Annotated in this window: 50 protein-coding genes (1 of these 50 cut by a window edge); 18 read left to right on the plus strand and 32 right to left on the minus strand. The window is 66.3% G+C overall.

Annotated elements, in window-relative coordinates; genetic code table 11:
- Positions 1-303: 303 nt before the first annotated feature.
- The 6 genes from prpD to FHR94_RS10105 all read right to left on the minus strand — a co-directional run bounded on the left by prpD (position 304) and on the right by FHR94_RS10105 (position 8,702).
- Positions 304-1,788, minus strand: a complete 1,485-nt coding sequence (gene prpD / locus FHR94_RS10080) for a 2-methylcitrate dehydratase (RefSeq protein WP_183325589.1) — start codon at positions 1,786-1,788, stop codon at positions 304-306.
- Positions 1,789-1,897: 109 nt separating this feature from the next.
- Positions 1,898-3,076 carry a 2-methylaconitate cis-trans isomerase PrpF gene (gene prpF / locus FHR94_RS10085; protein ID WP_183325590.1) on the minus strand — a complete coding sequence of 393 codons (1,179 nt, stop codon included), beginning with the start codon at positions 3,074-3,076 and terminating at the stop codon, positions 1,898-1,900.
- Between the two features lie 115 nt (positions 3,077-3,191).
- The gene (acnD, locus tag FHR94_RS10090; protein WP_183325591.1) at positions 3,192-5,795 is read right to left on the minus strand and encodes a Fe/S-dependent 2-methylisocitrate dehydratase AcnD; all 2,604 of its coding nucleotides are present in this window, start codon (positions 5,793-5,795) and stop codon (positions 3,192-3,194) included.
- A gap of 74 nt (positions 5,796-5,869) precedes the next feature.
- Positions 5,870-6,997, minus strand: a complete 1,128-nt coding sequence (gene prpC, locus FHR94_RS10095; protein ID WP_183325592.1) for a bifunctional 2-methylcitrate synthase/citrate synthase — start codon at positions 6,995-6,997, stop codon at positions 5,870-5,872.
- Between the two features lie 61 nt (positions 6,998-7,058).
- On the minus strand, positions 7,059-7,949 hold the full coding sequence (gene prpB, locus FHR94_RS10100; protein WP_183325593.1) for a methylisocitrate lyase: 891 nt from the start codon (positions 7,947-7,949) through the stop codon (positions 7,059-7,061).
- Between the two features lie 39 nt (positions 7,950-7,988).
- Positions 7,989-8,702, minus strand: coding sequence for a GntR family transcriptional regulator (locus FHR94_RS10105; protein ID WP_183325594.1), 714 nt, complete (start codon positions 8,700-8,702; stop codon positions 7,989-7,991).
- 240 nt (positions 8,703-8,942) lie between these two features.
- Here FHR94_RS10105 and pabB point away from each other — a divergent pair, with 240 nt between their 5' ends.
- Both pabB and FHR94_RS10115 read left to right on the plus strand, forming a co-directional pair.
- A complete protein-coding gene (pabB, locus tag FHR94_RS10110; protein ID WP_183325595.1) occupies positions 8,943-10,304 on the plus strand; it encodes an aminodeoxychorismate synthase component I in 1,362 nt (453 codons plus the stop codon).
- Positions 10,305-10,439: 135 nt separating this feature from the next.
- Positions 10,440-11,060, plus strand: a complete 621-nt coding sequence (locus FHR94_RS10115; protein ID WP_183325596.1) for a phosphoadenosine phosphosulfate reductase domain-containing protein — start codon at positions 10,440-10,442, stop codon at positions 11,058-11,060.
- A 38-nt stretch (positions 11,061-11,098) separates the two neighbouring features.
- Here FHR94_RS10115 and cysB read toward each other — a convergent pair whose 3' ends face one another.
- On the minus strand, positions 11,099-12,070 hold the full coding sequence (gene cysB, locus FHR94_RS10120) for an HTH-type transcriptional regulator CysB (RefSeq protein ID WP_183325597.1): 972 nt from the start codon (positions 12,068-12,070) through the stop codon (positions 11,099-11,101).
- A gap of 411 nt (positions 12,071-12,481) precedes the next feature.
- Between cysB and trxA the strand changes: the two genes are divergently transcribed.
- Positions 12,482-12,805: a thioredoxin gene (trxA, locus tag FHR94_RS10125; RefSeq protein ID WP_183325598.1), complete on the plus strand. Its 324-nt coding sequence runs from the start codon at positions 12,482-12,484 to the stop codon at positions 12,803-12,805.
- 72 nt (positions 12,806-12,877) lie between these two features.
- Here trxA and FHR94_RS10130 read toward each other — a convergent pair whose 3' ends face one another.
- Positions 12,878-13,978, minus strand: coding sequence for an AI-2E family transporter (locus tag FHR94_RS10130; protein WP_183325599.1), 1,101 nt, complete (start codon positions 13,976-13,978; stop codon positions 12,878-12,880).
- 167 nt (positions 13,979-14,145) lie between these two features.
- Between FHR94_RS10130 and FHR94_RS10135 the strand changes: the two genes are divergently transcribed.
- Positions 14,146-14,916, plus strand: a complete 771-nt coding sequence (locus FHR94_RS10135; RefSeq protein WP_183325600.1) for an SIMPL domain-containing protein — start codon at positions 14,146-14,148, stop codon at positions 14,914-14,916.
- 199 nt (positions 14,917-15,115) lie between these two features.
- On the opposite strand, the gene serS is transcribed toward FHR94_RS10135, so the two are convergent.
- Positions 15,116-16,393 (minus strand): serine--tRNA ligase, encoded by a 1,278-nt coding sequence (gene serS, locus FHR94_RS10140; protein ID WP_183325601.1) that lies wholly within the window; start codon positions 16,391-16,393, stop codon positions 15,116-15,118.
- 208 nt (positions 16,394-16,601) lie between these two features.
- Between serS and FHR94_RS10145 the strand changes: the two genes are divergently transcribed.
- From FHR94_RS10145 to FHR94_RS10160, 4 genes are all read left to right on the plus strand, one after another.
- Positions 16,602-19,832 (plus strand): FAD-binding and (Fe-S)-binding domain-containing protein, encoded by a 3,231-nt coding sequence (locus tag FHR94_RS10145; RefSeq protein WP_183325602.1) that lies wholly within the window; start codon positions 16,602-16,604, stop codon positions 19,830-19,832.
- A 106-nt stretch (positions 19,833-19,938) separates the two neighbouring features.
- Positions 19,939-21,000, plus strand: coding sequence for an efflux RND transporter periplasmic adaptor subunit (locus FHR94_RS10150; RefSeq protein WP_343064661.1), 1,062 nt, complete (start codon positions 19,939-19,941; stop codon positions 20,998-21,000).
- A 17-nt stretch (positions 21,001-21,017) separates the two neighbouring features.
- A complete protein-coding gene (locus FHR94_RS10155) occupies positions 21,018-24,188 on the plus strand; it encodes an efflux RND transporter permease subunit (protein WP_183325604.1) in 3,171 nt (1,056 codons plus the stop codon).
- Between the two features lie 14 nt (positions 24,189-24,202).
- Positions 24,203-24,403 carry a DUF2905 domain-containing protein gene (locus FHR94_RS10160; protein WP_183325605.1) on the plus strand — a complete coding sequence of 67 codons (201 nt, stop codon included), beginning with the start codon at positions 24,203-24,205 and terminating at the stop codon, positions 24,401-24,403.
- A 167-nt stretch (positions 24,404-24,570) separates the two neighbouring features.
- On the opposite strand, the gene FHR94_RS10165 is transcribed toward FHR94_RS10160, so the two are convergent.
- Positions 24,571-25,128 (minus strand): hypothetical protein, encoded by a 558-nt coding sequence (locus FHR94_RS10165; protein ID WP_183325606.1) that lies wholly within the window; start codon positions 25,126-25,128, stop codon positions 24,571-24,573.
- Positions 25,129-25,464: 336 nt separating this feature from the next.
- Entirely contained in the window at positions 25,465-26,751 is a 1,287-nt protein-coding gene (locus tag FHR94_RS10170; protein ID WP_183325607.1) for a hypothetical protein, read from the minus strand.
- 227 nt (positions 26,752-26,978) lie between these two features.
- Here FHR94_RS10170 and FHR94_RS10175 point away from each other — a divergent pair, with 227 nt between their 5' ends.
- Complete coding sequence (locus tag FHR94_RS10175; protein WP_183325608.1) at positions 26,979-29,048, plus strand: TonB-dependent receptor family protein; 2,070 nt, start codon at positions 26,979-26,981, stop codon at positions 29,046-29,048.
- Here the strand turns inward: FHR94_RS10175 and trpC are convergent.
- The 5 genes from trpC to FHR94_RS10200 all read right to left on the minus strand — a co-directional run bounded on the left by trpC (position 29,045) and on the right by FHR94_RS10200 (position 33,999).
- Positions 29,045-29,845, minus strand: coding sequence for an indole-3-glycerol phosphate synthase TrpC (gene trpC / locus FHR94_RS10180; RefSeq protein ID WP_183325609.1), 801 nt, complete (start codon positions 29,843-29,845; stop codon positions 29,045-29,047). The two genes, FHR94_RS10175 and trpC, sit on opposite strands and share 4 nt — an antisense overlap.
- Positions 29,846-29,873: 28 nt before the next feature.
- Complete coding sequence (gene trpD / locus FHR94_RS10185; RefSeq protein ID WP_183325610.1) at positions 29,874-30,893, minus strand: anthranilate phosphoribosyltransferase; 1,020 nt, start codon at positions 30,891-30,893, stop codon at positions 29,874-29,876.
- A gap of 15 nt (positions 30,894-30,908) precedes the next feature.
- Positions 30,909-31,517, minus strand: a complete 609-nt coding sequence (locus FHR94_RS10190) for an anthranilate synthase component II (RefSeq protein WP_183325611.1) — start codon at positions 31,515-31,517, stop codon at positions 30,909-30,911.
- 50 nt (positions 31,518-31,567) lie between these two features.
- Positions 31,568-33,055 carry an anthranilate synthase component I gene (gene trpE, locus FHR94_RS10195; protein ID WP_183325750.1) on the minus strand — a complete coding sequence of 496 codons (1,488 nt, stop codon included), beginning with the start codon at positions 33,053-33,055 and terminating at the stop codon, positions 31,568-31,570.
- A 278-nt stretch (positions 33,056-33,333) separates the two neighbouring features.
- The gene (locus FHR94_RS10200) at positions 33,334-33,999 is read right to left on the minus strand and encodes a phosphoglycolate phosphatase (RefSeq protein ID WP_183325612.1); all 666 of its coding nucleotides are present in this window, start codon (positions 33,997-33,999) and stop codon (positions 33,334-33,336) included.
- Positions 34,000-34,297: 298 nt separating this feature from the next.
- Here FHR94_RS10200 and FHR94_RS10205 point away from each other — a divergent pair, with 298 nt between their 5' ends.
- Positions 34,298-35,596 (plus strand): NAD(P)/FAD-dependent oxidoreductase, encoded by a 1,299-nt coding sequence (locus FHR94_RS10205; protein WP_183325613.1) that lies wholly within the window; start codon positions 34,298-34,300, stop codon positions 35,594-35,596.
- Positions 35,597-35,644: 48 nt separating this feature from the next.
- Here the strand turns inward: FHR94_RS10205 and FHR94_RS10210 are convergent, their stop codons facing one another.
- From FHR94_RS10210 to FHR94_RS10220, 3 genes are all read right to left on the minus strand, one after another.
- On the minus strand, positions 35,645-35,914 hold the full coding sequence (locus tag FHR94_RS10210; RefSeq protein WP_183325614.1) for a GIY-YIG nuclease family protein: 270 nt from the start codon (positions 35,912-35,914) through the stop codon (positions 35,645-35,647).
- A gap of 3 nt (positions 35,915-35,917) precedes the next feature.
- Positions 35,918-36,616 (minus strand): ribulose-phosphate 3-epimerase, encoded by a 699-nt coding sequence (gene rpe, locus FHR94_RS10215; protein ID WP_425485366.1) that lies wholly within the window; start codon positions 36,614-36,616, stop codon positions 35,918-35,920.
- Positions 36,617-36,695: 79 nt separating this feature from the next.
- Complete coding sequence (locus FHR94_RS10220; protein WP_183325615.1) at positions 36,696-37,139, minus strand: GNAT family N-acetyltransferase; 444 nt, start codon at positions 37,137-37,139, stop codon at positions 36,696-36,698.
- A gap of 110 nt (positions 37,140-37,249) precedes the next feature.
- Here FHR94_RS10220 and FHR94_RS10225 point away from each other — a divergent pair, with 110 nt between their 5' ends.
- Entirely contained in the window at positions 37,250-37,840 is a 591-nt protein-coding gene (locus FHR94_RS10225; protein ID WP_183325616.1) for a YajG family lipoprotein, read from the plus strand.
- Between the two features lie 79 nt (positions 37,841-37,919).
- Here FHR94_RS10225 and FHR94_RS10230 read toward each other — a convergent pair whose 3' ends face one another.
- Together FHR94_RS10230 and FHR94_RS10235 are read right to left on the minus strand one after the other, a co-directional pair.
- Positions 37,920-38,561 (minus strand): thiopurine S-methyltransferase, encoded by a 642-nt coding sequence (locus FHR94_RS10230; RefSeq protein WP_183325617.1) that lies wholly within the window; start codon positions 38,559-38,561, stop codon positions 37,920-37,922.
- A gap of 1 nt (position 38,562) precedes the next feature.
- Positions 38,563-39,192: a TIGR04211 family SH3 domain-containing protein gene (locus tag FHR94_RS10235; RefSeq protein ID WP_425485369.1), complete on the minus strand. Its 630-nt coding sequence runs from the start codon at positions 39,190-39,192 to the stop codon at positions 38,563-38,565.
- A 420-nt stretch (positions 39,193-39,612) separates the two neighbouring features.
- Between FHR94_RS10235 and miaB the strand changes: the two genes are divergently transcribed.
- From miaB to lnt, 5 genes are all read left to right on the plus strand, one after another.
- Positions 39,613-40,956: a tRNA (N6-isopentenyl adenosine(37)-C2)-methylthiotransferase MiaB gene (miaB, locus tag FHR94_RS10240; protein ID WP_183325618.1), complete on the plus strand. Its 1,344-nt coding sequence runs from the start codon at positions 39,613-39,615 to the stop codon at positions 40,954-40,956.
- An 81-nt stretch (positions 40,957-41,037) separates the two neighbouring features.
- Positions 41,038-42,105, plus strand: a complete 1,068-nt coding sequence (locus tag FHR94_RS10245) for a PhoH family protein (protein ID WP_183325619.1) — start codon at positions 41,038-41,040, stop codon at positions 42,103-42,105.
- The gene (gene ybeY, locus FHR94_RS10250) at positions 42,102-42,620 is read left to right on the plus strand and encodes an rRNA maturation RNase YbeY (protein ID WP_183325620.1); all 519 of its coding nucleotides are present in this window, start codon (positions 42,102-42,104) and stop codon (positions 42,618-42,620) included. Before FHR94_RS10245 ends, ybeY begins: the two co-directional genes overlap by 4 nt.
- The gene (locus tag FHR94_RS10255; protein WP_183325621.1) at positions 42,617-43,486 is read left to right on the plus strand and encodes a CorC family transporter; all 870 of its coding nucleotides are present in this window, start codon (positions 42,617-42,619) and stop codon (positions 43,484-43,486) included. Before ybeY ends, FHR94_RS10255 begins: the two co-directional genes overlap by 4 nt.
- 26 nt (positions 43,487-43,512) lie before the next feature.
- A complete protein-coding gene (lnt, locus tag FHR94_RS10260; protein WP_183325622.1) occupies positions 43,513-44,973 on the plus strand; it encodes an apolipoprotein N-acyltransferase in 1,461 nt (486 codons plus the stop codon).
- A 141-nt stretch (positions 44,974-45,114) separates the two neighbouring features.
- Here the strand turns inward: lnt and phaC are convergent, their stop codons facing one another.
- From phaC to prmB, 5 genes are all read right to left on the minus strand, one after another.
- Positions 45,115-46,953 carry a class I poly(R)-hydroxyalkanoic acid synthase gene (gene phaC, locus FHR94_RS10265; protein ID WP_183325623.1) on the minus strand — a complete coding sequence of 613 codons (1,839 nt, stop codon included), beginning with the start codon at positions 46,951-46,953 and terminating at the stop codon, positions 45,115-45,117.
- Between the two features lie 86 nt (positions 46,954-47,039).
- Complete coding sequence (locus tag FHR94_RS10270; RefSeq protein ID WP_183325624.1) at positions 47,040-47,495, minus strand: phasin family protein; 456 nt, start codon at positions 47,493-47,495, stop codon at positions 47,040-47,042.
- A 132-nt stretch (positions 47,496-47,627) separates the two neighbouring features.
- Positions 47,628-48,017, minus strand: a complete 390-nt coding sequence (locus FHR94_RS10275) for a hypothetical protein (RefSeq protein ID WP_183325625.1) — start codon at positions 48,015-48,017, stop codon at positions 47,628-47,630.
- Between the two features lie 70 nt (positions 48,018-48,087).
- Positions 48,088-49,173 carry a chorismate synthase gene (gene aroC, locus FHR94_RS10280; RefSeq protein WP_183325626.1) on the minus strand — a complete coding sequence of 362 codons (1,086 nt, stop codon included), beginning with the start codon at positions 49,171-49,173 and terminating at the stop codon, positions 48,088-48,090.
- A gap of 30 nt (positions 49,174-49,203) precedes the next feature.
- Positions 49,204-50,160 carry a 50S ribosomal protein L3 N(5)-glutamine methyltransferase gene (prmB, locus tag FHR94_RS10285; RefSeq protein ID WP_183325627.1) on the minus strand — a complete coding sequence of 319 codons (957 nt, stop codon included), beginning with the start codon at positions 50,158-50,160 and terminating at the stop codon, positions 49,204-49,206.
- 142 nt (positions 50,161-50,302) lie between these two features.
- Here prmB and FHR94_RS10290 point away from each other — a divergent pair, with 142 nt between their 5' ends.
- A complete protein-coding gene (locus FHR94_RS10290) occupies positions 50,303-50,878 on the plus strand; it encodes a Smr/MutS family protein (protein WP_183325628.1) in 576 nt (191 codons plus the stop codon).
- A 3-nt stretch (positions 50,879-50,881) separates the two neighbouring features.
- Here the strand turns inward: FHR94_RS10290 and FHR94_RS10295 are convergent, their stop codons facing one another.
- Genes FHR94_RS10295 through FHR94_RS10305 form a run of 3 tightly spaced genes read right to left on the minus strand, consistent with a single transcriptional unit; the run spans position 50,882 to position 53,657 of the window.
- The gene (locus tag FHR94_RS10295; protein ID WP_183325629.1) at positions 50,882-51,961 is read right to left on the minus strand and encodes a patatin-like phospholipase family protein; all 1,080 of its coding nucleotides are present in this window, start codon (positions 51,959-51,961) and stop codon (positions 50,882-50,884) included.
- Positions 51,958-52,851, minus strand: a complete 894-nt coding sequence (locus FHR94_RS10300; protein ID WP_183325630.1) for an alpha/beta fold hydrolase — start codon at positions 52,849-52,851, stop codon at positions 51,958-51,960. The genes FHR94_RS10295 and FHR94_RS10300 overlap by 4 nt, the downstream gene beginning before the upstream one ends.
- Positions 52,848-53,657, minus strand: coding sequence for an alpha/beta fold hydrolase (locus FHR94_RS10305; RefSeq protein WP_183325631.1), 810 nt, complete (start codon positions 53,655-53,657; stop codon positions 52,848-52,850). The genes FHR94_RS10300 and FHR94_RS10305 overlap by 4 nt, the downstream gene beginning before the upstream one ends.
- Positions 53,658-53,873: 216 nt before the next feature.
- Here FHR94_RS10305 and FHR94_RS10310 point away from each other — a divergent pair, with 216 nt between their 5' ends.
- On the plus strand, positions 53,874-54,824 hold the full coding sequence (locus FHR94_RS10310) for an AEC family transporter (protein ID WP_183325632.1): 951 nt from the start codon (positions 53,874-53,876) through the stop codon (positions 54,822-54,824).
- 103 nt (positions 54,825-54,927) lie between these two features.
- Here the strand turns inward: FHR94_RS10310 and sixA are convergent, their stop codons facing one another.
- The 3 genes from sixA to FHR94_RS10325 form a co-directional block, all read right to left on the minus strand.
- Positions 54,928-55,425 carry a phosphohistidine phosphatase SixA gene (gene sixA, locus FHR94_RS10315; protein ID WP_183325633.1) on the minus strand — a complete coding sequence of 166 codons (498 nt, stop codon included), beginning with the start codon at positions 55,423-55,425 and terminating at the stop codon, positions 54,928-54,930.
- Positions 55,418-56,485, minus strand: coding sequence for an NAD(P)H-dependent glycerol-3-phosphate dehydrogenase (locus FHR94_RS10320; protein ID WP_183325634.1), 1,068 nt, complete (start codon positions 56,483-56,485; stop codon positions 55,418-55,420). The genes sixA and FHR94_RS10320 overlap by 8 nt, the downstream gene beginning before the upstream one ends.
- A 111-nt stretch (positions 56,486-56,596) precedes the next feature.
- Positions 56,597-56,692: the end of an NAD(P)(+) transhydrogenase (Re/Si-specific) subunit beta gene (locus FHR94_RS10325; protein WP_183325635.1), read on the minus strand. 1,347 nt of this gene lie beyond the right edge of the window; the window shows 96 of its 1,443 coding nt (coding positions 1,348-1,443); its start codon lies off the right edge, out of view; the stop codon is at positions 56,597-56,599.

The following is a 56,692-nucleotide window of genomic DNA, read 5'->3' on the forward strand; positions in this document are numbered from 1 at the left end:
GAATCCGGCGCGCTTGTCAACCGAGACCTTCCGTAGCGTTTCGAAAAACCTCAAGCAGAACAAGCCCTTCTGCCACTCATCACCGCCTGCAACGTAGCCCGTCGCCGGCAGCGGATGCGTACTTTATGTTCTCTCGATGTCAAACGCAACCCTTGATACAAAAAATATAGTCCAGCCGCTCAAAGGATGCCATAACGAATGTCAGCAGAGCAGTCATGCTCTTCCCTCGAGACGACATGGACCGACCGAGGACAGCCCACCGCCGCGCGCCCTCGGTGCGGGTTGCCGGCATGACAGCGCGGCTCAGATCATGAAGAGCTCGACGAACCGGTGAACCGCCGTGCTTTCCAAGACCGCCTGGTCTCGACAAAACTCGAGAATCCGCTCGCAGCGTCCTGCCGGGAAGCGCGTGGCCAGATTGCTCCGAAACTTCTCCTCCAGCACCGGGATGCCCTCGGCACGGCGACGGCGATGACCGATCGGATACTCGACCTCGACTTTCTCGGTGGCACTGCCGTCCTGAAAGAAGACCTGGATGGCATTGGCGATGGAGCGACGCTCGGGGTCGTAGTAATCACGGGAGTAGCGCTCGTCCTCGACCACCTCCATCTTCCCGCGCAGCTCATCGATGATCGGGTGGGCCTCGTGGAATTCGTCCTCGTAGTGTTCGGCCACCAGGTGTCCGAAGGCCAGCGGCACGGCGGTCATGTATTGCAGGCAGTGGTCGCGGTCGGCCGGATTCGCCAGCTTGCCCGACTTGGAGATGATGCGGATCGCCGAGTCATGGGTCGTCAGCACGATGCGATCGATCTCGTCCAGGCGCTCTTTGACCTGTGGGTGCAGGGTGACGGCGGCCTCGCAGGCGGTCTGGGCATGAAACTCGGCCGGGAAGGAGAGCTTGAATAGGATGTTCTCCATCACGTAGGTGCCGAAGTCTCGTTGGAAAGAGAAGCGGCGCTCCTGTTCCGGCTTGGTGGCCAGGTCCCGGTTGGTGTGGCTGAACAGCACATCGTAGAAACCCCATTGGGGAGCACTGAGCACACCGGGAATGCCCATCTCGCCGCGCAGGGCGATATCGGCCAGCCGCACCCCCCGCGAGGTCGCATCTCCTGCCGCCCAGCTCTTGCGCGAGCCGGCATTAGGCGCGTGACGGTAGGTGCGCAGGCTCTGGCCATCGACCCAGGCATGGGACAGCGCGGCAAGCAGCTGCTCCCGGTCGGCGCCCATCAGCTTGGCCACCACCGCGGTGGAAGCCACTTTGACCAGTACCACGTGGTCGAGGCCAACCCGGTTGAAGGAGTTGTCCAGCGCCAGCACACCCTGAATCTCGTGCGCCATGACCATGGCCTCGAGGACCTGGCGCATGGTCAGCGGTGCCTCGCCCTCGGCGAGGTGCTTCTGGGAGAGGTGATCGGCCACCGCCAGGATGCCCCCCAGATTGTCGGAGGGATGGCCCCATTCGGCGGCCAGCCAGGTGTCGTTGTAATCCAGCCAGCGGACGATACAGCCGATGTCCCAGGCTGCCTTGACCGGATCCAGCCGGAAGGCGGTTCCGGGCACCCGGGCGCCATGGGGTACCATCGTGCCCTCCACCAAGGGGCCCAGGTGCTTGGTGCACTCGGGGAAACGCAACGCCAGTAAGCCGCAGCCTAGGGTATCCATCAGGCAGTAGCGGGCGGTCTCCAGTGCCTCGGTGCTCTCTATCCGATAGTCAAGAACGTAGTCGGCGATCTTCTGCAGTTCGACGTCGTAGTCAGGACGGACATTGGCTTCAACCGTGGTGCTCATGGCGTCTGCTCCTCTCGTGCAATGCGGGTCGGGAGGGATTCCGGGCACTCTCACTATAGGTGACAACGCCTACCCAGAGGCAGCCGGGGCGAAAAACGGTTCCGGGCCCTCAGAGGCTGTCGGCCGGCACGCGCACGAGGCCCTCCATCAACACACGCGCGCTGCGGCTCATGATCGCCTTGGTCGCGGTCCACTCGCTGTTCACCTGCGTGGCCTCGGCGCCCACCCGCAGGGTACCGGAGGGATGGCCGAAACAGACCGACGTCCGATCCCCTCCCCCGGCGGCCAGGTTCACCAGGGTACCGGGAACGGCCGCTGCAGCACCGATGGCCACGGCGGCTGTGCCCATCATGGCATGGTGCAACTTACCCATGGAAAGCGCCCGCACCAGCAGGTCGACCTCCTCAGCCGCCACCTCTCTGCCGCTGGAGGCAAGGTAGCCAGTGGGCGGCGCGACGAAGGCCACCTTGGGCGTGTGCTGACGGCTAGCCGCCTCGCTGACATCGCCGAACAGTCCCATGCGCACCGCTCCATGGGCGCGAAGGGTCTCGAACCTCTCGAGAGCTTGGGCATCGCCGTTGATCGCCTCCTGCAGTTCAGTCCCCGTGTAGCCAATATCGGCGGCATTGACGAAGATGGTGGGGATGCCGGCGTTGATCAGGGTCGCCTTGAGCGTACCGATGCCCGGCACCTCCAGGTCATCGACCACCTGGCCGGTGGGGAACATCGCCCCCTCACCATCGGCGGGGTCCATGAATTCCACCGGCACTTCGGCCGCCGGGAAGGTGACGCCATCGAGTTCGAAATCGCCGGTCTCCTGCACTTCGCCGTTGGTGATGGGCACCCGGGCGACGATGGTCTTGCCGATGTTGGCCTGCCAGATACGCACCACCGCCACGCCGTTCTCGGGGATCCGCGCCGGATCCACCAGGCCGTTGCTGATAGCGAAGGGCCCCACCGCGGCAGAGAGATTGCCGCAGTTGCCGCTCCAGTCGACGAAGGGCTTGTCGATGGACACCTGGCCGAAAAGATAGTCGACATCGTGGTTGGGACGCTCGCTTTTCGAGAGGATGACGGTCTTGCTGGTGCTCGATGTCGCCCCGCCCATGCCGTCGATCTGCTTCTGGTAGGGGTCGGGACTGCCGATCACCCGCATCAGCAGCCGATCACGCGCCTGGCCGGGCCGGCGCGCCGCCTCGGGCAGATCCTGCAGGCGAAAGAAAACGCCCTTGCTGGTACCGCCCCGCATGTAGGTCGCGGGGATCTTGATCTGAGGGACTTGTGCCATGGAAAACGACTCCGGATCGAAAGCTGCCGCGCTCGGAGGCGCGGCAACCAGTCATCGAGTAAGGTAAGCGTCCGACTTCGCCGGGCAATCGCGCAGCGAAGGTGCGCTTCTACATTCAGCCGACCGCCTTGGCCTCGGACTCGAGGAAGTCCTGAGCGAAGCGCTGCAGCACGCCGCCGGCGGAGTAGATGGAGACCTCCTCGGCGGTATCCAGGCGACAGATCACCGGTACGCGCTCGGTGCTGCCATTCTTGCGGTGGATGACCAGTGTCAGCTCCGACCGCGGCGCCGCGGTCCCTTCCACATCGAAGGTCTCGGTGCCGTCGATGGCCAGCGTCTTGCGGGTCGTCCCTTCCTCGAACTGCAGGGGCATGACGCCCATACCGACCAGGTTGGTGCGGTGGATGCGCTCGAAGCCTTCCGCCACGATGGCCTCCACACCGGCCAGCGCCACGCCCTTGGCCGCCCAGTCACGGGAGGATCCCTGACCATAGTCGGCACCGGCGATGACGATCAACGGCTGCTTGCGCGCCATGTAGGTCTCGATGGCTTCCCACATGCGGGTCACCTGGCCTTCCGGCTCGATGCGCGCCAGCGACCCCTGTTTCACGTTACCGCTCTCATCCCGGACCATCTCGTTGAAGAGTTTCGGGTTGGCGAAGGTGGCGCGCTGGGCGGTCAGATGGTCGCCCCGATGGGTCGCGTAGGAGTTGAAGTCCTCTTCCGGCAGGCCCATCTTGTGCAGATATTCACCGGCGGCGCTGTCCATCAGGATGGCATTGGACGGCGACAGATGATCGGTGGTGATGTTGTCCGGCAGCACGGCCAGCGGACGCATGCCCTTGAGGGTCTTCTCACCGGCCAGCGCCCCTTCCCAGTAGGGCGGGCGACGAATGTAGGTGCTCTGGGGCCGCCACTCGTACAGGGGGTTAACCTGTGCCTGTGGCCCCCTATTGATATCGAACATCGGGATGTAGGTGTCGCGGAACTGCTGCGGCTTCACGCTCTGCCTGACGATGGCATCGATCTCTTCATCGGCGGGCCAGATGTCCTTCAGGGTGATCGGCTTATCCTGCTGATCGTAGCCCAGCACATCCTTCTCGATATCGAAACGGATGGTGCCCGCGATGGCATAGGCCACCACCAGCGGCGGCGAGGCCAAAAACGCCTGCTTGGCGTAAGGGTGGATCCGGCCATCGAAGTTACGGTTGCCGGACAGTACCGCCGTGGCGTAGAGGTCTCGGTCGATGATTTCGCGCTGGATCGTCGGGTCCAGCGCGCCGGACATGCCGTTGCAGGTGGTGCAGGCATAGGCCACCACGCCGAAGCCGAGCTCTTCCAGCTCGGGCAGCAGGCCGGCCTCCTCGAGGTACATCTTGACCGTCTTGGAGCCCGGTGCCAGGGAGGTCTTGACCCAGGGCTTGCGGATCAGGCCCAGCCGGTTGGCATTACGGGCGATCAGGCCCGCCGCCACCATGTTGCGGGGGTTCGAGGTATTGGTGCAGCTGGTGATGGCGGCGATGATCACCGCGCCATCCGGCATCTTGTCGGCTTCCTCTTCCCACTCGCCGGCGATGCCGCGCTTGGCCAGCTCCGAGGTGGGCAGATGCGCGTGGGGGTTGGACGGGCCCGCCAGGGTCCGGGTGACCTGGGACAAGTCGAACTTCAACACCCGCTCGTACTCGGCGCTCTTCAGGGCGTCCGACCACAGCCCGGTGTGCTTGGCGTATGTCTCCACCAAGGCGACCTGCTCGTCCTCACGGCCGGTCAGCTTGAGATAGTCGATGGTCTGGTCGTCGATGTAGAACATCGCCGCGGTGGCCCCGTACTCCGGCGTCATGTTGGAGATGGTGGCCCGGTCCCCGACGGTCAGGCTATCCGCGCCTTCACCGTAGAATTCCAGGTAGGCACCGACGACCCGCTCCTTGCGCAGGAACTCGGTCAGGGCCAGCACCATGTCCGTGCTGGTGATCCCCGGCTGTAGCTGGCCGGTCAGCTCCACGCCGATGATATCGGGCAGACGCATCATCGAGGCGCGGCCCAACATCACGCTCTCGGCCTCTAGGCCACCCACGCCGACGGAAATCACGCCCAGGGCGTCGACCATGGGAGTGTGGCTGTCGGTACCCACGCAGGTGTCCGGGAAGGCCACGCCGTCGCGCTTCTGCACGACTGGCGACATCTTCTCCAGGTTGATCTGGTGCATGATGCCGTTGCCCGGCGGGATCACGTCGACGTTCTCGAACGCGGTCTTGGTCCAGTTGATGAAGTGAAAGCGGTCGTCGTTGCGGCGGTTCTCGATCTCGCGATTCTTCTCGAAGGCATCCTTCTCGAAGCCGGCGTGCTCCACGGCCAGGGAATGATCGACGATCAGCTGGGTCGGCACCACCGGATTGACCTTGGCCGGATCCCCGCCCTTCTCGGCGATGGCGTCACGCAGGCCGGCCAGATCAACCAGCGCAGTCTGCCCGAGGATATCGTGGCAGACCACCCGGGCCGGATACCAGGGGAAGTCTAGATCGCGGCGGCGCTCGATGAGCTGCTTGAGCGACTCGGTGAGCAGCGCCGGCTCGCAACGGCGTACCAGCTGCTCGGCCAGCACCCGTGAGGTGTAGGGCAGGGTCTCGTAGGCCCCGGGCTGGATATCCTCGACGGCGGCACGCACGTCGAAGTAGTCCAGCGTGGTGCCGGGAAGCGGTTTGCGGTAGTCGGTATTCATGGCATCGAGTGGTCTTCGCGTGGTGTCGGAAAAAGGCGGCCCACCGGGGCCGCCTCGAGGAGAGCGCTCAGGCCTCAGTCACGCTCTTCGATCGGTACCCATGCGCTCTTTTCAGGACCCACATAGTCGGCGCTCGGGCGGATGATGCGGTTGTTCTCGCGCTGTTCGAAGACATGGGCACACCAGCCGGTGACGCGCGAACAGACGAAGATCGGCGTGAACAGCTTGGTGGGAATGTCCATGAAGTGGTAGGCGCTGGCGTGGAAAAAGTCGGCGTTGCAGAACAGCTTCTTCTCACGCCACATGACCGCCTCGACGCGCTCGGAAACCGGGTAGAGCACGCTGTCACCGACGTCCTCGGCGAGTCGCTTCGACCAGTGCTTGATGATGGCATTGCGCGGGTCGGACTCGCGGTAGATGGCGTGCCCGAAGCCCATGATCTTCTCCTTGCGCTCGAGCTTGCCCAGAATCTCGCGCTCGGCCTCGTCCGGCGATTGCCAGTTCTCGATCATCGCCATGGCCGCCTCGTTAGCACCGCCGTGCAGCGGGCCACGCAGGGAGCCGATGGCGCCGGTCACGCAGGAGTGCATGTCGGAAAGCGTGGAGGCACACACGCGAGCGGTGAAGGTCGAGGCGTTGAACTCGTGCTCGGCGTAGAGGATCAGCGAGACATTCATCACCCGGGCATGCAACTCGCTGGGCGCCGCGTCGCGCAGCAGGTGCAGGAAGTGCGCTCCCACCGACTCGTCGTCGGTCTCGGTCTCGATGCGCACGCCGTCATGGGAGAAGCGGTACCAGTAGCAGATGATCGACGGCAGCACGGCCAGCAGTCGATCGGAAACGTCCTGCTGCTGATCGAAGTTCTCCTCGGTCTCCAGGTTGCCGAGCATGGAAGCGCCGGTGCGCATCACGTCCATGGGGTGGGCACTGGCCGGGATCTGCTCCAACACGGTCTTCAGTGCCTGGGGCAGGCCGCGAAGCCCCTTGAGCTTGGTGACATAGGCGTCGAGCTCGGCCCGATTGGGCAGCTTGCCCTTGAGCAGCAGGTAGGCCACTTCCTCGAACCGGGCCTTCTCGGCCAGTTCCTCGATGTCGTAGCCTCGATAGGTCAGGCCGGAGCCGGACTGGCCGACGGTACACAAGGCCGTGGAGCCGGCACTCTGGCCACGCAGGCCGGTACTACTGACGGGTTTATCTGCCATGTCGTGTCTCCTTGTCTGGCGTGTCGTTGTTGTCGGTATCTGTATCGGTGTCGATCGACGATCAGGCCTCGCCGCCCTGCTCGGCGAAGAGGGCGTCGAGCTTACGCTCGAAGTCGTGGTAGTTGAGAAAATCGTAGAGCTCGTCACGGGTCTGCATCAGGTCGACCACGTCGCGCTGATGCCCCTTGTCATGGATGCTCTGGTAGACCTTGAGCGCCGCCGCGTTCATGGCGCGAAATGCCGATAGCGGATAGAGCACCATGCGGCACCCCACCTCACCCAGTTCCTGCTGGGTGAACAGCGGCGTGGCGCCGAACTCGGTGATATTGGCCAGGATCGGAGCATCGACGCGCTCGCAGAAGGCTCGGTAGTCGTCCAGGGTGTGCACCGCCTCGGCGAAGATGGCATCGGCGCCGGCCGCGATGCAGGCATTGGCGCGCTCGATGGCGGCATCCAGCCCCTCCTTCTGGAAGGCGTCGGTCCGCGCGATCAGGTAGAAGTCTGGATCGAGACGCGCATCGGCGGCGGCCTTGACGCGGTCGACCATCTCCTGCTGAGAGACGATCGCCTTGTTGGGACGGTGGCCGCAGCGCTTCTGGGCCACCTGATCCTCCAGGTGCACGGCGGCCACACCAGCCCGCTGCATCTCCTTGACGGTACGGGCGATGTTGAAAGCCCCACCCCAGCCGGTATCGATATCCACCAGCAGCGGGCGCTCGGTGGCACCGCAGATACGGTGGGCATCCTCGACCACGTCGTTCATGGTGGTAATGCCCAGGTCGGGCAGACCGAAGGAGGCGTTCGCTACGCCCCCGCCGGAGAGATAGATGGCCTGATGGCCGACCCGCTCGGCCATCATGGCGGTATAAGCGTTGATGGTGCCGACGATGGGCAGCGGCCGGCTGGCCTCGAGGGCGGCGCGAAAACGAGCACCGGGGGTCTGCTGGGTCATGTTGGATCTCCTCATGGTATCCGGTTATCCGAGACGGTCTCAGGGGATCGCCGCGGCATCCTGCTTGAGCGTGGCGGCATAACGGTCGACAACATTGGCCCGCGAGGCGCTCACGTGGCGCCGCATCAGCAGTTCGGCGAGCTCGGCATCGCCGGCTTCGATGGCATCGACGATGCGGTGGTGCTCGACGAAGGCCCGCTGGGGACGCGTGCCGCTGGCACTGAACTGGGTGCGATAGAGTCGCACCAGGTAGTAGAGGTCGTCGCAGAGCATCGTCATCAGCATCTTGTTGTGGCTGCCCTGGACGATGCGGAAGTGGAAATCCAGATCCCCTTCGCGCTGATAGTAGGCCTCGCCACGGCGCAGGTCAGCCTGGCGCTCGTGCACCGCCAGTACCTCGCGCAGCCCGACAATCTCCTCGGCCGTCATGTGCTCGGCGGCGAGGCGCGCGGCCATGCTCTCCAGGGCCTCACGAACGTCGAACAGCTCGAGCAGCTCCTGCATCGACAGCTTGACCACCCGCGCCCCGACATGGGGCACCCGCTCGATCAGGCGGTGGGCCTCGAGGCGGCGCATCGCCTCGCGCAGGGGACCACGGGAGATACCGTAGGTGCGCGAGAGCCCCGGTTCGGTGATCTTGCTTCCCGGCGCCAGCTCGCCGCGCACGATGGCGTCCTGCAACTGCTGAAAGACCCGCTCGGCAAGGGTGCGGATCTCGGGGTTACTGGCCTGTTCGGTGGGGACTGGGTTCATGGCAATTGTCGACAATCAAGTGATGAAGAGACTGTAGCCACTGGCTCTTTCGGGGTCAATATCCCCTCGAATGGGATGGTGTTCACCTTTGGTTGTAGACAACGGCGCTGGATTCTCCGACGAGAGGCCACATCCAAGCGATACACTACCGGCTCACGTCAGGCGCAATACCGGACGGTGACGACGACAAACCCCGGGCGACTGCCTAGAATATGGCGCCTGTTCTGGAAAGGCTCCCCGATGACTGCACGCCTCGAAATCACTCCGTTCCCCTACCGACCGGATCCCCTGGCCTACTTCGCCCGTCTGCGTCACCGGCCCGGTGCCGTGCTGCTGGACAGCGGCCGCCCCGACACCCGGGGTGGCCGCTACGACATCCTGTCAAGTGACCCCCTGAGCACGTTGTCGATCGACGCCGCGGGCCGCCTCCAGGGCGAGATGGTTAAGTCCTCTCCCTTCGCTGCCCAGCAGGCCCTGCTCGACCGGCTGTCGATGGAGATACCGGAGAGCGACCTGCCCTTCCTCGGCGGACTGATCGGCTACTGGAGCTACGACCTGGCGCAGTGCCTGGAACCGTTGTCCGGACGCTCCTCCCCGCCCACCACATTGGGCCTGAGCCGAGTGGGCCTCTACGATTGGGCCCTGATTCAGGATCACGAGCGCCGGGAGAGCTGGCTGGTGGCCACGCCGGCGCGGCGCAGCCGTGTCAACGACTGGCTGGCGTTGGTTCCCGGAGAAGAAACGTGTCAGGAAGAAGCGAAAGACTTCCAGCTGGCCGCCCCCTTCCAGCCGGCCATGTCACGGGACACCTATCTGGCTCGTTTCGACGCGGTGCAGCGTTACATCCAAGCCGGGGACTGCTACCAGATCAACCTGGCTCAGCGCTTCAGCGCCCCCTTCCGCGGTGATCTCTGGGCCGCCTACCGGCGGCTACGCCGCGCCACCCCGACTCCCTTCGCCGGCTACCTGGCGTGGGACGAGCAGGCGATTCTCTCGCTCTCGCCAGAGCGCTTCATCCGCTGCCGCGATGGCCGGGTCGAGACGCGCCCGATCAAGGGCACCCGGCCCCGGGGTGTCACCCCGCAGGAGGATCGTCACCTCGCCGACGAGCTCAAGGCCAGCCCCAAGGATCGCGCCGAGAACGTGATGATCGTCGACCTGCTGCGCAACGACCTGGGACGGGTCTGCCGGCCCGGCAGCGTGCGGGTACCGCAGCTGTGCGGGCTGGAGAGCTATGCCAACGTCCATCACCTGGTCAGCGTGGTGACCGGCGAGTTGGCCGAGGGGCGTCGACCACTGGACCTGCTGGCCGCGGCCTTCCCGGGGGGCTCCATCACCGGCGCTCCCAAGGTACGGGCCATGCAGATCATCGACGAGCTGGAACCCACGGGCCGCAGCGCCTACTGCGGCAGCCTGGGCTACGTGGACGTGCGCGGCCACATGGATACCTCCATCGCCATCCGTACCGTCCTGGCCGACCGGGGGCGGCTGCACCTGTGGGGCGGCGGCGGCCTGGTGGCCGACTCCTGTGGCGAAGCCGAGTACGACGAGACCCTGGCCAAGATCCACCACCTGATGGCGGCCCTGGCCGACGAAGCATGAAAGGCCTCAATGGAATAAGTAAGAAGGTTTTTTAATTCTCAAGTGCATAAATATCCAATAAATCGGTATTGGGGCCGCCCGTGCCGGCTCTGCTAGGGTAGCCCGACAGAGAACATCCACTGCCGGGAGCTTCCCATGGAGCTGCAACTCGACACCATCAACCGCGACCTCGGTAACGACCCCGAGGCCCTGATCCGCTGGGCGCTGGAACAGGGCAGTCGCCCGATCTGCACCACCAACTTTCGCCCCTTCGAGGCGGTGATTCTGCACATGGTGACCCGCCAGCGCCCCGACATCCCGATCGTCTGGCTGGACAATGGCTACAACACCGAGGCCACCTACCGGTTCGCCGACGCCCTGGTGAAGCGGCTCGACCTCAATCTGATCACTTACCTGCCGAAGCGCTCCCGGGCCCATCGCGAAGCCCTGGAGGGGCCGGCACCGGACGTCGACGACCCGCGCCACGCGGCCTTCACCGAGGAGGTGAAGCTCGAGCCATTCGCCCGGGCCCTTCGGGAGATGGCACCGGACGTCTGGTTCACCGCGCTGCGCGCCGAGGACACCCCGGAGCGGGCCCGCATGGCGCCGGTCACCCGCAACGCGGATGGTCTGCTCAAGATCGCCCCTCTGCTGCACTGGAGCGCCCGCGACATGTACCAGTATCTGAAGGCCCACGACCTGCCCAACGAGTTCGACTACTTCGACCCCACCAAGGTGGAAGCCAAGCGCGAGTGCGGCCTGCACCTGCAGCACTGAACCGCGTCCACCCTCGTCATGCTCCGGGGTGGGCGGTATCAGCGCACCGGCAGCTCGATGGCGTCGAACAGCGTCTGCTCGTGCCGGGGGCCGGCCGTGAGGGCGGCGTCCACCAGCTCGCGCTCCAGGTGCCCGGCGAAGCCCTGCAGGAAGTCGTACATGTAGCCACGCATGAAGGTGCCCCGCCGGATGCCGATCTTGGTGGTGGAACTTGCGAAGAGGTGACCGGCGTCCAGGGCGACCAGATCGGTGTCATTCTCGGGGTCGACGGCCATGTGGGCGACGATGCCTACCCCCATGCCCAACCGGACATAGGTCTTGATCACGTCGGCATCGGCCGCGGTCAGCACCACGTTGGGCGAGAGCCCCTTGGCTCGGAAGGCATCGTCGAGTTGTGAACGACCGGTGAAGCCGAACACATAGGTCACCAGGGGGTAGGTCGCCAGGGCCTCCAGCGTGAGCGCCCCCCCCTCGGCCAGAGGATGGCCCTGGGGCACCAGCACGCAGCGGTTCCAGCGATAGCAGGGCAATAACACCAGATCATTGAACAGCTCCAGGGACTCGGTGGCGATGGCGAAATCGGCCTGGCCGTCACTGACCATCTGGGCGATCTGTCGGGGGGTGCCCTGCTGCATGTGCAGCGATACGTCCGGATACTTGCGCGTGAACGCCTGGATCACCGGCGGCAACGCATAGCGGGCCTGGGTATGGGTCGTGGCGATGGAGAGGCTGCCACGCCGCTCGTCACTATGCTCCTGAGCCACATGCTTGATGTTCTCGGTCAGCCGCAGCACCTGGCCGGCGAGCTCGATGATGGCCTGTCCCGCCGGCGTAACCCGGGTCAGGTGCTTGCCGCTGCGGGCGAAGATTTCCACGCCGAGCTCATCCTCTAGCAGGCGGATCTGCTTGGAGATACCGGGCTGCGAGGTGTAAAGACTTTGGGCCGTCGCCGAGACGTTGAGATTGTGGCGCGAGACTTCCCAGATATATCTCAGCTGCTGAAGCTTCATGGCCGCCGCCTCCCCCTGGTTGCTCGCCCCTGCAAAGAGCCTGATGCAATAAGAAAATGAAATATGATTACCATATAGCATAACATGACAAGCCGGCGGCACCAGGCCAGCAACAGGCCACCGTGGGGCCAGGGCTATCGCAGTTACGCAAAGCGAAGGGCGCTGGGGCAAGCCGAAGAGGAGGTCCTACGCCAGGGATGGCGTCGGTAGCGCCCAGGGAGGGGTTTACAGCGCCTCCTCATAGGCTTGTCGCCAGATCAGCCCCGAGCGATGGAAGCTATCTTCGATAACCCTGACCGTGAGGCTCGGAGATTTGCCAGCACCCCGGACGACCGCTAACATCGACCGACCGGGCATGCGTGGCATGCCACCCCATCCGCTCGATGCAGCGCAACGTAACTGGAGATTCACATGGCCAACAACGTCGATGTCACCAATGCCAACTTCGAGCAGGAAGTCCTCAAGGCCGACACGCCGGTCCTGCTCAAGTTCTGGGCCCCGTGGTGCGGCCCCTGCAAGGTCATGGCGCCGGTGGTCGACGAGGTCGCCGAGGAGCGCAACGGCAACCTCAAGGTCGTCAGCATCAACGTAGACGATGCCCCGGAGATCGCCGCCGAACAGGGGGTGCGCGGCGTACCCACCGTGATGCTGTTCAAGTCCGGTGCCAAGGTCGCCTCACTGGTCGGTGCTCAGTCCAAGTCCCAGCTGACCCAGTTCATCGAACAGAACACCTGAACGGCACCCACGCTATCCCGCTACCCATCGCCCCGGGCCCTCCCGGGGCGATGGCGTTTCAGGTCCCCAAACTCACTCGTCCTCCTCACCGTCACGTCTGGAAGGCGGCCGGTCGGCCTGCTCCACCGGTGTGCCATTGCCCGGTCCTAGCAGGTGTGCCAGCCAGCGGGTCTGGGGGTGGCTGTCCAGGGCGATCTTGAGCGTCATGGTCAGTACCACCGACAGCAGCATCCCGACCGCGCCGAGGATCCAGCCCCAGACCACCAGCGAGAGGAAGGCAATGAAGGTGGAGAGCCCCAGCGCCTGCCCCATGACCCGAGGCTCGACGAGGTTGCCGAGCACGAAGTTGACTCCCAGATACGCCGCCGCCAGCAGGAAGGCCTGTAAGATCCCGCCATCGGGGGAGACCAGCAGCAGTAGAACCGGCGGCACCGCGGCGATTGCCGAGCCGATGTTGGGGATGAAGTTGAGGGCGAAGGCCAGCACGGCCCAGAGCAGGGGAAACTCCACGCCCACCAGCTTGCAGGCGACCCAGATCAGGGCGCCGGTAGCCAGGCTGATTAGGGTCTTGACCGCCAGGTAACGCTTCAGCGTCACGCTGAATTCGCTGACACGACGCAGGCTGGGTGCCGGATTGGCCAGGGCGCGGGAGAGCTTGTCGCGGAAGTTGAGCGTCTCGAAGAGCAGAAACATCACCAACAGGGCCACCACGATGCTCTGCATGAGCAGATTGCCCACCTCACCGATCAGCGCCGGGACCCAGTTGCCGAGTTGTTCGGCGTCGAGCATATTGGCCAGTCGATCGGTATCGATGGCCAGCCCCAGGCTCGCCAACCGGTCGAGGATGCCCAGGTAGTATTGATAGAGCTTCTGCTCGATCCCCGGCAGAGAATCCACAAAGGTGTCGAAGCTGTTCACCAGCAGCAGCCCCAGCAAGGCCAGCATGCCCCCGATCACCACCAGGGTCAGCCAGACCGCCAGGCGAGGGCTCACTCCCAGGCGCTCCAGCCACTGCACGGGAGCCGTACAGACCACGGCGATGAACAGTGACAGCAGCAAGGGCACCAGCAGGCTGGAGCCGGCCCGCATGCCGGCGATGATGATCACCAGCGACGCCAGCGCCAGGACCAGGTTGAGGGGAATGCTCTGGCTTTCGTCCTCGGGAAGGGGCATGGCCCAGGCTCTCCGGATGGGATGGAATGCTCATGATGCCGCCTGAGGGGGTCGGGTACAACGCACCCGCCAACGGCCGCCATCGCGTCGGGAACCCAGGGCGATGATGCCTTTCCAAGACTCCGTCGAGTCCGACACAAGCCATCCGATGCTACAAGGAGAGTGCCATGTTATTCCTTCGCCCACGTCCGGCCCTGCTGGCCGCCCTGCTCGCCGTGACGGCCCTGGGGAGCATCACCGCCCAGGCCGGGACCACCGACAGCCCACGGCGCCTAGAGGTGCAGGCGCGCGCTGAACTGGAGGTGGTGCCTGACCAGGCGACCCTGAGTGCACGGCTCTGGGAGCACACCCCGGCTGTCGCCCGTAAGGACGATACCACCGACCCGGACGCCCTGCGCGAGGCCCGAGAGCGCCTGGAAGCCCGAGCGGCCACCCTGATCGAGACGCTGGAGGCCGCGGGCGTGCATCGGGACGCCATCCAGGCCGGTTCTTTGAGGGTGCAGCCCGAGACGCTGCACGAGCCGCCCCGGCCGGAGGGCAAGGCCATGACGCTTTCACGTACCCGCCTGGAGCGCCCCTTCGAGATCGAACTCGCCGAACTCGACACCCTGCCCACGGTCCTCGACGCCCTGACCGATGCCGGCGTCAATGCCTTGGACGGTGTCACCTATGACCTGGCCGACCGCGACGCGGCCACCGACCGGGCCCTGACCCAGGCGCTGCAGAAGGCACAGCACAAGGCCAAGCTGATGGCCACCACCCTGGGGATCACGCTGGGTGAGGTCCTTGGCGTCAGCGAGACCCAATCGCCCGTCTACCAGCCCCGCATGATGGCCATGAGCGCCGACGCTCGCGAAAGCACGCCACAGGCCGAGTATCGGCCAGGCACCATCACCCTGGAGGCGGGGGTCAACGTCAGTTGGGAGATCGCGCAGTAGCGCCCAGCGCCCAGCGCCGAGCGCCGAGCGCCGAGCGCCGAGCTGCTCATTGACGGGCGGCGGTGTTGAGGAGCTATCAGAAACAGAACTCAGCACGAGAAACTGCGAAACCCCACCCGGGCCGTGCCCTGAGTGGGGTTTCTCTTTGCTGCTCACGTGATGGTAGGCATTATCCTGCTGGGCGCTGGGCGCTAGGCGCTTACAGATTGATCGTCTCGATCCCGCCCATATAAGGGCGCAACGCCTCGGGTACGCTGATCGAACCGTCGGCGTTCTGGTGGTTCTCCATCACCGCGATCAGGCAGCGGCCCACCGCCAGGCCGGAGCCATTGAGAGTATGCAGCAGTTGCGGCTTCTTCTGGTCCGGATGGCGGAAACGGGCTTGCATCCGACGCGCCTGGAAATCCTCGCAGTTGGAAACCGAGGAGATCTCCCGATAGGTCGCCTGGCTCGGCAGCCAGACCTCCAGGTCATAGGTTTTGGCCGCGCCGAAGCCCATGTCGCCCGCACACAGGGTAACCACGCGATACGGCAGCGCCAGCGCCTGGAGGATCGCCTCGGCGTGGCCACGCATCTCCTCCAGGGCCTCGTAACTGGTAGCCGGATCGACCAGTTGCACCATCTCGACCTTGTCGAACTGGTGCTGGCGGATCATACCGCGGGTGTCGCGGCCGTGGGAGCCGGCCTCACTGCGGAAACACGGGGTATGGGCGGTAAGCTTCACCGGCAACGCCCGGTGCTCGAGGATCTCGTCCCGGACGAAGTTGGTCAGCGGCACCTCGGCGGTGGGAATCAGATGGAACCCCCGTTCGTCGTCGAGGCGGAACAGGTCCTCGCCGAACTTGGGCAGCTGGCCGGTGCCGTAGAGGGACGCCTCATTGACCATGTAGGGAACGTAGCATTCCTGGTAGCCATGCTCGAGGGTCTGGGTGTCAAGCATGAACTGCGTAAGGGCCCGATGCAGCCGAGCGATAGGCCCGCGCATTACCGCAAAGCGCGAGCCGGTGAGCTTGGCGGCCAGTTCGAAGTCGAGATCCCCCTTCAGGGCGCCCAGGTCGACATGGTCGCGGACCTCGAAATCGAACGCTCGCGGCGCACCCCAGCGGTGCAACTCGACGTTGTCCGCCTCGCTCTCCCCCTCGGGCACACTCTCGTGGGGCAGGTTGGGAATCCCGCTGGCGATCTCGTCCCACTCACCTTGCACCTCGGCCAGCTGCGCCTTGGCGGCATCCAGACGCTCGCCCAGGTCGCTCACCTCGTCGAGCAGCGGCTGGATATCCTCGCCTGCCGCCTTGGCCTTGCCGATCGCCTTCGAACGGGTGTTGCGCTCGTTCTGCAGACGTTCGGTCTCGGCCTGCAGCTCACGCCGCCGGGACTCCAGCGTCCCGAGATGCTCGATGTCGAGCTTGAAGCCTCGCGTGACCAGTCGTTGGGCGACCGCACCTGGGTCGCTGCGCAGCAGTTTGGGATCGAGCATGGCATCCTGTCCGTTGCAGTCGGAGAAAAGTGAAAGGTGATGAGCTGGTTCGGCCGGCACCGCCGGCGGCAAGAAATCAGACCGCCCATTGTAGGCAAAAGCCCGTCGCGGCGCCACGCGCCGGGATGCGCACCACCGGCCTCTCGCGGTAGAGTAAGGCCATCCTTTTCCTGCCCGCCCGGGCCGCGACCAAGACCGAACACGACACATGATCGCACGACTGGACACCGCCCCAACGAGCCTCGCCGAGGGCCTCGACAGCCACTACCTGCGCTTCCTCGAGGCCCTGGCGGATGCCGGCTTCGAGGGTGAGATCGCCCCGGACTACGCCAACCGCACGGTGCTGGCCACCGACAACTCCATCTACCAGCGCCTGCCCCAGGCGGTGCTCTACCCCCGCCACGCCGCCGACCTCGAGCGCATCGCCCGCCTCGCTGATCGCCAGGACCACCGCCAGGTGGTGCTCGCTCCCCGGGGCGGCGGCACCGGCACCAACGGCCAGTCGCTGACCGATGGCCTGGTGGTGGATGTCTCGAAGCACATGAACGCCATCCTCGACATCGACGTCGAGAACCGCCGGGTGCGCGTCCAGGCCGGGGTGGTCAAGGACCAGCTCAACGCCGCTCTCAGGCCCCACGGGCTGTTCTTCGCCCCGGATCTGTCCACCTCCAACCGCGCCACCCTCGGCGGCATGATCGCCACCGACGCCAGTGGCCAGGGCAGCTGCGAGTATGGCAAGACCCGCGATCATGTGCTCGAACTCGACAGCGTGCTGCTGGGCGGCGATCATCTGGTCTCCTGCCCGGTGACCGACGACGAGCTGGAAGCGCTCTGTGCCCGTCAGGATCGGATCGGCGCGGCCTACCGCACCGCCCGGGCAATCATCGACACCCAGCGCGAGCAGATCGCGGCCACCTTCCCGCCGCTCAACCGCTGCCTGACCGGCTACGACCTCGCGCACCTGCGCACCGCCGACGGCCGGCTCGATCTCAACAGCCTACTGTGTGGCGCGGAGGGATCGCTGGCCTTTACCAACGAGGCGGTGCTCAAGGTGCTGCCGATCCCCAAGCACTCGACCCTGGTCAACGTGCGCTACGCCGGCTTCATGGACGCCCTGCGCGACGCCAAGGCGCTGATGGCAAGCGGTTCTTCACACGACCAGCCGCAGGCGCCCAACGCGTTGCCCACCTCCATCGAGACGGTGGACGACAAGGTGCTGCTGCTGGCCATGGAGGACTTCGTCTGGGACAGCGTGGCCGAGTTTTTTCCTGCTTCCAGCGAGACGCCGGTGCGGGGTATCAACCTGATCGAGTTCAACGACGACGACCCGGCCTGCCTGGCCGAGCGGGTCGCCGCCTTCACCCGTCACTTGGAACAGGACGAAAGCGTCCCGCGCCTCGGCTATACGCTGGCCCAAGGCCGTGAACAGATCGCCCGGGTCTACGGCATGCGCAAGCGCGCCGTGGGGCTGCTCGGCAATGCCCAGGGCGAGAAGCGGCCGATCCCCTTCGTCGAGGACACGGCGGTGCCCCCGGAGCACCTGGCCGACTACATCGCCGACTTCCGCGCCGCCCTCGACGCCCGGGAGCTCGAGTACGGCATGTTCGGTCACGTGGATGCCGGTGTGCTCCACGTGCGCCCGGCCATCGACATGAAGGACCCCGAGCAGGAGGCGCTGATCCGCGAGGTTTCCGACGAGGTGGCCGCGCTGACGCGGAAGTACGGCGGCCTCTTGTGGGGCGAGCATGGCAAGGGGGTACGCTCGGAGTACGCCCCGGCCTTCTTCGGAGCCCTCTATCCCAGCCTACAGCGCGTCAAGGCGGCCTTCGATCCCCACAACCAGCTCAACCCGGGCAAGATCGCCACGCCGCTCCTTACCCCGCCCGACGCCGCGGGTAGGGCTCCCACCCAAGATGAAGTGCACTCAGCCGACAGCGAGACGCCAGCGAACGACGACGAGAACGGCGAGCAACTCGTGAAATGGGTCGATCCGGGGCTTTTGACCATCGACGGCGTGACCACCCGCGGCCAGCTCGATCGCCAGATCGACGAGAAGGTCTGGCAGGCCCACAGTGCGGCCGTCTACTGCAACGGCAACGGCGCCTGCTACAACTACGATCCCGATGACGCCATGTGCCCCTCCTGGAAGGCCACCCGGGAGCGGATCCACTCGCCCAAGGGCCGTGCCAGCCTGATGCGCGAATGGCTGCGCCTGCAGGGCAATGCCGGCACCGATGTGCTCGAGGAATCACGCAAGAAACAGACCGAGGGCACCTGGGGCTTCGTCAAGGACTTCCCGCTGCGCCTGAAGAACACCCTGGCCCGGCGACGCGGCGAGGCCGACTTCTCCCATGAGGTCTATGACGCCATGGCGGGGTGTCTAGCGTGCAAGTCCTGCGCCGGCCAGTGCCCGGTAAAGGTCAACGTGCCCGAGTTCCGCTCGCGCTTTCTCGAGATCTACCACGGCCGCTACCTGCGCCCGGTCCGCGACTACCTGATCGGCGGCCTGGAGTTCCTGGTGCCCTGGTTGGCCCCGGTGGCACCGCTCTACAACGCCGGCCTGGACAACCGCCTGGTGAACCGGTTGCTGGCAGGCCCCATCGGCATGGTCGACAGCCCGCGGCTCTCTCGGGCCCGCCTCAAGAAGCAGCTTAAAGCGTGGGGCGTGGCGGAGGCCACTCCTACGGCACTTGGCCTGCTCACCGAGACCCAGAAGGCGCGCAGCGTCATCCTCGTCCAGGACGCCTTCTCCAGCTACTTCGAGTCGAGGCTGGTAATGGATATCGTCGAGCTGCTCTCGCGCCTGGACATCCGAGTCTTCGTGGCACCCTTCTCGCCCAACGGTAAGCCACTGGATGTCCAAGGCTTCCTCGGCGCCTTTGCACGCACCGCCGACAAACAGGCTCGGCGTCTGCGCACCCTGGCACGCTTCGGCGTGCCGCTGGTGGGGATCGATCCGGCGATGACCCTGGCCTACCGCCAGGAGTACGTGAAGGCACTCGGCCCGGACGCCGTGCCCGAGGTGCTGATGCTGCAGGAATGGCTGGTCTCGCTCGGCCGCTGGGTGGCGCCCGCCGGCCTTGACCTCGCCGAGGAGCCCGGCTTCCGGCTGCTCTCCCACTGCACCGAGAAGACCAATGCGCCGGGCAGCCCCAAGGCCTGGCAGCAAGTCTTCGCCGCCTTCGGCCTCGAGCTCGAGCTGGTGGCTACCGGCTGTTGTGGCATGTCCGGCACTTACGGTCACGAGGCGCGCAACCGCGAGACCTCGAGGACCATCTACGCCCAGTCCTGGCAGCCACTGGTGGAGGACGAGGCCAATGCCGGCCGCCTGCTGGCCACCGGGTACTCCTGCCGTAGCCAGGCCAGGCGGTTCTCCGACCAGGCCCTGCCCCACCCGCTGCAGGGCTTGCTGCAGAAGCTGCGCATTGCCCAGGATTGATCGGCGAATGTCATGGCTAACGGAACTCGCCGTCCTCAACTGGACCGAAACAGACGGCAGGTCGACCGTTGGCGACAGTGTCTCGCCGCCTTTCACAAGGAGAACCGTGCTCCCGTCTCGATCCGTGCGTTGCCTTTTCAGCCTGAGCCTGCTGCTCGGATTCGCCTCCCCGCTGCTGGCGCAGGACACCCTCGTCACCACCGTCCGGGTCGAGGAACGCGCCGTCGTGACAACGACCGACCTCAACGGCAGCGTCACGGCGCCACGCACCGCCCATCTCTCCAGCGATGTGGAGGGGCGCGTGACCGAGCTGCCGGTCTCGCTCGGCGACCGCGTACAGGTCGGCGACCTGCTGCTGACCCTCGACGCCGAGGAGGTCGCGCTGCAGGTCCGAAGCGCCGAGGCGGACGTCAGCGAGGCGCAGGCGACACTGAACAATGCCCGCCGTCGACTGCAGGAAGGTATGCGCCTAGGCGAGGGCCGCAACATCGCCAGCAGCGAGCTGAGCCAGCGCGAGACCGATGTGGCCATCGCCGAAGCCGTTCTCGAGCGCCGCCACGCCGAACGCGACCGGCTCGACGCCCGCCTCGAACGGCACTACCTGCGTGCGCCCTTTGCCGGCCGGCTCACCCGGCGCGACGTGGAAATCGGCGAGTGGGCCACGCCGGGCACGCCGCTATTGACGCTGGTCGACCTCGAGCGCCTAACCCTGGATTTCAACGTGCCCTTGGCGCTACATCACCGCCTCGGCGACGCCGAACTCGAGGTGCGCCTGCCGGGCGACGAGACGTGGCTCGCCGCCCGCCCCATCGCCGACGTCCCCCTCGAGGAGACGAGCTCGCGCCAGTTCCTGTTGCGTGCCGTGCTCGACGCCTCCCCTGCTCTACTACCGGGCATGGCCGTACAGGGGCAACTGCTGCTCAGGGACGAACGGGGGCCGGTGGTGCCAAGCGACGCCCTCATTCGCCGCCCGGACGGCAGTGTCAGCGTCTGGCTGGCCCACGAGGAAGACGGCCAATGGCACGGCGACGAACGCCGCGTCGTCACCGGGCCCAGCCATGACGGTTACACCGCCATCGAACAAGGTATCGATGCCGGCGAGCGCGTCATCGTGAGAGGCAACGAGCGGCTCGAGGAAGGCCAGCGGCTCATCCTGGATGACGAGTGAAGGAGCACTGATTCGCCATGTTTGCGGCCATTATTCGTCACGGCGTGATGGTCAGCGTGGCGGCGCTGATCTTGCTGGTGCTGGGCCTCGCTGCCATCTGGCGCATTCCGGTGCAGATGATCCCCGACCTGGAGGTACGCACCATCGGCGTCGAGACGCGCTGGCCCGGCGCCACCCCCCAGGACATCGAGAAGGATATCCTCATCGAGCAGGAAGAGTATCTGCGCAACGTGCCCAACCTGGCACGGATGGAGTCCACCGCCACCACCGGCGCGGCCGAGATCGAGCTCGATTTCCCCTACGGCATTGACCTCACCGAGACGCTAATTCGCGTCAACAATGCCCTGAGCCAGGTCCCCTCCTATCCGGCCAACGTCGACCAGCCACGCATCGTCGCGACCTCCTTCTCGGCCAACGCCTTCATGTACTTCAACGTGGCACCCCGCGATGGTAATCCGCGTGATCTCGACATGGCGGCGCTGCGGGATTACCTGGAGGACAATGTGCGCCCCCGCCTGGAGAGCGTGGAGGGTGTCTCGGAGGTCAGCGTGTCGGGCGGCGCCGCGCGGCAGATGCAGCTGCTCATCAACCCCGATGCCCTGGCCGACCACGCGCTGGGCATCGACGACCTTCGTCGCGCCCTGCAGGCCCGCAACCAGGACGTCTCCGGCGGCGACCTGGAAAGCGGCAAGCGGCGCTACCTGCTGCGCACCGTGGGGCGGTTCCGGGACATCGCCGAGCTCGAGTCGCTGATCCTGGCGCGCCGCGGCGATGCGATGATTCGCCTCGCCGACGTCGCCGAAGTGCGTCTCTCCCACGCCGAGCTGACCTCGCGCTCTTTCAATGGCGACGGCGACCCCGTACTCAGCGTCCAGGTGCGTCGCGAGCCCGGCTCCAATGTCATCGACATCAAGCGGCGTATGCTGGCCGAGGTCGCCTCGCTCAATGCCGGCCTGTTCGCCGAGCAGGGCCTGCACATGACGCTCTCCAGCGACGACGCGCGCTATGTCGAGGCTTCGATCGCCAACGTCTGGACCAATCTTGGCCTGGGGGCGCTGTTCGCCACCCTGGTGATGTTCGCCTTCCTGCGCTCGCCGCGCGCCACCCTGGCTGGCGTCATCGGCATTCCCATCTGCACCATCGCCGCCTTCCTGGGACTGCTGCTGGCCGGACGCACCCTCAACGTCATCTCGCTGGCCGGGGTCGCCTTCGCCATCGGCATGACCATCGATAACACCATCGTGGTGCTGGAGAGCATCGAGACCCAGCGGCGTCGCGGCCTACAACGCTTCGAGGCTGCACTGGCCGGCGTGCAGCAGGTGTGGCCGGCCGTGCTGGCCTCCACCCTGACCACCGTGTTGGTCTTCGTGCCCATCTTCTTCATCGAGGAGGAGGCTGGCCAGCTCTACTCCGATATCGCCGTGGCCATCGCCACCTCGATCCTCGCTTCGCTGGTCGTCGCCATCACCGTGATTCCCACCCTAGGCGCCCACCTCGACTTCCACGGCGGCACCACCTCCGACGAGCGACGAACACCACGCTGGATGCGGGCCACACTACGCCTGGTCGACGTGCTGATCGCCTCCGCGGCGCGACGCTGTGTGGCCATGGTGCTGACCATCGGGAGCGGGCTGGCGATCTTTCTCTGGCTGACGCCCCCGGCGGCCTACCTGCCGGAGGGCGAAGAGGCCAAGACCTTCGCCAGCATGAACGCCCCGGCGAGCTACAACCTCTCGACCATGACGGCCATCGCCGAAGAGCTTAAGGCCGAGCTGCTGCCCCACGTAGGCGCCGATCCCAGCGACTTCGACGAGGGCCGAAGCGAGATTCCCGCCATGCGCACCCTGGGCATGCAGGTCGAGGCGCAGGGTCTGCGCATCATCGCCGAGACCCGCGACCCGGGCCATATCGAAGCGCTGATGGACGCCTTGACCGAACGCTACGAGGCCTATCCCGACATGCGCGCCTTCGCCGCGCGCGGCTCGATCATCTCCAGCAACGACGCCGGCACGCGCAGCATCACCCTGGACATCGCGGGCAACAATCTCGCCGAGCTCTATGCCGCCGCCAACCGCCTCTACGCCCGGGCCCAGGAAGTCTTCGACAATCCGCGCATCCAGTCGCGCCCCGCGGCGCTGGAGCTTGGCCAGCCCCTGATCGAGGTGCATCCCGACTGGGAGCGCGCCGCCGAGGTGGGCCTGGAGGCCGACGCCCTGGGCACCACCGTGGCCGCCCTGACCGACGGCACCTACCTAGACGACTTCTATCTCGATGACCAGAAGATCGACCTCTACGGCTACGGACCCGGCATCGACAACGCCGACCTGGACGACCTCGCCGACCTGCCGGTGCACACACCGCTCGGCGTCACGCTGCCGCTGGGTCAGCTCGCGGACATCCGCGAGACGGTGGCCACCGCCATGCTGCGCCGCGTGGATGGCCGTCGCAGCGTGACCCTCGACATCATTCCGCCGGAGGGCGTGCCGCTGGAAGCGGGCATCGAGCGGGTGAACCGCGAGGTGATCGGCCACTTACGCGAAGCAGGCGAGCTGCCCGGCAGCATCGATATCAGCCTCACCGGCGCCGGCGACCAACTGGATGCCACCCGCGACTCGCTGTCGGACAATGGCCTGATTGCTCTGGTCATCGTCTATCTGCTGCTGGTGGCGATCTTCGCCCACTGGGGCTATCCGCTGCTGATCCTCGCCACCATCCCCCTGGGCGCCGCCGGCGGCATCGTCGGCCTTGCGCTGATGAACCTGGTGGGCGGCTGGCTACCGCGTCTGGGGCTCGCCGAGATCCACCAGCCCTTCGACATGATCACCATGCTGGGCTTTCTGATCCTGATGGGCACCGTGGTCAACAACCCCATCCTAGTGGTGCACCAGGCCCGCGAGAACCTGCGTCACGCCACCGACGACGTGCGCCAAGCCGTGCGCGACGCCGTGGCCAGCCGCCTGCGCCCCATTGCCATGACCACCCTGACCACCCTCGGCGGGCTGTCGCCGCTGGTCTTTTTGCCCGGCGAAGGCACCGAGCTCTACCGCGGGGTGGGCGCCATCGTGCTGTTCGGCCTGCTCGGTACCGCCTTCATGACGGTGACCTTCCTTCCCGCCCTAACCGTGACCCTGCTGTCACGAACCGGCGGTCACCGATACGGTCCCTTGAAGCAGCAAGAGCCCGTTTGAGGAGGATTCGGCCCATGTCCCGCGCCTTGATCGTCATCGGCCTCGCCATCGTCGCCATCGGCCTGCTCTGGCCCTGGCTCTCCAAGCTGCCCCTCGGGCACCTGCCCGGCGATATCGTCATCCGCCGCGAGAACTTCTCATTCTACTTCCCCATCACCACCATGATCCTGGTGAGCCTCGTGCTGTCGGGGATTGTGTGGCTGTTCAATCGGTGAGGCGGACCCGATTTTCCACTTTTCCCTCTGCCAGGCACAGCCAGCCTGGCGACCGGAGCACGACAAGGTGGCCATCGTGGTCTTGTGTGCCCAACGCCATGTCTGGCGCACCATAAAAAAAGCAGCCCCCGGCAGGGGCTGCTTGGTTATGGAGTCACTCCTGATCCTCAGAAGTTGAGCCCCATACCGAAGGTATAGGCCCAGGCACCATCGTCGAAGTTGTCTTCGGCGCTATCACTGCTATCGAACAGGAACTGGTACTCGGCCCTGGCCTGAATAAAGGTGGTGGCCAGCAGATAGTACTTGAGGCCGGTTTCCAAGCCGGCGATACCGGTGTCATTCACGCCGTCACCGTAAATACCGCCGATCGAGGCCCCCACAAAGGGACGGGCCGCGCCCTGGCCGAAGTGGTAATCGACAAAGCCGCGAGTGCTACCGTTCCAGAAGTCGTCCGACAGATCCTCGCCTTCCACGTCGGCGAAGTTGATGCTCTGGCGAATACCGGCCAAGGTGCGGTCGGACAGGTACCAACCGTAGTCGCCGGAAATACCAAAGCTGCTGCTGTCGAAGTCCTTGTCGCTGCTACCGGTACCGGAAAGGGCGAACTCCTGATCGCCTTCTTTGGGACCTATCGTGCTTTGCCCCCCTTGTGCCATGGCATAGGAGGAAGACAGAAGTGATGCACCAATCAGCACGGCCAGCGAAGCATTTGTGAGCATCTTCATGGTAATACCTCAGATTAAAATAACGCTTAATCAAGTACTTTCGTTTTCTATTGCTCCCCGGGGTTCAAGCTACTGGTCATCCGAGCCACTGTGCCGAAAACGGTCATTGTTTTTTTCTGTCAATCCTTGTTACCGACAGTAACCAGAGAGCCTTTCGGACACTGACAAGTATAGAAGACGGCACAGCATTGCGAGAAAGACATGACAATGCTGTGATAAGCGCTATCCCGTTTCCGGCGTAAGGGGAACGCCGTGCCGGCTGCTTCCTCCTCATTACCCTGATCCTGGTGAGCCTCGTGCTGACGGGGATTCTGTGGCTATTCAATCGCTATACGCTTAATTGGGATGCCAGCGTTCCATATGCTGGGCGTGGGTCTCAAGATAGGCGCCCTGGTGGAAGAAGGTGTCGTAGAAATCGAGATCCAGATGATGCGCCTGAAGATAGGGCATCAGGTAGATCGAGGGCACGGTGCCGGGAAACTTGCCGAAGGTATCGAAGACGTACTGTGCCTGTAGCGCAACACAGTCCCGGAAAGCCGCATCATGCCGCTGGGCGGCTCGGCGGACACGGGGGGTATCTTTCCACGGACCCGGCGTCTGTTCATTGAAAGGCCCGCCCGGGCCGAACTTGCGCTCGACCACCGCCTCGACCGCCGCTCGCATGTCGGGGTAATGTGGCGGACAGCACGCCTCCATCACGCCCTCGCGCCCGGTCACGTTGGGCAGCGCCCAGCGGTCGTCCTCGTCGAAGCGAAAACCGAGACCGGGCACCTCGGGATCGCCACTCGCGCCTAGCATGGACAACGGGTTGATGCCATTGAACATCCAGCCGCCAAGCCCCATCGCCTGCAACATCAGCGTCCCGGCATAACAGCTTGTCGAAAGCTCGGCGGTCAGCTCGGACAATGAGAGCTGCTCGACAAAGGTCAACGGCAGCGGATCATCCATATCGGCGAGGGCCGAGAACTGCTCGACGCCCGGGATGGTACGGCCGTTCACGTCATCCATCATCACCTGGCCATTCTGCAAGAGATAGCAGAGATTCAGGATGACATGCTGGGCCAGGTCGCCGACGGGGATGACCAGGAGCGTGCCGGGCCGGTTCGCGACCCAGGTGTTGTGCGCCTCAATATGCGGCACCTCGCAGGGCAGGCCGAGGCGGCCGTCCTGCAACTTGCGTATATTGGCCCGTAGCCCCTCGAGGAGGCCTTCCACATCAGACCGGCCGTCCGCGTCCCGCTCGACCGGGGGCGGTGTGTCGCGATTGTCGAGTACGTAGAGCCCCGCATCGTCGGTGAAGAAGGTCTTGGAGGTGTGAAAGCCGGCAGCCGAGGGAAAGGTGCGGCCGCTGGCCGAGCCGGCATAGTTCGACAGGTGCGGGGCATAGATTTCCGCGCGATAGATCATGTTGTGCCAGCCGGTATTGCCGGCGCAGGCGGTGACCACCAGCAGCGTCTCCAACTCCGACAACGGCATCGGCGCATGCTTCGAGGTGTAGGCAAGCACCCCGTCGGGGATGTCCGCCCCACGGAAGAATCGGCGACTCCGTCGACCCGTGAGCGCCTCGACCAGCCCGAAGCGCATCATGTCCGAAAACCCCTCGGGAATATTTGTCTTGACCATCTTCTGCCTCCGATCATTCGCGGCTGAGGGTGAGTCTGCATGATTCAGCCTAGAAGCGGTCGAAATGTGGCACCAGAGGCACATGAGTCGAGAAGAGGTCGTTTATGCCATGGCGTTCCTTCTCGGCGACTTGATGGGCAAGATCAAACGGCAACGCGGGCGAGGAGGTTCACCATCAACGCTACCCTAGGGTGAAGGATCTCGAACCGACACAAGGAGCGTGTGCCATGCGCTATCGCTTGACGCCTCTGTGGCTGGCAGGACTAGTGGTCGTGCCCATCGCCTGGGCTCAGCCCGAGCCCACGGGAGACGACGCCGCACCCGAGGCTTTGCCCACCATCACCATCAGCGTGCCGCGCCTGGCACGCAGCCTCGTTGAGACCCCAGCGGCGGTCTCGGTAGTGACCCGCGAGGAAATCCGGCGGGGCCAGCAGGGGGTCCGGCTGGACGAGGCGCTGGTGCGAGTCCCCGGGGTCTTCCTGCAGAATCGCGACAATTTCGCCCAGGGCCAGCGCATCTCCAGCCGGGGCTTCGGTGCGCGGGGCACCTTCGGCATCCGCGGGCTGCATATCCGCGTCGACGGCATCCCCTACACCCTTCCCGACGGCCAGGCGCAGATCGATGCCGTGGATCTGGACAGCGCCGAGCGCATCGAGGTGATCCGCGGCCCCGCCTCGGTGCTCTACGGCAATGCCGCCGGCGGGGTGATCGACATCACCACCGGCGACGGTAGCGAGCTGCGCCATTCCCCGGTGATCCGGCTTCAGGGCGGTAGCGATGACTTCACCAAGCTCTCCCTGCGCCAGGGCGGTGAGCGCGGCGACTGGGTGCACAGCGTCAGCGTCTCGGCGCTGGATTTCGACGGCTATCGCCAGCAGAGTGCGGTGGAGAAGCGCCTGCTCAACGCCCGGGTCGGCTACCGGCTGGATGACGATCGCACCCTCTCGGCGCTGGTCAACCTGCTCGACATGCCCACCGCCGAGGACCCCAGCGCCCTCACCCGGGAGGAGGCCGCCGAGGACCCGCGCCAGGCCCGCGACGTGGCCATCGCGCTGGATTCGGGCCAGACGGTGACGCAGCAGTTGGTCGGGCTGCACTACGCGGACCGCGCTTTCGCGAGTGGCGAGCTCGAGCTTCGCGGCTTCGTCAGCCGCCGGGACTTCGAGCAGCAACTGCCCTTCCCCGGCAGCAGCCTGATCGACTACGCGCGCCTCTACTATGGCGGCGGGGCCGACTACACCGGGGCCGGCACTCTGGTCGACAAACCTCTGCGCTACGTCGCCGGCATCGACCTGGCGCGCCAGGAGGACGATCGTGGCCGTCGGGCCGTGGATGGCCAAGGCGCAGTGATCGGCAGGACCGCCGACGAGCAGCAGAACGCCACCGCGGCGGGGGTCTTCGTGCAGGGCGAGCTGGGCCTTACCGAACGGCTCGAGCTGAGCGCCGGGCTGCGCCATGACCGGGTGCGCATGACCATCGACGACCGCTTCCTTGCGGATGGCCGTGATGACAGCGGGGAGCGCACCTTCCGGGAGTGGACCGGCAGTCTGGGCCTGAGCTATCGCTATCAGCCCGACCACCAAGTCTATGCCACCCTCGGCAACGCCTTCGAGACGCCGACCTTCACCGAGTTCGCCCGGCCGGACGGAGGCGGCGGTTTCAACCCGGCGGTCGAGCCCCAGCAGGCCCTGAACCGTGAGGTGGGGTTGCGCGGCGTCTTCGGCAACGGCCTGCGCTACGAACTGGTGGCCTTCTCGGTGGACGTCGACGACGAGTTGATCGGTTTCGAGGCCACCGACGGGCGCACCTTCTTCGAGAACGCCGGCCGCACCTCGCGGGACGGCATTGAGCTGGGCCTGGACTGGAGCCCGTCGCTCGCCTGGCGCGGGACGAGTGCCTTGACGCTCGCCGACTACCGCTTCGAGCGTTTCGAGGACGACGGCCAGGACATCGCCGGCAACCGCCTGCCGGGACAACCCCGCCAGGTGTGGCACAACGCCCTGACCTGGTACGGCGACGGCCAGCGCTTCGCCACCCTGGAGGCCCAGTACACCGGCGACTACTACGCCGAGAACGCCAACGAAGTAGCGGTGGACGACTATTGGTTGATCAACCTGCGCGGCGGCGATGCCTGGCGGCTAGGCGGCGGCGACACGCGCCTGGCCTGGAACCTAGGCATCCGCAACCTGCTCGACACGGCCTACTTCGAGAACGTGCGCATCAACGCCTTCGGCGGGCGCTTCTTCGAGCCCGCCGCCGGGCGCACCTTCTACGCCGGCGTGGAGCTCGGTTTCTAGAAGAACAGCCGGCGCAGCGCCTCGCCGGGCTCGTCCTCGCGCATGAAGGCCTCGCCGACCAGGAAGCCGTGGACATCGTGCTCGCGCATGCGCAGCACGTCGTCGCGGGTGTGGATACCCGACTCGGTGACCACGGTGACGCCAGCCGGGATCCGCGGCAGCAGCTCCAGGGTGGTCTCGAGGCGGGTGTCGAAGGTGTGCAGGTCGCGATTGTTGATGCCCACCAGGGCGAGGTCGAGCCTGAGCGCCCGCTCCAGCTCGTGGACGTCATGGACCTCCACCAGCACGTCCATGCCCAGCTCCACCGCCTGCTGGTACAGGTCGGCCAGGCGAGCGTCGTCCAGGGCGGCGACGATCAGCAGGATGCAGTCGGCACCGATGGCCCGGGCTTCGCTGACCTGGTAGTCGTGCGCGATGAAGTCCTTGCGGATCACCGGCAGCAGACAGGCCTCCCGGGCCTCGATCAGGTAGTCCTCGTGGCCCTGGAAAAAGTCGGCATCGGTCAGCACCGACAGGCAGGCGGCGCCTCCCGCGGCGTAGCTGGCGGCGATCTCGGCGGGGCGGAAGTCCTCGCGGATCACGCCCTTCGAGGGCGAGGCCTTCTTGACCTCGGCGATCACCGCCGGGTCCCCCTCGTCGATGCACGCGTCCAGGGCCGCGATGAAGCCACGCGGGGCACTCTGCCGGCGGGCCAGGTCGAGCAGTTCGGCCTCTGACACCGCCTGGCGACGCTCGGTGACCTCGGCGTCCTTGCGCGCCAGGATGCGGGTCAGGATGGTGGGAGTGGCCTCGGTCATGGCGCTCTCCTCGATAGCGACGGCGGGTTCATTGGGCGAATACCCGGGTAAAGTTGGCGAGTTCCCTGAGCTTCTCCAGGGCCAGCTTGGCATCCTGGGCATCTTGGGCCATGGTCACCCCTTCGGCGAGGTTGTCGGCGACCCCGGAGGCGTAGAGCGCCGCGCCGGCATTGAGCGCCACGATATCGGCTGCCGGTCCCTCGCCCACCAGCGCCTTCTCCACCAGCCGCAGGCTGTCCTCGGCGGTCTTGACGCGCAGCGGGTCCAGCGAATGGCGCTCGATGCCGAAGTCCTCGGGGGCGATGCTGTACTCGCGGATCTCGCCCTCTCGGAGCTCGGCGACCTGGGTCGGCCGAGCCAGGGAGATCTCGTCCAGGCCGTCCTGGGCATGCACCACCAGCACATGCTCACTGCCCAGGCGTCGAAGCACCTCGGCCATCAGTGGCACCAGTTCGGGGGCATAGACCCCCAGCACCTGGTTGGGGGCACCGGCCGGGTTGGTCAGTGGCCCGAGGATGTTGAACAGGGTGCGCACCCCCATCTCGCGACGCGCCACGATGGCATGGCGCATCGCCGGGTGATGATTGGGGGCGAACATGAAGCCCACGCCGACCTGCTCGATGCAGCGCGCGACCTGGTCGGCCTCCAGGTCCAGGTCGATGCCGGCGACGGAAAACAGATCGGCACTGCCCGAGGACGAGGAGACCCCGCGATTGCCGTGCTTGGCCACGTGGCCGCCGGCGGCGGCGACCACGAAGCTCGCCGCGGTGGAGACGTTGAACAGGTTGGCGCCGTCACCGCCCGTGCCGACGATGTCCACCAGGTTCTCGGCATGGACCCGGACCGGCTTCATCAGCTCGCGCATCACCTGGGCGGCGGCACTGATCTCCTCGGCACTCTCGCCCTTGATCGCCATGCCCATCAGGAAGGCGGCGACCTGGGCATCGCTGGCCTCACCCGTCATGATCCGCTGCATGATGGCGTGGGTCTCGTCAAAGGTCAGGTCCTCGCGGCGCATCAGGGCGCCGAGGGCGTCTCGCATCTGCATCATGTTCTCCTCGAATCAGGCACGGCCCAGCGGCGCTTGAGGGCGACGTTCTAGAAAGTTGGCCAGCAGCGCATGGCCCTGGCGGGTGAGGATCGACTCGGGGTGGAACTGCACCCCCTCGATATCCAGCTCACGGTGGCGAAGGCCCATGATCACGCCCGGGGTGACGTCATCGTCATCGCACCAGGCGGAGACTTCCAGGCAGTCCGGCAGGCCCTCGCGCGCCACCACCAGCGAATGATAGCGAGTCACCTCGAGGGGATCCTCGAGCCCCGCGAACACCCCCTGCCCGGTGTGGCGGATGCGCGAAGTCTTGCCATGCATCACCTGGGGCGCGCGCACCACCTGACCGCCGTAGACCTGGCCGATGGCCTGGTGCCCCAGACAGATCCCCAGGATCGGCAGGCGGCCGGCGAAGTAGCGAATGGCCGCCATGGAGAGCCCCGCCTCGTTGGGGGTGCAAGGGCCCGGGGAGATCACCAGGTGGCTGGGCGAGAGCGCCTCGATCGCCTCCAGGGTGATGGCATCGTTGCGGTAGGTGGCCACCTCGGCGCCCAGCTCCCCCAGATACTGCACGACGTTGTAGGTGAAGCTGTCGTAATTGTCGATCATCAGCACGGACATGGCTCGCTCTCCGGCAGGGCCCGACACGGCGCGGGCCGGCAGTTCAGGGGTCATTCGAGGTTGTCCAGGCCATGCTCGGCCATGGCCACGGCGCGGAAGATGGCGCGGCCCTTGTTCAGGGTCTCCTGCCATTCGAGCTCGGGGTCGGAGTCGGCGACGATGCCGGCCCCGGCCTGCACGTGGAGCTCACCGTCCTTGATCACCGCGGTGCGGATGGCGATGGCCGTGTCCATGTTGCCGTGCCAGGAAAGGTAGCCCAGGGCGCCGGAGTAGACGCCACGCTTGACCGGCTCCACCTCGTCGATGATCTCGAGTGCCCGGATCTTCGGCGCCCCGGACACGGTACCGGCCGGGAAGGTGGCGCGCAGCACGTCCATGGCCGAGAGCCCAGGCTGTAGGCGCCCGGTGACGTTGGACACGATGTGCATGACGTGGGAGTAGCGCTCCACCACCATCTTGTCGGTGACCCTGACCGAGCCGGTCTCGCTGATGCGCCCCACGTCGTTGCGCCCCAGGTCGATCAGCATCAGGTGTTCGGCGAGTTCCTTGGGATCGGCCAGCAGGTCCGCTTCCAGCTCCAGGTCCTCCGCCTCGCTGTGGCCCCGCTTGCGGGTGCCGGCGATGGGCCGTACCGTGACTTCGCCGTCCTCCAGGCGGGTGAGGATCTCCGGCGAGGAACCCACCACCTGATGATCACCCAGGTCGAAGTAGAACATGTAGGGCGAAGGATTGAGGCTGCGCAGGGCACGATAGAGGTCGAGCGGCGGCGCCTGGTAGGGGATCGACATGCGCTGGGAAGGCACGCACTGCATGACATCCCCGGCCAGCACGTACTCCTTGATCTGCTCCACCGCGGCCTTGAAGCCCGCCTCGGTGAACCCCGAGGAGAAGTGCCCCTCCTCCACCGCGGCCCGGCCGGTGCCGGGGCTCGCGGTGTCCAGGGCGGTGCGGCGCAGGCGCGTCTCCAGACTCGCCAGGCGTGCCACGGCGCGTTCATACGCCTCGGGCTCGGCGGGATCGGCATGGGTCCACAGCGTCAACCGGCCGGAGAGGTTGTCGAACACCACCAGTTCGTTGCAGACCATCAGCAGGATATCCGGCACGCCGATGGGATCGGGCTTCACGACGCCCTGCAGGCGCGGCTCGATGTAGCGGATCGTCTCGTAGCCGAAGTAGCCCACCAGGCCCCCGTCGAAGCGTGGCTGTTCGTCCAGGCGCGGCACCCGGAAGCGCGCCTGGAACCGTTCGATCCAGGCCAGCGGATCCTCGACTTCGACGGCCCCCTGCGCCTCGCCATCGACGACATGGGTAATGGTGAAGCCCCGCACCTCGATGCGCTCGTGGCACGGCAGGCCGATGATCGAGTAGCGCCCCCACTTCTCGCCCCCCTGCACGGACTCGAGCAGGAAGGTCCAGGGCTCGTCGGCCAGCTTCAGGTAGGTGGACAAGGGCGTGTCGAGATCGGCCAGTACCTCGCGGGTGACCGGGATGCGGTTATAGCCGGCATCAACCAGCTCGCGGAAACGTTCGGGGGTCATCATGACCGTGTCCTCGCTCGGAGATGCAACGATGGGGAGGCGTGCGGCGGCACCTGCCGCCTCAGGGCGCGAGCATCACCATCGCCAGCCGCCGGTCACGGCGTGCGGCGGAAACGGGGCGACGACGGCCGGACCAGGGCCGGCGTCGAAGGGCAGGAAGGCATCCAGCGTCATGCGGCTGTCCATCGAGATGAGTCCAACGAGACGAAGCGGTCAAGCGACGCGCTATAGCGAAAAATTATCGATTCTATTTTGCTTATAGCCTATATCGAATCACACTAAACGAGATCGGCCAGCGATTCAACTATCCCGTCGGGCCGGCTGTCGGCCACCGGCTCGCCATGGTTATAGCCATAGGGCAGCGCCAGGGTGCGAAAGCCGGCCGCCTTGCCCGCCGCAATATCATGGCGCGAATCCCCGACCATCAGGCTCGCCGCGGGCGCCACCTCGAAGTGAGCCGCCGCATGCCGCAGCGGGGCAGGATCGGGCTTCTTGCGGGCCAGGCTGTCGCCCCCCAGGCACAGGCCAAAATATGCCTCGAGGCCGACCCCGGCCAGGATCGGGGCGATGAAGGCGCTCGGCTTGTTGGTCACCAGCGCCAAGGGGAGGCCCCGGCCGTGCAACGCCGCCAGGCCCTCCCGGACCCCCGGATAGAGCCGGGTGCGGGCGCTCGGCGCGCGGCCGTAGTGGGCGAGGAAGCCGTCATGGGCCCGCGCGAGCAGGGCCTCGTCGGGGGCGACGCCCCGCGCATCGGCCAAGGCGCGTTCCATCAGCTTGAGCGATCCGTTGCCCACCCAGTCACGCACCCTCGCCGCGCCCGGCGGCGGCAGGCCGAGGTCGGCCAGGGTGGCGTCCACCGCCGCGGCCAGGTCGGGGACGGAGTCGACGAGGGTGCCGTCGAGATCGAAGACCACCAGGCGGATGCCGAACAACAGCGGGTGCATGACACATTCCTTGAACGAAACAGGCTCGGAAAAGAGGTGGCGCGGCGAGCACTGACCACGACATGCATGTAATATTACTAAAAAATCTTGCGAATAGGCGGCTAGAGGCATAGGCATCGCCGCGCAAGAAGCATATCCTAGAGAACAGACGTCGCCATCACCAGGTCGTGAGCCCTCATGCCCGTCGTCGCTGTGGGCGCCTCGCCCCGAGGCCAACCACGCGCATCGAGCCGCCCACCCTGACCCAGGCGATCCGTGTCACGGATGTCCCCTTTCCACCTTCTGTCAGGAGTCTCGCATGACCCTACCACGTATCGTGGTGGTCGGCGGAGGCGCGGGCGGACTCGAGCTGGTGACCCGGCTCGGCCGTCAGTTCGGCAAGCGCAAGCGCGCCGAGATCGTGCTCGTCGACCGCAACCCCACCCACATCTGGAAACCGCTGCTCCACGAGGTCGCCACCGGCGTACTCGATTCCGGCCTCGACGAGGTCTCCTACCAGGGCCATTCCAAGGCCCACGGCTACCAGTTCCAGCGCGGCACTCTCTGTGACCTGGATCGCGAGAACCGCACCCTGACCCTGGCCCCGATCGTCGACGGTGACGACAACGTGGTGCTGCCCTCGCGCCACCTCGACTACGACTACCTGGTGCTGGCGCTGGGCAGCGTCTCCAACGACTTCGGGACCCCCGGCGTGGCCGAGCACTGCCACTTCCTGGATAGCCCCCACCAGGCCGAGGCCTTCCGTCATGACATGCTCAATACCTTCCTGCGCTACAGCGATCCCGAGCGGCGCGCCAACACCAAGCTAACGGTGGGCATCGTCGGTGCTGGCGCCACCGGCGTGGAACTGGCCGCCGAGCTCTACGGCGCCTCGAAGATGCTCAACAGCTACGGCTTCACCTCACTGGACAGCGGCCAGCTCGAGGTGCACCTCATCGAGGCGGCCCCCAACATCCTGCCAGTACTGCCCGAGCGTATCCACAAGGCGGTGCATCGCGAACTGGAGCGGCTCGGCGTGCATGTGCATGTCGATACCCGGGTCACCCAGGCCGACGAGCGTGGTTTCGTTACCGCCGACGGCACGCGCATCGAGACCGACCTGAACGTCTGGGCCGCCGGCATCAAGGCGCCGGCCTTCCTATCCGAGCTGGGACTGGCCACCGAGCGCAACCACCAGCTCAAGGTCCAGCGTAGCCTGCAGAGCGTCGACGACGAGCGCATCTTCGCCTTCGGCGACTGCGCCAGCTGCCTCCAGGACAACGGCAAGCCGGTGCCACCGCGGGCTCAGGCCGCCCACCAGCAGGCGACACGGCTGTACCACAACCTGAGTGCCGCCCTGGACGGCAAGCCGCTCACGGACTTCACCTTCCGTGACCGGGGCTCGTTGATCTCGCTGGCCCACTTCGAAGCCATCGGTAGTCTGATGCGGGGCGCCTCGGCTCGCAGCCTGTTCGTCGAGGGACGCCTGGCCAAGGTGTTCTATGCCTCGCTCTACCGCATGCACCAGTTCGCCATCCATGGCGCGGTCAAGACCGGCATGACGGTCGTGGTGGATGGACTGAACCGCTTCCTCAGGCCGCGCATGAAGCTGCACTGACCCTCTCCCTCGATCGCGCCAGGTCGAGGGAGGTTCCGTGGCGCGGCATCATGCGCCGGGCTGGGCCAACCAGCGTCGCTTGCGCGCCGCCGACAGCTTCTTGACGGCCGCCTCGAGCCGCAGCGCCTCGCTGCGGCTTCCCACGCACTGCCGGTGCACCAGCACCAGCGGCCCCTTGCCGCGCAGCGCCTTGGCCCCTCGGCCGGCCCGGTGCGCGGCCAGGCGCCGGTCGACATCGGTGGTGATACCGGTGTAGAGGGCACCGCTGGCCATCTCGATCACGTAGAGGTGCCAGACGGCCGCGGGCTCAACAGCCATGGCTCAGGCCTCGGCAAGGGCCCGGCGGAAGTCGCGGATCACGCTGTCGTAGCGATGCGGGTCATCCTCGCGGCGCTGATTGAACACCGCCGAGCCGGCGACGAAGGTATCGGCGCCGGCGCGAGCGATCTCGGTGACATTGTCGACCTTGACGCCCCCATCGATCTCCAGACGAATATCCCGCCCCGAGGCGTCGATGCGACGGCGCGCCTCGCGCAGCTTGTCCAGGGTGCCGGGGAGGAATGACTGGCCGCCGAAGCCCGGGTTGACGCTCATCAGCAGCACCATGTCGACCTTGTCCATCACATGGTCGAGATGGGTGAGCGGCGTGGCCGGGTTGAATACCAGGCCGGCCCGACAGCCCCCGTCGCGGATCAGCTGCAGGGAGCGGTCGATATGATCGGAGGCCTCCGGATGGAAGGTAATGTAGCTGGCCCCGGCATCGATGAAATCACCGATCAGCCGGTCCACCGGCTTGACCATCAGGTGGGCATCGATGGGCGCGGTCACGCCATGCCGGCGCAGCGCCTCGCAGACCAGGGGCCCGATGGTCAGGTTGGGGACATAGTGGTTGTCCATCACGTCGAAGTGGACGATGTCGGCGCCGGAGGCCAGGACGTCGTCGACCTCCTCACCGAGACGGGCGAAGTCGGCCGAGAGGATCGAGGGGGCGATGAGGAAGTCGCGGGGCATATCGGTCATGGGGTCTTCCGCTGCTGTGTCACGATGGCCGACATTCTACCAGCCATGTCGCCGCCCCTGCCCGGGCCGGCCGTCACCATCATGCCATCGCCGAAGGCTCGGCACACCACTCCATGCGCGTCTCGCTTTCCCCACTGTCGGGGTCGGCTTGCTCCCCTATGGCGGTAAAGCCCATGCGATGATAGAAGGAGACGGCTCGCACATTACGGGTGTAGACATCCAGGGTGATGCGCCGGCGCCCCTGCATGGCGTGGGCCAGCAACTGGGCGCCGTAGCCGAAGCTCTGGACATCGGGCTCCACGTAGAGGGCATCCAGGTGGTCTCCGTCCAGGGCAGCGAAGCCGAGCACCCGCCCGCCGGCATCCAGCACCAGGATCTCGCAGCCAGGCAGCCGACGTGTCACCATGTCGTCGACACGCGCTTCCCAGAAGGCCGCCGGCAGAAAGTCATGGGCGTGCAGTGCGGCGCGACGCCAGATATCAACGAGGACCGGAAGGTCCTCAGCAACAGCGGTTCGGATCATCGTGAGCGCCCTCTCTGCTCACAGTGTAACCTCTGAGTCCCGCCCCCGCTTCCACGACCCGATGACAGAACGCTATACTCGACCCTTTCGTCAAGATCGGGAGATGCGCCATGCGCCGCCGACCGCTGCCGCGGGTCGCCGCCCTGCTGCTTGCCGCAGGCTGGCTGGCCGGCTGTGCCAGTCCCCACTATCTTCAGCCCGAGCCGAAACGCACTACCCCGGTGCCGGTGTCCGGCCAGGGGCAGGCCGTCACGGTGACCGCCGCGGACGGGCGCGACAGCGACATCATCGGCACGCGCACCGGCACCGCCATGTCCACGGCAGTGATCACCGTCGAGTCCCACCAGCTGGTGCCCCTGCTGCAGGCCGAGGCCGAACGCGCGGTGCGCGAGATGGGGTTCACCCCTGTCGCCGAGCCGGCCGAGGGCCGCCCCCGGCTGACCCTCACCCTCGACCACCTGGGCTACGGGCGCGGTGCGAGCCGGCCGGTCATCGACGAGGCTCGCCTCGAGGCCGTGCTGGTCGCCGAGGCGGTCAACGCGGGCACCACTTACACCGGCACCTATACTGCCCGGCGAACCCAGAGCTACGCCCTGCGTCCCGACGAGGCCGCCAACACCCGCATGGTGGAGGCGCTGCTTTCCGACACCCTGGACCGCGCCTTCCGCGATCCGGAACTGGGCCGCCTGCTGGCACGCTGAGCCTCCGACACGGCACGACGGCAGGGCGCCCCATGGAGGGCGCCCTGCTCGCTTCCGGCTGTGTCCATCGACCCGGCCCTCACGTCCGTGGACCGCGACGCTCCAGGGCCCAGACACTCTCACGAAACCCGCTGCCCGCCTCCGGCTCGCCGTCCTCCAGGTGGGTAACGACGAAGTTGGGCGTCAGGAGTTCCCGGACTTCCTCGGCGGCGACACCGAAGGGCGGCCCTCTTCCCTCGTCGCCGGGCGCCCGAGTCAGACTGATCAACAGCCCGCGCGAACCGGGAGGGATCAGCTGGGCCAGATGGAAGGCATAGCGCTGGCGGGTCGCCTCGGGCAGAGCAATCAGTGCCGCCCGATCATAGAAGGCACCGATCTCGGCCGCCTGCTCGATATGGAAGTGGAAGAAGTCGCCGCACCACAGCTCCACACTGCCCTGTCGCCATACGGAAAAGCCGGCCTGCCGGTAGCGAGAGACCTCGCCTTGCCCCTCGGCCAGGAAACACTGGATGGCCGTCTCGGCCAGCTCGATGCCCAGCACCGGATGGTCGTGGCGCGCCAGCCAGCGCATGTCCAGGCTCTTGCCGCACAAGGGCACCAGCACCTTGGTACCCGGCTTGATCCCCAGCGCCGGCCAGTGGCGCACCAGCGCGGGGTGGGTCGCGTCACGATGAAAGCCGATGCGGCCCTCCCGCCAGCGTTTCAGCCAGTCGTTTGCCATGTCAAAACCAGCGATCGCGCTTGCGACGCCGACGCGGCAGGTGGGGCACAATGAGGCCCACCAGCAGGCCGGCCCCCGCCACGCCGCCTCCATACATGAAGTAGCGCATCAGCAGATCCTCCTTCCGGGTATCCAGACGAGCCTGCAGGTCGCGGATCGTCGCCCGGGACTGCTCATGCTCGCGCTCGAGGCGGTGGTTGTGCGCCTCCAGTTCGGCGATACGTTGCTCCCGAAGCCTGAGCGTGTCGGTCATCGCCGCCAGCCGTCCTTCCCAGGTCTCGTTGATACTGGCGAGTCGCTCGGTGAGGGTGGCCACCCGCGCCTCGAGCTCGGGCAGGCGCACCTGCGCGCTGGGCGCCTCCTGGAGCTCACGGCTGGGCACCCAGACCTCGTCGCCGCTCTCGCTGCGTACCCGAGCGTAGTCGTCGCGGGTCTCGAGCAGGGTCACCGGCTCACCGGCGCTTAGGGTGCCGACGATCCGGTAGCCATCGGTGGGACCGCTGCGCACATAGGTGGTCAATTCGTCGGAGACCCAGCGCTGGGGATCCTCCTCGGCTTCTTGCGCGTGCAGCGGCAGGGCCAGGGCCCCGAGTATCACGCCCAGTGATATGAGTGACTTGTAGTGTTGCATCATCATGCCGTTTCCTGACTGTGCCGGGCTCTTGAGGTGACCGCGATGGGGAGGATGACCGGGTCCCGCAGCCAGGCATATCGCCGGCCACGAGGGTGATGAGCATCGAACGGACAGCACTCATCCACATTGGCTGTGGAAAAGTGCCGGGAAAACCGCTGGAAACCCCTGGCCAGCCGGCATGCCAGACACCCTGTCGACAGTTCGATCATCTTTTGACCAGACGACCCCTGCATCCGCCGCCCGGAAATGGTCAAAGCCTACCACAGGACGGTGCCTGGCGACCCGGAGGCACTGGCCGCCCCGGTATACCCCGCGTATACTACAGGGTCTCTTCCCGGGGAGCCCGACTCTGTTCCCCGACTCCGAATGTCCATCCAACGGTGCACACGTCGGGCGTACAGCGCGCGACCTATTCCTATGGCGAAGAAACTCTTCATCAAAACGCACGGCTGCCAGATGAACGAGTACGATTCCGCCCGCATGGCGGACCTGCTCGGCGCATCCCACCAGCTGGAGCTCACCGACAATGAGCGCGAAGCCGACGTCATCCTGCTCAATACCTGTTCGATCCGCGAGAAGGCCCAGGAGAAGGTCTTTCACCAGCTTGGTCGCTGGAAGAAGCTCAAGGAGGCCAACCCGGAGCTGGTGATCGGCGTCGGCGGCTGCGTGGCCAGCCAGGAAGGCGAGGCCCTGCGCAAGCGCGCGCCCCACGTGGACATGGTGTTCGGCCCCCAGACCCTGCATCGGGTCCCGTCGATGCTCGACTCGCGGCGCCATGACCAGATCTCGGTGGTCGACGTCACCTTCCCGGAGATCGAGAAGTTCGACCACCTGCCCAAGCCGAGTTCCGACGGCGCCACCGCCTTCGTCTCCATCATGGAGGGCTGCTCCAAGTACTGCACCTTCTGCGTGGTGCCCTACACCCGCGGCGAGGAGGTCTCGCGACCCTTCGAGGCAGTGATGGACGAAGTCATCCACCTGGCCGACCAGGGCGTGCGCGAGATCAACCTGCTGGGCCAGAACGTCAATGCCTACCGCGGCGAGAACCAACTCGGCGACGAGATCGACCTGGCCGAGCTGATCAGTTGCGTGGCCGCCGTGGAGGGCATCGACCGCATCCGCTTCACCACCTCCCACCCGGTGGAGTTCTCCGACAGCCTGATCGAGGCCTACGCCGAGATCCCGGAGCTGGTCAGCCACCTGCACCTGCCCGTCCAGGCCGGTTCCGACCGGGTACTGGCCGCCATGAAGCGCGGCCACACCGTCGAGGAATACGTCGACAAGATGGAGCGCATCCGTGCGTTGCGCCCCGACATCAGCTTCTCCTCGGACTTCATCGTCGGCTTTCCCGGCGAGACCACGGAAGACTTCGCGGCCACCATGGACCTGATCCATCGCATCGGCTTCGATCACTCCTTCAGCTTCGTCTACTCGGCGCGTCCCGGCACCCCGGCGGCGAGCCTTGCCGACGAGACCCCCGAGAGCCTCAAGAAGCAGCGTCTGGCGATCCTCCAGGAGCGCATCAACCAGCAGGCGATGCAGATCAGTCGCCGCATGGTGGGCAGCACCCAACGCATCCTGGTCACCGGCTTCTCGCCCAAGGACCCAGGCCAGCTCTCCGGGCGCACCGAGAACAACCGTGTGGTCAACTTCCGTGCCGCCAATCCCTTCGACCTGATCGGCTACTTCGTCGACGTGGCGATCACCGAGGCGCTGCCTAACTCCCTGCGCGGCGAGCTCGCCTCTCCCGAGCGCTACTGACGTCTCACTATGCATTGCCCCGGCAGCCGCCGGGGCAGTAAGCTGAAGGTGATCACCCATCAACGCACGGACCCTCCTGTCTTGAGCCAGCCATCCTCTCCGGCCAATCGCATTATCACGCTGAACCTCGAGCCCAACGACCCGCGCCGCCTGGCCAACCTCTGCGGCCAGCGCGACGAACATCTCAAGCTGATCGAGGCCCGGCTCGGCATCACCCTGCGCAACCGCGGCAACACCTTCCAGCTGGCTGGCCCGGCCAACCGGGTCAAGGCCGCCGCCAACGTCATCGAGCATCTCTACCGCGAGGCCGAGGTCAGCGACCTGACGCCGGACACCGTGCACCTCTTTCTCCAGGAATCCGGTCTTCAGGCCCTGGAGGAGGACGAGGGAGACGCCGACGACGAGGTGCTGCTGCGCACGCCCCGCGCCCTGATCAAGCCCCGCGGCCTCAACCAGCAGGGCTATGTGCAGAGTATCCGCGCCCACGACATCAACTTCGGTATCGGCCCGGCCGGCACCGGCAAGACCTATCTGGCCGTAGCCGCGGCGGTGGAGGCCCTCAACCAGCAAGAGGTGCGCCGCATCCTGCTGGTACGCCCGGCGGTGGAGGCCGGCGAGAAGCTCGGCTTCTTGCCCGGGGACCTGGCTCAGAAGATCGACCCCTATCTGCGGCCACTCTATGACGCCCTCTACGAGATGATCGGCTTCGAGCAGGTGGCCAAGCTGATCGAACGCCAGGTGATCGAGATCGCCCCGCTGGCCTACATGCGCGGGCGCACCCTGAACAATGCCTTCATCATCCTCGATGAGAGCCAGAACACCACCCGCGAACAGATGAAGATGTTTCTGACCCGCATCGGCTTCGGCTCCACCGCGGTGATCACCGGCGACGTGACTCAGGTGGACCTGCCCCGTGGCCAGACCTCGGGGCTGATCCAGGTGCTCGAGGTGCTCAAGGACACGCCGGGGATCGGCGTCACCCACTTCGCCGCCAAGGACGTGGTGCGCCACCCGTTGGTGCAGCGCATCATCGAGGCCTATGATCTCTTCGAGGCCGAGCAGGAGGCCCAGGTCCGGGCCCGCCGCGAGGAGCGCGAGCAGGAGCGCCAGGAGCGCCTCGACCGTGGCAGCGAACGGAACGACTCATGAGCGAGGTGACGGTCGACCGTCAGGTGGCCCTCGATGCCGGCGAGGGCCTGCCCGATGAAGCCGAGCTCGAGACCTGGGTCGCCGCCGTGCTGGCCTGTCATACCGATATCGCCCCGGTCGCAGAACTCACCGTGCGCTTGGTCGATGCCGAGGAGAGCCGGGCGCTGAATCGCGACTACCGGGACAGGGACACGCCCACCAACGTGCTGTCCTTTCCCTTCGAGTGTCCATCCGAGATCGACCTGCCGCTGCTCGGCGACTTGGTGATCTGCCATCCCGTGGTCCTCGCCGAGGCTCGGGATCAGGACAAGACGGCCCGGGATCACTACGCTCATATGGTGGTTCACGGTACTCTTCACCTGCTGGGATACGACCATCTCGAGGACGACGAGGCCGAGGCCATGGAGGCCCTGGAACGGGCGATCCTTGCCGGCCTGGGCATCGCCGACCCCTACGCGACGCCGAGCCCCTCCCATCGCGATTCCGATACCGAGGACAAGAGAGCCGACGCATGAACGAAGACCGATCGACCGGCCAGGGCAACAAGTCCTGGCTCGAGAAGTTGTTCAGCGCCCTGTCCAGCGACAGCGACGAGCCCAGCTCCCGGGACGAGCTACTGGAATTCCTGCGCCAGGCAGGCACCCGTCTCAAGCTCGAGCAGGACGCCATGATGATCATCGAGGGCGCGCTGAACATCAGCGACCAGCAGGTCCGCGAGGTACTCATCCCGCGCTCTCAGATCAACGCCATCGCCCTCGATCAGCCGCTGGAGGAATATCTGCCGGTGATTCTGGAGACCGGCCATTCCCGCTACCCGGTGATCGGCGAGAACCTCGACGAGGTCAAGGGCATCCTGCTGGTCAAGGACCTGCTGCCGCTGCTGCGTAACGGCCAGGACAACGGCCTGCCCTTCCAGCTCGAGGAAGTGCTGCGCCCGGCGATGTTCGTGCCCGAATCCAAGCGGCTCAACAGCCTGCTCAAGGAGTTCCGTGATACCCACAACCACATGGCCGTGGTGGTGGACGAGTACGGCGGCACGGCAGGCATCGTGACCATCGAGGATATCCTCGAGGAGATCGTCGGCGACATCGAGGATGAGCATGACACCGACGAGGAGGCGGACATCCGTGAGCTCGGCGATGACCGCTATGCGATCCGTGCCCTGACGCCGATCGAGGACTTCAACGAGCGCTTCGGGACCCGCTTTTCCGACGAGGAATTCGATACCCTCGGCGGCCTGGTCATGCAGCGCTTCGGCCACCTGCCGGGGCGCGGCGAGCACACCGAAATCGGCGGCTGGTGCTTCACCGTGCTTAACGCCGACAACCGACGCATCCGCCTGCTGGAGGTCAGCCCCGGGGACGAAAACCGCGAGGAGTGATGCCTCGTCGACCAAGGATGGACACCATGCCCGCGCCGCGCCTCTCCCCGACCCTGGGCTGCCTGGCGGCCCTGGTGGCCGGGGGCTTCACGACCCTCTCCGCCGCTCCCTTCGCCCTCTGGTGGCTTGCCCCGGTGGCCGCCGCGCTCGTCTATGCCGGCCTGCCCGCCCTGACACCCCGCCAGGCGGCCCTGCGCGGCCTCTGCTATGGCATCGGCCTGTTCGGCTCCGGGGCCTCCTGGGTCTACGTCTCGATCCATGACTACGGCTATACGGGGATACCGCTGGCCGCCGCCCTTACTGCCCTGTTCGTGGTGGGCCTGTCGCTGTTCTTCGTGGTCACGCTGTGGCTCTACCGCCGCCTTACCGGCCCCCGCCTGGCCCCGCTCACCTTCGCCGGCGCCTGGGTGTTGGGTGAGTGGCTGCGCACCTGGCTGTTCACTGGCTTTCCCTGGCTGCTGCTGGGTAGCGGTCAGGTCGATTCGCCGCTGGCCCCCTGGGCGCCGGTCGGGGGGGTCTACCTGCTGTCACTGATCGTGGCCCTCACCGGTGCCCTGGGCGTGGAACTGCTGTGCCGGCGCTTCTGGGCAGCCATCCCCCTCGTCGCCCTGTGGCTGGTACCCCTGGCGTTGCCGACCCAGTGGACGGCGCCCGCGGGCGAGCCGCTGCGCGTAGCCCTGCTGCAAGGCAACCTGCCACAGCTCATCAAGTGGAGTCCCGAGGGACAGCGCCGCGCTGCCACTACCTACTTGTCGCTCACTGCCGATCTCGAGGACAGCTTCGACCTCGTCATCTGGCCCGAGGCCGCCCTGCCGATGTTTGAGGACCAGGCCCGGCCGATCCTCGAGCGTGCCCAGACCCTACTGCCCCCGGAGACCGCCCTGCTTACCGGCATCCTGCAGCGCGACGGCGAGGGACGCTATTACAACAGCGTCATCGAGGTGGGCGACGGAGGAGGTGAGTACCGCAAGCAGCACCTGGTGCCCTTCGGCGAATACCTGCCGCTGGAATCGCTGCTGCGCGGGGCCATCGCCTTCTTCGACCTGCCGATGCCGGCCATGACCCCCGGCGCCGGCACGCCGACACCGATCCGAACCGCCGGCACCATCATCGGCAACGCCATCTGCTATGAAATCATCTATGCCGACCTGGTGGCCGAGCGGGCCCGTTCGGCCGAGCTGCTGCTCACCGTCTCCAACGACACCTGGTTCGGGGCCTCACTCGGCCCGCAACAGCATCTGCAGATGGCCCGGCTGCGCGCCCTGGAGAACGGCCGTCCGGTGGTGCGTGCCACCAGCAACGGCGTCACCGCCCTCATCGACTCACAGGGGCGGGTGACGGCCCGCGCGCCCCAGTTCGAGGTCGCGACCCTGGAAGGCACGGTCGTTCCCATGGAAGGCCTGACCCCCTTTACCCGAACCGGCAGCTGGCCGGTCTGGCTGTTGGCCGCCCTGATGGTGCTGCCGGGAATATCGCGCCGAGGGTAAAGCGCCAAGCGGCCAAGGCTACGCAGCTGAAGCCCACAAAGAACCCCCGCCGGATTCGATCCAACGGGGGTTCCTGTTTTCTGCCTCGGCACCTGCCCCCCGTCACTGAGTGGCTTGGCGCTCGGCGCTGCCCGAAGGGCGCTAGGCGCTGGGCGCTGGGCGCTCCCCGATCACCTCGGGAATCGTCGTCTTCACATAGCGCCCCGGCGCCGGTTCCAGGACCTGGAGCTCCCCCTCACCAGGCTGGCGAGCCGGCACTCGCTTCTCGGGGTCGGCATAGCCGTTGTCGGTCATCCACTGCTGCCAGTGTGGCCACCAGGACCCTTCCTGCTTCTCGGCGCCTTCCAGCCACTCCTCGGCGGTTTCCGGCAGCGCATCGTTGGTCCAGTAGCCGTACTTGTTCTTGTGGGGGGGATTGACGATGCCGGCGATGTGTCCGGAGCCGCCCAGCACGAACTTGACCGGCCCCTTGGGCAGCAGGGCGCCGTAATAGGTGCTGTTCCACTTGGCGATATGGTCCTCGCGAGTGGAGATGAAGTAGCTGGGGGTGGAGACCTTGCGCATGTCGATCTTGACCCCGTCCAGCTCGATGCCACCGGGCTGCACCAGTCGGTTCTCCATGTACATGTTGCGCAGATACCAGCCGTGGGTACCGGCCGGCAGGTTGGTGCCGTCGGTGTTCCAGTAGAGCAGGTCGAAGGGCGCGGGGATGTCTCCCTTCAGGTAGTTGTTGATGTAGAAGGACCAGAAGAGGTCATTCTCACGCAGCAGGTTGAAGGTACAGGCCATCACCCGGCCATCCAGATAGCCATCCTGCTCCAGCTTGTCCTCGAGCCCCGAGAGCACCGTCTCGTTGAGGAAGACGCCTAGCTCGCCCGGATCGCGAAAGTCGATCAGGGTGGTCATGTAGGTCGACGACTTGACCTTGCGGCCACGACGGGTACTGGTGAGGTAGGCGATGGTGGAAGCCGCCAGGGTGCCGCCGATGCAATAGCTCATCAGGTTCACCGACTTCTCGCCGGTGGCCTGATCGATGGCCTCCATGGCGGCGATGGGCCCCATCTGCATGTAGTCGGCCCAGTTCAGGTCGCGCTGCTCGGGGCCGGGGTTGCGCCAGGAGATCAAAAAGACGGTGTGCCCCTGGTCCACCAGCCACTTGACCAGGGAGTTGTCCTGGCGCAGATCGAGGATGTAGTACTTGTTGATCCACGGCGGCACGACCAGCAGCGGGGTCTTGAAGACCTGCTCGGTGGTCGGGGTGTACTGGATCAGCTGCATCAGCTCGTTCTCGAACACCACCGCGCCGGGGGTAACGGCGATATTGTCACCGACCTCGAAGGCACTGCGATCGGTCATGGTGACGCTGAGCCCATCGGCGGAGTTCGCCAGGTCCTCGCGCAGCCGGGCCAGGCCGTCGATCAGGTTCTGGCCACGGGTCTCCAGGGTTAGGCGCATCACTTCGGGATTGGTGGTGACGAAGTTGGTCGGTGACATGGCGTTGACCAGTTGTCGCGCATAGAAGGCGAGATTGCGCTTCTGGTCCACCGACAGCCCCTCGAGCCTGTCGATCAACTCCTCGATCTGGCGAGAGAACAGCAGGTACTGCTGCATGAGCATCAGGTAGTAGGGGTCACTGGTCCAGGCCTCGTCCCTGAAGCGCCGGTCCCCCTTGTCGGGCGCGATCAAGGGGTCGGGGCTTTCGCCGCCCATGGCCTTGAGGCCGTTCTGCCATAGCTGGAACTGGTCCTGCATCAGCTGGGCCTGGGTCTGCCATAGCAGGGCGGGGTTGGCCATCAGCGATTCGGCGCCGGCCTGGAAGCTATTGCGCATGTCCGCATAGATGGACTCCGACGCATCGTTGGGCACCATCCGTGACAGCAAGTCCTGCATCAAGGCCTGGTACTCCTCGCCGACGGCCTTGAGCTGTGCGTTCCAGACCTCGAGTTCGGCCTGTGTGGGTGCTTGAACCCCTGACTGCATTGACCCCTCCTGTGATACCTGCCATCTACGCATGACTTCCGCTGTCTCGACCGGCGAGACAGCGGAAGTCAGCGGTTTACGTGATTTTATGAACGCTTGCGCGACGTTTGGCTGGAGGCCTTGGACGACGCCTCCGACTTGGCCGGCGCCTCCGACTTGGTGGCCTGGCCGGCGGCCTCGGACTGAGCCTTCTCGGCCTGCTCGACCATGGCCTTGCCTGACTCGGCATAGAGCCTCTCGAGCTCGGCCTTGAACTCCAGGCTCATCTGACTGAGGGCCTGAGCATCCTCCAGCATCTGCTTGGAAAGCTGATTCATCATCTCGGCCTGGCGGGTGCCGAACTCGCGCATGCTGTCGGCATCGCTGACCTCGGTGGCATCGCGCATGCGCTCGGTGCCCATCTGGCTGTAGCGCTTCAGGGACTCCATCTGATACTGAGTCATCTTCTCCATGTTATCCAGCATCAAGGAGTTGAGCTTGCGCATCGGCTCGAAGAACTGCCGGGTCTGCTCGTTGAAGTTCTCGATCATCTTGTCCTGCATGGTGACTCCCTCCGGGGGAAACGCGGCGGATGATATGCTGCAATGCACAAAGACTAAGCTGGCGCACAAACGGTTGCAAGCTGCGGACGGCGACATACGACCAACGTCGAAGATCGGGCCGATCCCCTTTCGCTAGGTGTTGTCTCGCTTGGCGCGTGAGCGAGCGGCGGCTGCGCCCTTGCGACTGCTCGAGCCCGACGCGTTCTCAGCGCTCTGGCCCGAGGTGCTCGTCTGCCCCGACGCGCCGGACGTGTCGCCGCCGCGCCCGGCCTGCGAGGCCGCCTTGCTGAGCATATCCAACATCATCTGCTGATAGTTACCGAAGCTGGCGAGCCCCTGCTGCATCATGGGTTGCTGCAGAAAGGGCCGCATCAGGCTCATCGGGTCATAGCCCTCGACGCCGGACTCCATCTGCTGCTGGATACGCCCCAGCAATTCCTGTTGGAAGGCCTCCACGTTGGGAAGGCCCAAGGCCTGGCGGAACTCGTCGGGGGTCAGGTCGAATTCGACATTGATCTTCATGGGCCCTCGTCAGCCGGTCGATAGGGGATTGACTGTTGAACAGTGTAGCAGGCTTGAGGCGGTATCATGGTCATCGCAGGCGCGGGGTGGCTACCGCCACCTCGGGATTCTGACCACGATGACGCAGCAGATGATCGATCAGTGTCAGGGCCATCATCGCCTCGGCGATGGGCGTGGCGCGGATGCCGACGCAGGGGTCATGGCGGCCGCGGGTGATGACCTCCACGGCGTTGCCGTCGATATCGATGCTGCGCCCCGGCGTGGTAATGCTGGAGGTCGGCTTCAGCGCCAGATGGGCGACGATCGTCTGGCCGCTGGAGATCCCGCCGAGCACACCACCGGCATGGTTGGACAGGAAGCCATCGGGGGTCATCTCGTCACGGTGCTCGCTGCCGCGCTGAGCCACCGACGCGAAACCGTCGCCGATCTCCACCCCCTTCACGGCATTGATGCTCATTAGACCGTGGGCCAGCTCGGCATCGAGACGATCGAAGACCGGCTCGCCAAGGCCCGGCGGCACCCCCTCGGCCACCACGGTGATCCGCGCCCCCGCCGAGTCCTGATCGCGACGCAGCTGATCCATGTAGGCCTCGAGTTCCGGCACGCGCTCGGGATCAGGACAGAAGAAGGGGTTCTCCCCCACCGCCTCCCACTGTTTGAAGTCGATGGTGAGAGGGCCAAGCTGGCTCATGTAGCCGCGTATCTGAATGCCCTGCCGGGCCAGATACTTCTTGGCGATGGCCCCGGCCGCCACGCGCATGGCGGTCTCGCGAGCGCTGGAGCGCCCCCCGCCACGGTAGTCGCGGATGCCGTACTTGTGATGATAGGTGTAGTCGGCATGGGCCGGCCGGAAGCGGTCCTTGATCTTCGAGTAGTCCTTGGAACGCTGATCGGTGTTCTCGATCAACAGCCCGATGGCGGTGCCGGTGGTCACCCCCTCGAAGACGCCGGAGAGGATCCGTACCCGGTCGGGCTCGCGACGCTGGGTGGTGTGCCGCGACGAGCCGGGACGCCGACGATCCAGGTCGTGCTGCAGATCGGCCTCGGCGAGCGGCAGCCCCGGCGGACAGCCATCGATGATGGCCCCCAGGGCAGGGCCATGGCTCTCGCCGAAGGTGGTGACGGTGAATAGCTTGCCGAAGGTATTGCCGGACATGGGCGCTCCTCGTGATGTCGGACCGTGAAATCAGGCGAAGGACGCCGCATGGGCGTCGAGTTCCGCGGCGGTCAGGGCGAACACCCCCTGGCCGCCACGCTCGAACTCCAGCCACAGGAAGGGCACCTCCGGGAAGGTGGCCTCCAGATGGTGGTCGGAGTTGCCGACCTCGACGATCAGCACGCCGATGTCGGTCAGGTGCTGACGCGCCTCGCGCAGGATGCGCCGGACGATGTCCAGACCATCGCGACCGGCGCCCAGGGCCAGCGCCGGCTCGTGGCGGAACTCGGCCGGCATGGTGGCCAGGTCCCGGGCATCCACATAGGGCGGATTGGAGACGATCAAGTCATAGCGCCGCCCACCGAGGCCGTCGAAGAGGTCGGATGCCACCGCCCTGGCCCGATCGCCGACGTCATGACGGCTGATGTTCTGCCGGGCCACCGCCAGGGCCTCCTCGCTGATGTCGGCCAGATCGACCTCACAAGTGGGTAGATACAGCGCCGTGGCGATGCCGATACAGCCCGAGCCCGTGCACAGGTCCAGGACGCGTGCCGGCGGTTCGTCGGGAAACCAGGCCCCGAAGCCGTGCTCGATCAGCTCGGCGATGGGCGAGCGCGGCACCAGCACGCGCTCGTCGACCGTGAAGGGCACCCCAGCGAAGAAGGCCTCGCCCAGCAGGTAGGGCAGCGGCTGGCGGGAGACGATGCGCTCGCGCACCAGTCCCACGATGCGACGCCGCTCCATGGACAGCAGGCGCGCCTCCAGTACCGCCGGGTCGACGTTCCACGGCAGGTGCAGCGCACCGAGCGTCAGCGCCACGGCCTCGTCCCAGGCGGAGTCCGTGCCATGGCCGTAGTGCAGCCCGGCCAGGTGGAACTCGCTGGCCGCCCAGCGCAGGCAGTCACGCAGGGTGATCAGTCCTTCGGCAAGCTCCTCATCGGTGAGCACGAGGGTCGAAGGGGACGATGAGACGGCGGTATCGGCCACGGGACATCCTGTGATTGAGGTCGAGTAGTGGATGGTGTAGGGCGCAGTGAGCGGCACGGGGGCCGATTGTACCCTCGGCGGCGGTTCACAGCCACGGCCGGGCCGGTATACTGGCCCCTCCCCCACGCGCCGCGAGAGAGTCATGAGCCGACGCCGCCACCGCCCGGATGACGACGAGATCCACGCTTTCCGTCAGGCCCTGCGCGAGGCCGGTGTGCAACGCTTCGTCAGCGACCGGGCCGACCCCGGCCGGCCACGCCGCCCGGCGACCGCCACCGCTGAGCGCCGGGCGGCGGCCACCGCGGCGCTCGAAGACGCGGCGGGTGGTCGCACCTCCGATGGCCGCGTCGAGGCGGTACGTCCCTCGGAATATCTCGATTTCGCGCTACCCGACCTGCCCTATCGCACCCGCAGCCGGCTCAAGCGGGGCCGGATCGCCTGGGAGGGCGGCCTGGATCTCCACGGTTACACCCTCGAGCAGGCCCGCCAGGAGCTGGAGGGCTTCCTCACGGATGCCGCCGCGGCTCGGATGCGCTGTGTGCTGGTGGTCCACGGCAAGGCCTGGGGAACCACCGCCGACTACCCGGTCATCAAGAGCCACGTGAACGCCTGGTTGCGGGAGTGGCCGAGCGTACTGGCCTTCTGCTCGGCCACCGACCTCGACGGCGGCACCGGGGCCGTCTACGTGCTGCTGCGCCGCCACGGCATGGGCGCCTGACACTCAGATCCCACCGCCGACGTCGGTAGGTGGCTCCACCACGATCCGCTCACCCACCATGTCGACGGGTAACCGACTCTCGCGGCGATCCAGGGCCTCCACCGCCAGATGGCGCCCCAGTGCGATCAGGGCCTCGGCGCGGTGGAACTCGTAGGCCCCGCACACGGTCTTGGGCACCTCGATCAGCACGTCCGGGGGATAACCGGCGACCTTGTACTTGGCGAGCGCCGCCTGGGTGATCTCGAAGGAGGCGAGCACCAGGTCCAGTCGTCCCCACTCCCGTCGACGCGGCTCCAACTCGCCCTCTTCCCCGGTACCGTCCTCATCCTCTCGGTTGGCCCCGAGGCCATCGAGCAGCCGTCGGGTCGCGCCCCGCACCCCCTCCATCCAACCGCCGAAGTCGACCGCGCCAAGGCTGTCCCGCTCGGCCTCCCGGGCCTGTTCCTGGGCCGCCTCGTCGGGCGGCAGCAGTTCCTCCAGGGTCACCGGTTGAGGGCTGTGAGCCGTGGCATTGACCGCCAGCACGAAGTCCGCATGGGCGGGAATCGTGGCCATGACCGGTACCGGATTGAGTAGCCCTCCGTCCACCAGTACCTGGTCACCACGATGGACCGGAGTGATCACCCCAGGCACGGCGATGGAGGCCCGGATGGCCTGTAGCAGCGAGCCATGCTGGAACCATACTTCACGCTGTCGGGTCAGGTCGGTAGACACCGTGGTCACGGGAATCGACAGGTCCTCGATGCGGATATCGCCGATCAGTTCCTCGAGCTTGCCCATGACCTTGTTGGCGCGCATCGCCCCCATCGGACTCCAGGTCACGTCGACCAGGCGCAGGACATCGAAATAGTCTAGCTGGCAGACCCAGTCCCGGTAGCGGTCGAGCTGACCGGCCGCATGGATACCCCCCACCAGCGCGCCCATGGAGCAACCGGCGATGGCCACGATCTCGTAGCCCCGCGCCTCGAGCTCCTCGATCACGCCGATGTGGGCATAGCCGCGGGCGCCGCCACTGCCCAGCACCAGCGCTACCCGACGGCCCGCCTGACGAGATTTCGGACGATGCCTGTGTCGACGACTCATGCCTGTCCCCCTCTTGGTCCTGACTCGCGCGGGACTTGTCGGACCCAGGCGACGATCGCCTCGCTAACGCTGGCCACCGCCCTCGGCTCAAGATGGAGATGGTGCCCCCCGGGCAGCACCCGCCGCTCGAGTCCGGGCAGGGCGCCTCGGGCCCGGGCCGCCATCTCGCGATCGCCGAGGATGCCCGTCTCGCCTTCCACCAACAGCGACGGGCAGCGGATCGCCGCCAGCATCGCCAGCGCCTGCTCGGGGCAGAGGCGCACCGGCGAGGGCTTGAGCAGATTGCCGGCGGTGCGCAGACGCACATGTCCGTCGGCCAGAGTCTCCAGGTTGCGGGCCACCAGCGGCATCGCGGTCTCGGTGTCGATAGGCGTGGCGCCACCGGCAACCCGCGCCGCCACCGCGGTTTCACTATCAGGATAGCGCGGCGGCGTCGAGGGGGCACGGCGATGGGCCAGCAGTCCCTTGCGCAACTGCACCGGGGCCCGGGCAGATTCGGTGGTCACCATCCCCAGCCCGTCGATCAGCAGTAGCTGCGCGACCCGCTCGGGCAGCGCGGCCGCGACCAGGCAGGCCACTCCGGCGCCCATCGAGTGCGCCAGAAGGGGGGCCTGCGCCACCCCCAGGGCGTCCAGGGCATCGAGGACATCGTGGGCATAGTCCCAGAGGGCGTAGTCACCGGCATGATGGGCCGACAGGCCGTGGCCGGCGAAGTCGAGGGCCACGATACGGATGCCGAGACCCTCGGCGAGTCGTGGCGCCAGCCGCGAGAAGCTCGCCGCGTTGTCGAGCCAACCATGCAGGGCCAGCCAGGTCGGCGCCGACTCACGCCCCCAGACCAGAGCCGCCAGGCGACCACCGGCCAATCGCAGCGAGGCCGGAGCGGTCATGCATCGCCTCCCAGCAGGTCACCCAGCATGTCCAGCAGGGCCGTGCGGGTCGCCTCGGGATGTTCCATGGGGAACATGTGGTGCCCCGGCACCCCCTTCACGGGCACCCCACGCCGGCGCAGTCGTCGCTGGCGGCGAGGGGTGAGCACCTCGGAGTCCTCTCCCGCCAGCACGCCGAGCGGCACGTGCACCCGAGCGGGTAGGTCATCGAGGTGGTCCGGCAGATGCCGAAAGATCGCCACCTCGATATCCGGGTCGTAGACCAGCACCACGCTGCCATCGTCGAGTTGGCGGGTGCCGCCTTCCACGTAGTCGGCCAGGGCCGCCTGGGTGAAGTGACGGAACAGCCCCCGGCGGCGCAGGTAGTGGGCCATGGCCTCCCGGCTGGGCCAGATATCACGGCGCCCCAGGGTCTTGCCGGCCGGGGTGAAGTGATCCGCCAGGCCGAGGCGCTTAGCGGCCTTCATGATCCAGGCATCCAGGCCCAGCATCAGCGGTGGGTCGAGCATCACCACGGCGCGGAAGTGCAGAGGGGAGTGCTCCGCCGCCATGGCCATCAGCACCCCGCCCATGGAGTGGCCGACGCCGATCACCGGCCTGCCGAGCTCAACCAGGTGGGCGAGCAGCTCATCGCGCAGGGCCAGCCAATTGTGGCCGACGGGAAAGTCGGGGTGGTGTCCCAGGCGATCCAGGGGCTGGACATCGAAGCGCGCGGTCAGCGGCGCCAGCAAGCTGCGGTAGCTGTGGCCCGGAAAGCCGTTGGCATGGGCGAAGACCAGGGTCGGAGCGGAGGCATCGTGGCGCATGGCATCATCCGTCGGCGGATACCGGGCTGGCATCCTTCTAGCCGTAGCAGGCTAACGGGAATACCATAGCCCGCCAAGTCGACCTCCGTCCCATCCCCAGCAGGAGCCCTTCGTGAAGCCTGACCGACCGCCCCGCCGCGACACCCGTGCCCGCAACCGTCTCTTCTTCGTGACCGTAATCGCCGCCGTGGTGATCGGCCTGTGGCTGGCCCGGGGGTGAACCTGGCCGATGTCTTCCTCGAGACCCTCAACGTCACCCTGCCGATCTTCGCCATGGTCTTCCTGGGCCTGGTGCTGAAGCGGCTGCGCTGGATCGATCAGGGGTTCGTGTCCACCGCCTCGCTGCTGGTGTTCCGAGGCACCCTGCCGACGTTGATCTTCCTCAGCATCGTCCAGGCCGATCTCGACGCCACCTTCGACCCTTGGTGGCTGGGCTTTTTCGCCCTGGCCACCCTGGGTAGCTTCCTGTTCAGCTGGGGCTGGGCGCGGCTGCGGGTGCCCCGGGCCGAGCGGGGCATCTATGTCCAGGGCGCCTTTCGCGGCAACTGCGGGGTCGTGGGCCTGGCGCTGGCCGCTGGCCTCTACGGCGAGGCGGGCCTGTCCGCCGGGGGACTGCTGCTCGGCGTGGTGATTTTGATCTACAACGCCCTCTCGGTGGTGGCCCTGTCCCGTTACCAGCCTGACACGGCCACCGACTGGAGGAGCCTGCTCGGCCAGATGGTAACCAATCCGCTGATCCTGGCGGTGGTGGCCGCAGTGCCGGTGGCGGCCCTGGGGCTCGAGCTGCCGAGCTGGCTGCTGACCTCGGGGGAATACTTCGCCTCCTTGACGCTGCCGCTGGCCTTGCTGTGCATCGGCGCCACCCTGTCGCTGTCCGCGGCGGTGGGCGACGAGGGGCGACTGGCGCTGGGGGCAAGCCTGATGAAGATGGTCACGCTGCCGGCGCTGGGGACCGGCGCGGCCTGGCTGGCCGGCTTCGAAGGCCGCGACCTAGGGGTGCTGTTCGCCTTCTTCGCCAGCCCCACCGCCGCCGCCAGCTTCGTGATGGTCAAGGCGATGGGCGGCAATGCGACGCTCGCCGCCAACATCATCGCGCTAAGCACTCTGCTGGCCAGCGTTACCGTGACCTTGGGGGTGTTCGGGCTGCGCGCCGCAGGTTTGATCTAGGGATGTTCCCACTCAGCCCGGCCCCGGGCCACGGTGCCCTCGACCACCTCGAACTCGTCCTCGAAGTCAGGGGTCACGTAGATCCGGTTGTTGACGATAAAGCTCATGGTCCCTCCTGGTCGGCGATATCGGATGGGGCGACGAGACGCACCAGCCGGGCACATCCGGCGGCTCGCACCTCGGCCGCAAGCTCGGCGAGGGCGGCGGTGGCAAACCCGGGACCCCGGTCGGGGTAACCCTCTACCAGAAGCCCGGTCAGCGAGGCCACCAGCGGCATGTGGCTGACCAGCATCAGCGGGCGATCCTCGTCCTGCTCGAGCAGCCAGTCGATGACGGCCTCCGGCGGATCATCCGGGGTGATCAGCGGCAGGGGCTCCAGGGCCACGCTCAGGGCCTCGGCGATCGGCGCGGCGGTCTGGCGGGCCCGCACATAGGGGCTTGTCAGCAGACGCAGCCGGGCCAGGTCAGGGTCATCACGCCGGGCCAGCCAGGCGGCCATCCTGGCGGCTTCGGCGTGGCCGCGCTCGGTCAGCGTGCGCTCCGGGTCGGGGCGGCCGGGGGCGGCCTGGCCATGCCGCATGATCCACAGTCGCTCAGTCATCTCGGCCTCCTGTGGCGCGGCGGTCCTGCTGTACGTCTTCCCGGGGGAGCACGAACTCGACGTCACTGCTCTGCTCGCCCTGCATCAGCAGCCGGGCCATGTCGCGGGCCGGCACGCCCTTGAACAGCACCTGGTAGAGTCCCTCGGCCAGCGGCATGTAGACACCCTCCTGATGCGCCTTGTCACGCACCAGGCGCACGGTGTTGACCCCTTCGGCGACCTGGCCCAGGGCGTCGACGGCCTCGTTCAGGGACTTGCCCTCACCCAGCGCCTGGCCCACCCGATAGTTGCGCGACAGTGCCGAGGAGCAGGTAACGATCAAATCGCCCACCCCGGCCAGGCCCAGAAAGGTCATGGGGTTGGCCCCCTGGGAGACGGCGAAGCGGCTCATCTCGGCCAGCGCTCGGGTCATCAGCATGCTGCGAGTGTTCTCGCCCATGCCCAGTGCCGCGGCCATGCCCGCGGCGATGGCATAGAGGTTCTTGAGTGCGCCGCCCAACTCCACGCCATAGCGATCATTGCTGGCATAGACCCGGAAATAGTCGCAGCCCAGTGCGGCTTGCACCCGGGTCCGGGTCTCGGCATCGTCGCTGGCGATCACCGTGGCGGTGAGCTGCTTGTCGGCCACCTCGGAGGCCAGGTTGGGGCCGGAGATCACGCCGATGTGGCGAAAACCGGTCTCCTCCTCGAGGATCTGGCTCATCAGCTTGAAGCCCTCCTCCTGGATGCCCTTGGTGGTGCTGACCAGGATCTGGCGCTCGTCGAGGAAGGGCCGAGCCTGGCGCACCACCTCGCGGAAGGCCTTGGAGGGAATGGCCACCAGCACCAGCTCGGCGTCCTTCAACACCTCGGCCATGTCGGTGGAGGCGACCACCGCGGGGTTGATGGCATAGTCCGGCAGGTAGCGGCCGTTGACATGCTCGCGGTTGATCTGGGCCGCCAGTTCGGGGTCGCGCAACCACTGGCGCACCCGGGCCCCGTTGTCGGCGGCGATGCTCGCCAGGGCGGTGCCGAAGCTGCCCCCCCCGAGCACCGCCACGCTCATGGAATCATCGCTCATGGTCGCCCCAGGAAACGGAATGAAGGGACATTGTAGCCAAAAAGACGCCCGGGCCGTCAGTGGCCCGGGCGTCTTCTCAACAGCCCGGAAGCGGGCCGCGGGAAAGCCGCGTTATTCGACCAGCGGCAACAGGTCGTCGATGCTCTTGCGCGCGTCGCCGTAGAACATCCGGGTGTTCTCCTTGAAGAACAGCGGATTCTCGATACC

The organism is Halomonas cerina (assembly GCF_014192215.1).
GTDB lineage: Bacteria > Pseudomonadota > Gammaproteobacteria > Pseudomonadales > Halomonadaceae > Halomonas > Halomonas cerina.

Excerpts from the sequence above, each read along its gene's own strand:
- FHR94_RS10115 (WP_183325596.1), top strand. The coding sequence starts at position 10,440 with ATGGAGCTGCAACTCGACACCATCAACCGCGACCTCGGTAACGACCCC.
- FHR94_RS10205 (WP_183325613.1), top strand. The coding sequence starts at position 34,298 with ATGACCCTACCACGTATCGTGGTGGTCGGCGGAGGCGCGGGCGGACTC.
- sixA (WP_183325633.1), bottom strand. The coding sequence starts at position 55,425 with ATGACTGAGCGACTGTGGATCATGCGGCATGGCCAGGCCGCCCCCGGC.
- FHR94_RS10160 (WP_183325605.1), top strand. The coding sequence starts at position 24,203 with ATGTCCCGCGCCTTGATCGTCATCGGCCTCGCCATCGTCGCCATCGGC.
- FHR94_RS10210 (WP_183325614.1), bottom strand. The coding sequence starts at position 35,914 with ATGGCTGTTGAGCCCGCGGCCGTCTGGCACCTCTACGTGATCGAGATG.
- FHR94_RS10190 (WP_183325611.1), bottom strand. The coding sequence starts at position 31,517 with ATGTCCGTGCTGATGATCGACAATTACGACAGCTTCACCTACAACGTC.
- rpe (WP_425485366.1), bottom strand. The coding sequence starts at position 36,616 with ATGACCGATATGCCCCGCGACTTCCTCATCGCCCCCTCGATCCTCTCG.
- FHR94_RS10255 (WP_183325621.1), top strand. The coding sequence starts at position 42,617 with ATGAACGAAGACCGATCGACCGGCCAGGGCAACAAGTCCTGGCTCGAG.
- cysB (WP_183325597.1), bottom strand. The coding sequence starts at position 12,070 with ATGAAGCTTCAGCAGCTGAGATATATCTGGGAAGTCTCGCGCCACAAT.
- miaB (WP_183325618.1), top strand. The coding sequence starts at position 39,613 with ATGGCGAAGAAACTCTTCATCAAAACGCACGGCTGCCAGATGAACGAG.
- prpF (WP_183325590.1), bottom strand. The coding sequence starts at position 3,076 with ATGGCACAAGTCCCTCAGATCAAGATCCCCGCGACCTACATGCGGGGC.
- FHR94_RS10305 (WP_183325631.1), bottom strand. The coding sequence starts at position 53,657 with ATGCGCCACGATGCCTCCGCTCCGACCCTGGTCTTCGCCCATGCCAAC.
- FHR94_RS10300 (WP_183325630.1), bottom strand. The coding sequence starts at position 52,851 with ATGACCGCTCCGGCCTCGCTGCGATTGGCCGGTGGTCGCCTGGCGGCT.
- FHR94_RS10230 (WP_183325617.1), bottom strand. The coding sequence starts at position 38,561 with ATGGCAAACGACTGGCTGAAACGCTGGCGGGAGGGCCGCATCGGCTTT.
- prpC (WP_183325592.1), bottom strand. The coding sequence starts at position 6,997 with ATGGCAGATAAACCCGTCAGTAGTACCGGCCTGCGTGGCCAGAGTGCC.
- FHR94_RS10235 (WP_425485369.1), bottom strand. The coding sequence starts at position 39,192 with ATGCAACACTACAAGTCACTCATATCACTGGGCGTGATACTCGGGGCC.
- FHR94_RS10175 (WP_183325608.1), top strand. The coding sequence starts at position 26,979 with ATGCGCTATCGCTTGACGCCTCTGTGGCTGGCAGGACTAGTGGTCGTG.
- trxA (WP_183325598.1), top strand. The coding sequence starts at position 12,482 with ATGGCCAACAACGTCGATGTCACCAATGCCAACTTCGAGCAGGAAGTC.
- prpD (WP_183325589.1), bottom strand. The coding sequence starts at position 1,788 with ATGAGCACCACGGTTGAAGCCAATGTCCGTCCTGACTACGACGTCGAA.
- FHR94_RS10275 (WP_183325625.1), bottom strand. The coding sequence starts at position 48,017 with ATGAAGATCAATGTCGAATTCGACCTGACCCCCGACGAGTTCCGCCAG.
- lnt (WP_183325622.1), top strand. The coding sequence starts at position 43,513 with ATGCCCGCGCCGCGCCTCTCCCCGACCCTGGGCTGCCTGGCGGCCCTG.
- FHR94_RS10200 (WP_183325612.1), bottom strand. The coding sequence starts at position 33,999 with ATGCACCCGCTGTTGTTCGGCATCCGCCTGGTGGTCTTCGATCTCGAC.
- serS (WP_183325601.1), bottom strand. The coding sequence starts at position 16,393 with ATGCTCGATCCCAAACTGCTGCGCAGCGACCCAGGTGCGGTCGCCCAA.
- phaC (WP_183325623.1), bottom strand. The coding sequence starts at position 46,953 with ATGCAGTCAGGGGTTCAAGCACCCACACAGGCCGAACTCGAGGTCTGG.
- acnD (WP_183325591.1), bottom strand. The coding sequence starts at position 5,795 with ATGAATACCGACTACCGCAAACCGCTTCCCGGCACCACGCTGGACTAC.
- FHR94_RS10220 (WP_183325615.1), bottom strand. The coding sequence starts at position 37,139 with ATGATCCGAACCGCTGTTGCTGAGGACCTTCCGGTCCTCGTTGATATC.
- FHR94_RS10225 (WP_183325616.1), top strand. The coding sequence starts at position 37,250 with ATGCGCCGCCGACCGCTGCCGCGGGTCGCCGCCCTGCTGCTTGCCGCA.
- FHR94_RS10135 (WP_183325600.1), top strand. The coding sequence starts at position 14,146 with ATGTTATTCCTTCGCCCACGTCCGGCCCTGCTGGCCGCCCTGCTCGCC.
- FHR94_RS10170 (WP_183325607.1), bottom strand. The coding sequence starts at position 26,751 with ATGGTCAAGACAAATATTCCCGAGGGGTTTTCGGACATGATGCGCTTC.
- FHR94_RS10145 (WP_183325602.1), top strand. The coding sequence starts at position 16,602 with ATGATCGCACGACTGGACACCGCCCCAACGAGCCTCGCCGAGGGCCTC.
- FHR94_RS10130 (WP_183325599.1), bottom strand. The coding sequence starts at position 13,978 with ATGCCCCTTCCCGAGGACGAAAGCCAGAGCATTCCCCTCAACCTGGTC.
- FHR94_RS10270 (WP_183325624.1), bottom strand. The coding sequence starts at position 47,495 with ATGCAGGACAAGATGATCGAGAACTTCAACGAGCAGACCCGGCAGTTC.
- ybeY (WP_183325620.1), top strand. The coding sequence starts at position 42,102 with ATGAGCGAGGTGACGGTCGACCGTCAGGTGGCCCTCGATGCCGGCGAG.
- FHR94_RS10155 (WP_183325604.1), top strand. The coding sequence starts at position 21,018 with ATGTTTGCGGCCATTATTCGTCACGGCGTGATGGTCAGCGTGGCGGCG.
- trpC (WP_183325609.1), bottom strand. The coding sequence starts at position 29,845 with ATGACCGAGGCCACTCCCACCATCCTGACCCGCATCCTGGCGCGCAAG.
- prpB (WP_183325593.1), bottom strand. The coding sequence starts at position 7,949 with ATGACCCAGCAGACCCCCGGTGCTCGTTTTCGCGCCGCCCTCGAGGCC.
- FHR94_RS10320 (WP_183325634.1), bottom strand. The coding sequence starts at position 56,485 with ATGAGCGATGATTCCATGAGCGTGGCGGTGCTCGGGGGGGGCAGCTTC.
- aroC (WP_183325626.1), bottom strand. The coding sequence starts at position 49,173 with ATGTCCGGCAATACCTTCGGCAAGCTATTCACCGTCACCACCTTCGGC.
- FHR94_RS10165 (WP_183325606.1), bottom strand. The coding sequence starts at position 25,128 with ATGAAGATGCTCACAAATGCTTCGCTGGCCGTGCTGATTGGTGCATCA.
- FHR94_RS10105 (WP_183325594.1), bottom strand. The coding sequence starts at position 8,702 with ATGAACCCAGTCCCCACCGAACAGGCCAGTAACCCCGAGATCCGCACC.
- pabB (WP_183325595.1), top strand. The coding sequence starts at position 8,943 with ATGACTGCACGCCTCGAAATCACTCCGTTCCCCTACCGACCGGATCCC.
- trpE (WP_183325750.1), bottom strand. The coding sequence starts at position 33,055 with ATGACCCCCGAACGTTTCCGCGAGCTGGTTGATGCCGGCTATAACCGC.
- FHR94_RS10290 (WP_183325628.1), top strand. The coding sequence starts at position 50,303 with ATGAGCCGACGCCGCCACCGCCCGGATGACGACGAGATCCACGCTTTC.
- trpD (WP_183325610.1), bottom strand. The coding sequence starts at position 30,893 with ATGCAGATGCGAGACGCCCTCGGCGCCCTGATGCGCCGCGAGGACCTG.
- FHR94_RS10295 (WP_183325629.1), bottom strand. The coding sequence starts at position 51,961 with ATGAGTCGTCGACACAGGCATCGTCCGAAATCTCGTCAGGCGGGCCGT.